The sequence below is a fragment of the Rubellimicrobium roseum genome (genome assembly GCF_006152145.1).
Classification (GTDB): domain Bacteria; phylum Pseudomonadota; class Alphaproteobacteria; order Rhodobacterales; family Rhodobacteraceae; genus Rubellimicrobium; species Rubellimicrobium roseum.
Genome location: NZ_VDFV01000021.1, coordinates 1 through 55111 on the forward strand (window position 1 = coordinate 1; position 55111 = coordinate 55111).

The following is a 55111-nucleotide window of genomic DNA, read 5'->3' on the forward strand; positions in this document are numbered from 1 at the left end:
CTCCTTTCGCGAAGGGCTGTGAATCACAGCCAAGCGCTCCAGGCCAGTCGGCTTATGGGTCCTGAGCGTAGCTCCCGGGTTCATGCCGGAGAGAGATCAAGGCGCCACGTTCGGGTACATGTCCTGCTCAAGGAGGCACGACGGATGGCTGACCACGAAACGGAGCTGGAGATGGTGCAGCGGCACGTGCGCGAGGGCGAGGCGCATGTGAAACGGCAGCGCGAGATCGTGGCCGAGCTGCGGGAACGGGGCCACCCCACCGACGTCGCGATCGCGCTTCTGGCGGAGTTCGAGGATCTGCTTCGCCAGCATAAAGCTCATCTGGTCCGCATCGAAGCCACCAAATCAGCGCCTCATGCATGATTCTTTATGGGCACGCGCGATCGACTGAACAGGATCGAGATCTTGGCCTGAGCCCAAGTACGGTGCCGTACTCGCCTGCCTATGCTACCCCGCCCAGGGCAACCGATGCCTCGGCGCAATCCTGGTGCCTGGTCGCGTGTGCGCCAGATTTTCCTAGCTCATAGATGCGATCTCTCGAAGCCAGTGTGAACCACAAAGATCTTCGGCCACGGCTCGCAAGCCAAAGTTGGGCCGAAAACCCAGAAGAAATGTGGTGCCGGTGAAAGGACTCGAACCTTCACGGGGGGTTGCCCCGGCGGATTTTGAATCCGCTGCGTCTACCATTCCGCCACACCGGCCGGCCGGTCCGATCTAGCTGCCCCGGACCCGGCCGTCAAACACTCAGAGGTTCTGCACGCTGAACGTGTCACAGCTGCCGATGTCACCCGACTCGAAGCCCGTGTAGAACCAGCGCTGCCGCTGCTCGCTCGTGCCGTGGGTGAAGGTCTCGGGCCGGACGGCGCCGCCGGATTCCTGCTGGAGCGTGTCGTCCCCGATCTGCGCCGCGGCGTTCAGGGCTTCCTCGATGTCGCCCCGCTCGAGCGTGCCGAGCTGCGCCTGGGCATGATAGGCCCAGACGCCCGAGAAGCAGTCGGCCTGCAACTCCACCCGGACCGCTGCACTTTCGGCGCCCTGCTGGCGACCCCGCTGCGCCTCGCCCAGGATGCCCAGAAGGTCCTGCACATAGTGCCCCACCTCGTGCGCCACCACATAGGCCGCCGCGAAGTCGCCTCCCGCACCCAACTGTCTCTCGAGGGTGACGAAGAAGTCGGTGTCGAGGTAGACCCGCTGGTCCACCGGGCAGTAGAACGGACCGGTCTGCGCGCTGGCCCCGCCGCAGCCCGACTGGGTGGCCCCCTTGAAGAGCACCAGCGTCACCGGCTCGTAGCTCTGGCCAAGCTGGTCGCTGAAGATGCCGGCCCAGACCTCCTCGGTGTCGGCCAGCGTGACGGACACGAACTGCGCCGCCTCCTCGTCGGCCTGCGTGATATCGGCCGAGCCACCCGCGCCGATGCCGGTCGCGCCCGCGCCGCCCAGGATCGGCGTCAGGTCCACGCCCAGGAAGTAGCCGATCAGCACCACCGCCAGGAGCCCGAGGCCGCCGCCGCCGACCGCGACCCCTCCCCCTCCGCCCATCCGGCGACGATCCTCGATGTTGCTGCTGCCGCGCCGCCCACGCCATTTCATGATCCGTCTTCCCTCTTCACCGAAGCGTTCCTCACAACGCGAGGAGACGGTCCAAAGGTCCGCGATTCCGGCTTGCCTCCGCGCTGCGGCTCGGAAAGGGTGCGCCCCGCCAAGACCGGAGACGCGCATGACCCGCACCAGCCTGATTCTCGCCGCCGCCGGCGGCTCGGCCGCGCTTCTTGCGGGGGCCTACCTCTTCCAGGCGCTGGGCTATCCGCCCTGCCCGATGTGCTGGTGGCAGCGCTACCCCCATTTCGTGGCGGTGGCGATCGGGGCCTTGGCGCTGGTCGCACGGGGACCGGCGCTGCCCTGGCTCGGGGCGATGGCGGCGCTCACCACCTCTGCCATCGGCGTGATGCACACCGGGGTGGAGCGCGGCTGGTGGACGATCCAGACCTCCTGCACGGGCGGCGGCGACCTCGGCTCGCTCAGCGGCGCGGACCTGCTCTCGACCGAGGCGCCGCGCATCGTCATGTGCGACCAGGTGGCCTGGTCGCTGTTCGGCATCTCGATGGCGTCCTGGAACGCGATCTTCTCGGCGGTCCTCGTGGTCCTCTGGGTCCTGGCCGCCCGCGCCTCCGCCACGTCGCGCGGCGTCACACGGGCCGCCTGACCGGCCGGCGCGACGACAGGAGCAGGTTCGTTTCGCTGCGCGTCACGCCGGGGATGCGCCGGATGGCAAACAGCACCTCGTCGAAGTGTTCCAGCGTGTCCGTCCCGATCTCCACGATCAGGTCCCAGGTGCCGTTCGTCGTGTGGAAGGCCGTGACCTCGGTCAGGCCCGAGAGCCGCGCCATCACCCGATCCGTCCCCCGCCCCTCGACCTGAAGCATCATCAGGCCGCGCACCGGCGCCGTCGCCACGTCGGCGCGGGTCAGCACCGTGAAGCCCGCGATCTCGCCCGACGCGATGAGTCGCGCAAGCCGAGACCGCACGGTGGTGCGCGTCACGTCCAGCTCGTGCGCAAGGTCCGACAGGCTGGCCCGTCCGTCGCGACGCAGCGCGGAGATGAGCCGCTGATCCAGTTCGTCCACTATGACTGTCCATTCCGGCCAAGGAACATACGTATCGCACAGGATCACCCCTTCTGTCTGCCACTTACCGACACGAGCTATAGGCCATGGACATGCGTGACATCATTCTCATCGGCTGCCCGGTGGACAGCGGCAAGCGGCGGCGCGGCTGCCTCATGGGGCCGGACTCGTACCGGGTCGCCGGGCTGCGGGAGGCGCTGGAGGGCCTGGGCCACCGCGTCACCGACCGGGGCAACCTGACCCCCGACCCGATCGAGGCGGCGGGCGACCCGCGGCTCTGGGCGCTGGCGGAGACGGTGGGCTGGACGGCGGCGCTCATACGCGCGGCCGAGGAGGCCGCCGGACAGGGGATGCCGATCTTCCTGGGCGGGGACCATGCGCTTTCCATGGGGACCGTGGCGGGCGTGGCCGCGCATGCGCAACGGCTGGGCAAGCCGCTGTTCCTGCTCTGGCTCGACGCGCACAGCGACTTCCACACGCTGGCCTCGACCGAGACGGGCAACCTCCATGGCGTCTCGGTCGCGTATCTGGCGGGACGCGAGGGGTTCGACGCGTTCCCGCCGGTGCCCGCGCCGATCCCGGCCAAGAACATCTGCATGATCGGCCTGCGCTCGGTCGATCCCGCCGAGCGCGAGGCGCTGGCCGGGACCGAGATCCATGTGGCCGACATGCGCTTCATCGACGAGAACAGCATCAAGGCGCCCCTCGCCGAGTTCCTGGCCCGCGTCGATGCGGCCGGGGGCCTGCTGCACGTGTCCTTCGACGTGGACTTCCTCGACCCCTCCATCGCGCCCGCCGTGGGCACGACCTCGCCGGGGGGGACCACGTTCCGCGAGGCGCATCTCGTGATGGAGATGCTGTTCGACTCGGGGCTCGTGTCCTCGCTCGACCTCGTGGAGCTCAATCCGTTCCTCGACGAACGGGGCCGCACCGCCGGCCTGATGGTGGACCTCACCGCGTCCCTGCTGGGGCGCCGAATCTTCGACCGACCGACCCGGAGCCTTGCATGAACGCCAGCCTGCCCCTGACCGCGACCTTCAACGCCGTGCCGTCCGAGAAGGCCCTCATGCCCTTCGTCTCGGTCGAGAACATGATGCGTCTCGTGCATCGCGTGGGCCTCGAGCAGATGCTGCGCGAGATCGCCGAGGTGATCGAGGGCAACTTCCTGCGCTGGGAGAGCTTCGACAAGACCGCGCGCATCCCGGCCCATTCGGCCGACGGCGTGATCGAGCTGATGCCGACCGCCGACCGCGACACCTATGGATTCAAGTACGTCAACGGGCACCCGAAGAACATGCGCGAGGGGCTGCAGACGGTCACCGCCTTCGGGCTCCTGGCGGACATGCACACGGGCTATCCGGTCCTGCTGTCCGAGATGACGATGCTGACGGCGCTGCGCACCGCCGCCATGTCGGCTCTGGCGGCGAAGCACCTCGCGCCCAAGGGCGCCCGCGTCATGGCGATGATCGGCAACGGCGCGCAGTCCGAGTTCCAGGCCGTGGCCTTCAAGGCGATCTGCGGGATCGAGGAGGTGCGGCTCTGGGACATCGACCCGCGCGCCACGGCGAAGTGCGCCCGTAACCTCCAGGGCCATGGCCTGACCGTGGTGCCCTGCGCGACCGCCGAGGAGGCGATCCTGGGCGCGCAGGTCATCACCACCGCGACCGCCGACAAGCGGCTGGCCACGATCCTGACCGACAACATGGTGGGCGCGGGCGTCCACCTGAACGCCGTGGGGGGCGACAGCCCCGGCAAGACGGAGCTGGCGCGCGACATCCTTCTGCGCTCGGACATCTTCGTGGAGTTCCCGCCCCAGACCCGCATCGAGGGCGAAATCCAGCAGCTTTCCCCCGACCATCCGGTGACGGAGCTGTGGGAGGTCATCGCGGGCCGCAAGCCGGGCCGGACCGATGCCGCGCAGATCACGCTGTTCGATTCGGTGGGCTTCGCCATCGAGGACTTCTCGGCGCTGACCTACGTGCTGGCCAAGGCCCGGGAGACGGGGCTTTACGACCTGCTCGACATGATCGCGGACCCGGACGACCCGCGCGACCTGTTCGGGATGCTGATGCGCGCCAAGCCCTAACGGGCCAAGGGTAGGATGGAACATGGGCGCGGGTCCTTTGTTGCGGCTCGCGACCAGTCTCGCCCGCAGAGGTTAACGGTTTCTTCGAGCACCGCGCGGTCGGGTTAATGGAACCTTGCCGCGCCGCTCTGGACCCTCCGGGGCGGTTCGGCCAAGGTGCCCCCGTCACAGGGAGGGCCGGAAATGACCGAACGCGTGGGCTTCGTGGGCGTGGGCTGGATGGGCCACGGGATGGCGCACAACATCCTGACCAAGGGCTATCCCCTGACCGTGCTGGGTCACCGCAAACGCGAGGCCGTCGAGGACCTGAAGGCCAAGGGCGCGTCCGAGGCGCCCTCGCCCGCCGCGCTGGCCGAGGCCACGGACGTGATCGTGCTGTGCCTGACCGCTTCGCCGCAGGTCGAGGAGGTGGTGCAGGCGATGCTGCCAGCCCTGCGCAAGGGGCACATCGTCGTGGACTGTTCCACGGCGGACCCGGTCTCGACGATGAAGCTCGGGGCGCTGCTGCACGACCGCAAAGTGGGCCTCGTGGACGCGCCGCTGGGGCGCACGCCCAAGGACGCCTGGGAGGGCAACCTCGACGTGATGGTGGGCGCGGTGGACAGCGACTACGCCCGCGTCGAGCCGATCCTGAAGACCTTCGCGGGCCGCGTGCTGCGCGTGGGCGGGCCCGGCGACGGGCACCGGATGAAGCTCCTCAACAACTTCCTGTCGCTGGGCTACGGGGCGCTCTATGCCGAGGCGCTGGCGCTGTCGCGCAAGGTCGGCATCTCCGTCGAGCAGTTCGACGGCGTGATCCGGGGCGGCCGGATGGACTGCGGCTTCTACCAGACGTTCATGGGCTATGCCCTGGAAGGCAACCGCGAGGCGCACCGCTTCACGCTGTCCAACGCCTACAAGGACCTGCGCTACCTCGAATCGATGGCCAACGACGCGACGGTGGCGACGCCGATGGCCTCGGCGGCCAAGAACGCCTACGCCAACGCGGTCGCCACGGGCGGCGCAGGGCCCGAGGACTACGTGCCCCACCTTGTCGACTACGTGGCCCGCGCGAACGGGGTCAGTGATACCTGAACTCGCCCACGACGTTCCGCCACTCGCCCGGCGCGATGAGCTTGCGGTGCGTGAAGCGGACCGAATGGAGCGGCCCCTCGATCTCCCTTTGCCAGAACTCGATGAACTCGAAGAGCCGGGGATGATCGGGGGCCAGGTCGTAGTCCTGCCAGATGTAGCTGTTCAGGACGTGGCGGTAATCCGGCATCCGGTAGAAGAACTCGGCCGTGGTCAGGCCATAGCCCTTGAGCATCAGCTCGGTCTCCGAGACGGGTCGTTTCGTCATGTCGTCTCCCCAAAACAGGCGGTTCCCACCACCTACGGGGCATGGTCGATCACGGTTCCCTGAAAAGTCAACGATCACAGTCTGTTAGCAATCGACTTGGATGGCTGCCACCCTTGTTATGGCTGGCTTTTCACCCTATATCCTGCGGGTATATGGACCCCCACAGAACTAGATATTGAAGGCCGCGCATGTCCGACACGCCCGACGTTCCCGACGAGACCTTTGGCGCAAGCCCGAAAGGCGCGCACGGACCGACCGTGTCGATCGAGGAGGAGATGAAGGCCTCCTACCTCGACTATGCGATGAGCGTGATCGTGAGCCGGGCGATTCCCGACATCCGCGACGGCCTCAAGCCCGTGCACCGGCGCATCCTCTATGCGATGCACGAGACGGGGAACACGCACGACAAGTCCTACCGCAAGAGCGCGCGGCCCGTGGGCGACGTGATGGGTAAATATCACCCCCACGGCGACTCGGCGATCTACGAAGCGCTGGTGCGGATGGCGCAGGATTTCTCCATGTCGTTGACCCTGCTGGATGGGCAGGGCAACTTCGGCTCGATGGACGGCGACCCGGCGGCGGCCATGCGCTACACCGAGGTGCGCATGGACAAGGCCGCGGCCTTCGTGCTGGCGGATATCGACAAGGACACGGTCGACTTCCAGGACAACTACGACGGCAAGGACCGCGAGCCGACGGTCCTGCCCTCGCGCTTCCCGAACATGCTGGTCAACGGCGCGGGCGGCATCGCCGTCGGCATGGCGACCAACATCCCGCCGCACAACCTGGGCGAGGTGGTGGACGCCACGCTCGCGCTGATCGACGATCCGGACCTGTCGACCGAGGACCTGATCCAGTTCGTCCCCGGCCCCGACTTTCCCACGGGCGGGCAGATGCTGGGCCGCTCGGGCGCGCGCAAGGCCTACCTCGAAGGGCGCGGCTCGGTCATCATCCGCGCCAAGACCCACATGGAGGAGATCCGCGGCCGGCAGGCCATCATCGTGGACGAGATCCCCTACCAAGTGAACAAGGCCACGATGATCGACCGCATCGCCGAGGCCGCCCGCGACAAGCGGATCGAGGGGATCGCCCACGTCCAGGACGAATCCGACCGCAATGGCGTGCGGGTGGTGATCGAGCTCAAGCGCGACGCGACGGCGGACGTGGTGCTGAACCAGCTCTGGCGCTTCACGCCGATGCAGACCTCGTTCGGCTGCAACATGCTGGCGCTGAACGGCGGCAAGCCCGAGACGCTGACCCTGCGCGGGTTCCTCACGGCCTTTGTCGACTTCCGCGAGGAGGTCGTGGCGCGGCGCACCGCGTTCGAGCTGCGCAAGGCGCGCGAGCGGGCGCACATCCTCTGCGGCCTCGCGGTGGCGGTGTCGAACGTGGACGAGGTCGTGCAGACCATCCGGTCGTCGCGCGACGCCCCCGAGGCGCGCGAGCGACTGATGGAGCGGCGCTGGCCCGCCCACGAGATCGCGCCCTTCATCCGGCTGATCGACGATCCCCTTCACCCGATGAACGAGGACGGGACCTACAACCTGTCCGACGCGCAGGCGCGCGCGATCCTCGACCTGCGGCTCCAGCGGCTGACGCAGCTGGGCGTCGAGGAGGTCACCAACGAGCTTCAGGAGCTGTCGGGCAAGATCAAGGAATATCTGGAGATCCTGGGCTCGCGCGAGCGGATCATGGGGATCATCTCGGACGAGCTGCGCGAGGTGCGCCAGCTCTTCGCCGTGCCGCGCCGGACCGAGATCACCGAATGGGCCGCCGACCTCGAGGACGAGGACCTGATCGAGCGCGAGGACATGGTCGTGACCGTGACGCAGGGCGGCTGGATCAAGCGCACGCCGCTGTCCGACTTCCGCGCGCAGCGGCGCGGCGGCAAGGGGCTGTCGTCGATGGCGACGAAGGAAGAGGACGTGGTGACGCGTCTCTTCGTGGCCAACACGCACACGCCGCTCCTGTTCTTCACGACGGACGGGATGGTCTACAAGCTCAAGTGCTGGCGCCTGCCCTACGGCGGCCGGACGGCCAAGGGCAAGCCGCTGGTGAACCTCCTGCCCATCGACGCGGGCGTGACCATCGCCGCCATCGTCCCCGTGGACCGGCCCGAGGACCACTGGGACGAGCTTCAGATCGTCTTCGCCACCTCCACGGGCGACGTGCGCCGCAACGCGCTGTCGGACTTCACCAACGTCAACCGCGCCGGCAAGATCGCGATGAAGCTGCCCGAAGGCACGCGCCTCGTGAACGCGCAGATCTGCTCCGGGGACGATGACGTGCTGCTGGTCACCGACCACGGCCGGGCGATCCGCTTCCCGTCCACGGACGTGCGGGTGTTCAAGGGCCGCGACTCGACCGGGGTCCGGGGCATCACGCTCCGGGACGAGACCGACCACGTGGTGAGCATGGCTACCGTGCGCCACTTCGAGGCCAGCCCCGAGGAGCGCGTGGCCTACCTCAAGATGCGGCGCGCCGTGCTGGGCGTCACCGACGAGGAGAATGGCAACGGCGAGAACGGGCAGGAGGACGAGGAGGCCGTGGCCGCGTCCATCAACCAGGACCGCTACGCCCAGATGTCGGCGGCCGAGGACCTGATCCTGACCATCACCTCGCGGGGCATGGGCAAGCTGTCGTCGAGCCACGACTACCCGGTGCGCGGACGCGGGGGCCAGGGCGTGGTCGCCATGGACCTGTCGGACCGGCGCGGGCGAGAAACCGGCGTCATCGTCGCGGCCTTCCCGGTGGACATGGGCGACCAGATCATGCTCGTGACCTCGGGCGGCCAGTCGATCCGGGTGCCGGTCGAGGGAATCTCGTTCCGCTCGCGCTCGCGCGGGGGCGTCCGGGTCTTCGACGTGGACGGCGAGGAGGTCGTCTCGGTCGCCAAGGTCGCCGAGCAGGCCGAGGCCGACGCGATCTGACATTTTCGGGCCCGGCGGTTCTCTGCCGGGTCCCCCTCTCCCCCTTGCCCACGGCCCGCTCCCGCCGCAGGATGGCCTTCAAGACGACGTGACCGCCGCACGGTCCGCACCACATGAGGGCACGAGCATGAGCATCCGACACCTGGCCGCCGCGGCGGTCCTTCTTGCCGTTCCGGCCGGCCTTTCGGCGCAGGGCTTCGAAGGGGCCGAGATCTCGGCCGAGCTTCTGGGTTTCACCGACGATTTCAGCCTGGGCGAGAAGGAATATCGCGGCGCCTTCGAGTTCAGCCTGTTCGGCGGCTTCGGCGTCGCGGCGGACCTGGGCTACCACAGCTCGCGCGAGATCGGGCTGGGCGGGCGCAATGCGACGCTCCACGGCCTCTACGACCGGCTGGGCACTACGACCGCCGGCGTGTTCTATGGCCGCGACTCGGACGACGATGACGGCTCGACGAGTCTTTATGGCATCGAGGCGGCGGCCGACCTCATGGGGGCCGAGATCGAAGGCGCCCTGGGCCGCTACGACGGGGACGAGGGCGACGGCGCGATGCTGTCGGCCGACCTGCGCTACGGCTTCGGCAACTTCGCGGGCACGGCCTTCGCCGGGGGCCTGTCGGGCGACCTGGAGGGCAGCCGGCTCGCGCTCGGGGGCGAATACCAGCTCATGGCCGGACCCACGCTGTATGCCGAACTGGGCCGCCGCAGCCTGGAGGACGAGGCCGACACCTATGTCGCGCTGGGCGCGCGGCTGGCCATCGGGCCCAAGGGCGGCACCACCTTCGATTCGCGCAGCCTGTGGGAGATCCTGCCGGGCCGCTGACCTTCACCGGATCTTAAGGCTTCCGTGGTCTCCTGCGTCGAAAGGAGACCACGGATGAATCTGTATCACTGCCTGATCGAGCTCAAGCAGGACGCCAAGGCGCTGGCCTTCGCGTCGGCCGTGGACGCATGGCTCTCGCGCCTTCAGGCCCGGGGGGTCATCGGCGGCTGGCGGCTCCTGCGGCGCAAGCTCGGACTCGCCTCGGGATCGCACACCGACTTCCTGCTGGAAATCGAGGTCGAGGGCCTGGCGCAACTCGACGGCGCCTTCGCCGCGCTCTCGACGGCCGAGGACGACGACGAGCGCCGCTACGAGCAGGTGCATCACATGATCGCGCGGGCCGAGGTCGGGCTCTATCGTCCCTTCCCCGATCCCGCCTTCCGCGAACGGATCGCGCTCATCTGACCGGGGCCGGGCTTTCCATCCGTGGTCCGTCGTCCTATTCCCCCGTCATGAGCAACGCGATCCACATCATCGGCGGCGGCATGGCGGGAGTGGAAGCGGCCTGGGCCTGCGCCCGCGCCGGCGTGCCGGCCGTCATTCACGAGATGCGACCCAAGGTCGGGACCTTCGCCCATCGGACGGGCGACCTGGCCGAGATGGTCTGCTCCAACTCCTTCCGCTCGGACGATCACGAACAGAACGCCGTGGGCCTCCTCCATTGGGAGATGCGCGCGGCGGGCTCGCTGGTCATGGAGATGGCGGCGCGGCATCGCCTGCCGGCCGGCGGCGCGCTGGCCGTGGACCGCGACGCCTTCTCGCGCGACGTGACGGCGGCGATCCGGTCCAATCCGCTCATCAGCGTGGTCGAGGGCGAAATGACCACGCTGCCTAAGGATGGCTCCTGGATCGTCGCCACCGGGCCGCTGACCTCGGGTGCGCTGGCCGAGTCCATCAGGGCCGCCACGGGGGCCGAGCAGCTTGCCTTTTTCGACGCGATCGCACCCATCGTCCATGCCGACACGATCGACATGAGCGTGGCCTGGCGCCAGTCCCGCTATGACAAGGGCGAGACCGAGGAGGAGCGGACGGCCTACATCAACTGCCCCATGACCAAGGAGCAGTACGAGGCCTTCATCGACGCGATGCTTGCGGCCGAGAAGACCGAGTTCCACGAGGGCGAGACGGCCGGCTACTTCGACGGCTGCCTTCCCGTGGAGGTCATGGCCGAGCGGGGACGCGAGACGCTGCGTTTCGGGCCCATGAAGCCCGTGGGTCTGACCAACGCGCACCAGCCGGACGTCAAGCCCCATGCCGTCGTCCAGCTTCGCCGCGACAACGCGCTCGGGACGCTCTACAACATCGTGGGCTTCCAGACCAAGATGAAGTACGGCGCGCAAACCTCTGTTTTCAAGATGATCCCAGGACTCGAGAACGCAAGCTTCGCGCGCCTGGGCGGCATCCATCGCAACACCTTCATCAACTCGCCGACGCTTCTGGACAGCCAGATGCGGCTCAAGGCGCACCCGTGGCTGCGTTTTGCCGGTCAGATCACGGGGGTCGAGGGCTATGTGGAATCGGCCGCCATGGGGATGCTGGCCGGCCGCCTCGCCGCCGCGGAGGCACGGGGCGAGGCGCTGCCGCCGGTGCCCGCCACGACCGCCGTGGGGGCGCTCGTGTCGCACATCACCGGCGGGGCGGACGCGAAGTCGTTCCAGCCGATGAACGTCAACTTCGGCCTGTTCCCGCCCTTGCCCGAGGCCCGCGGCGGGCGGCGAGGCCGGGCCGAACGCTACAAGGGCTACACCGACCGCGCCAAGGCGGACTGGTCGGCGTGGCTGTCGGGGATGGTGGCGCGGGCGGCCGAGTGAGGACCCGGTTCGCGCCATCCCCCACGGGGCCGCTGCATCTGGGGCACGCCTTTGCGGCGATCACGGCGCACGACCTCGCCCGCGCGGCCGGCGGCCAGTTCCTCCTGCGGATCGAGGACATCGACCGGCAACGCTCCAAGCCGGAGTGGGAGGCGCAGGCCCTCGACGACCTCGCTTGGCTGGGCCTGACCTGGGACGAGCCCCCCCTGCGCCAGTCCGAGCGTCTTCCGGCCCACCGGGCGGCGCTGGCCGAGCTCTGGTCACGCGGTCTGCTTTATCCCTGCACCTGCCAGCGTCGCGACATCCTCGAGGCCGCCTCGGCCCCACAGGAAGGTGGCGCGCCACTGATCGGGCCCGATGGCGTGGTCTATCCGGGCACCTGCCGGGACAACCCACGGAGCGGCCCCCTGCCCTCGGGCGCCGCCTTGCGGCTGGACATGAGGAAGGCCCTGCAAGACCTTGGCGAGATTGCCTACTCGGAAACCGGCACCCGTGACGGCATGGTTCATGTCTCGGCCGGGCACCTGATCCGTTCGGTGGGCGACGTGGTGCTGGCGCGACGTGACTTCGGAACGTCCTACCATCTCGCGGTGACCGTGGACGACGCGGCGCAAGGCATCACGCTCGTCACCCGCGGCGAGGATCTGGCCGAGGCGACGCCGATCCATGTGCTTCTCCAGCGACTTCTCGGCCTGCCGACGCCGGTCTATCACCACCACCGCCTGATCCGGGACGAGACCGGACGGCGGCTGGCCAAGCGCGAGGACGCCAGGGCGATCGCGCGCTACCGCGCCGAAGGAGCGACGCCCGCCGACATCCGACGCATGGTCGATCTGTAGGCCAGATCCGCCGAGCCATAGCTCCGGGACAGGACGGACGGGATCGCCCTCAGGGGACCGCAACCTCCGCGACCGAAGTGAAGAAGCAGCTCCGGGCACCGGTATGGCAGGCCGGACCCGTCTGCTTCACGGTCACGAGAATCGCGTCCCGGTCGCAGTCGACTTTCATCTCCACGAGTTCCTGCACATGCCCGCTCGTCTCGCCCTTGATCCAGAACGATTGGCGCGAACGCGACCAGTAGGTGACGCGGCGCGTCTCCAGCGTGCGCGCCACGGCGTCGGCGTTCATCCAAGCCAGCATCAGCACCTCGCCCGTGGCATGGTCCTGCGCGATGGCGGGAATCAGGCCCGCCGAGTTGTACGTCAGTGTCGCAGGATCGAAGGCCATGGCGGAAGTCCTTTGGCAAGCGCGGGGAACGCGCCTATCTAGGCGGCACGCCACCGAAGGGCAAACCATGTCGGACCAGGACCTTCTCCAACTCTATTCAACTCGCATCCTGGCGCTCGCGGCCGACATCCCGCGACTGGGCCGGCTCGACGCGCCGCAGGGCACCGCCCGGAAGCGCGCTCCGCTCTGCGGCTCCACGATCGGCGTGGAGGTGACGCTGGAGAACGGCCGCATCGCCGGCTTCGCGCAGGATGTGCGGGCCTGCGCGCTTGGGCAGGCGGCGGCCTCGGTCCTTGGCGCGACGGTCGTGGGCCTTACGCCCGACGAGGTGCGACAGGGCCGCGACGGCCTGCGCGCCATGCTGCGCGACGGGGCCGAGCCGCCGGGCGCCCCTTGGGAGGCTCTCGCCGTCTTGATCCCCGCGCGGGACCATCCGAACCGGCACGGCTCCATCCTGCTGGCCTTCGAGGCCACGATCGAGGCGCTGGAGCAGGCTGTGGGGCAGAAAAAAGCCGCCGCGACCTGAAGGGCACGCGGCGGCCAGGAAAGCACCCCCGCCGGGACGCGGGCCGCGATCCGCCGGCGGGCAACCGGACGGACCTCCACGAAGGACGAGGCGACGCCGCTGCGGGGGCGCGGGCAGATCTAGAAAAAGCCGGGCAAGGCAAGTCCCGCCACGAGCAGCACGCCCAGCGACAGCGCCCCAAGGAGATCGGACAGGAGCCCCCAATCGAAGCCGGTGGTCAGTTCATCGTCGCCGTTCATACTGTCCTCCTTCTGTTCTCATCCGTTGCCCCTTTGTTCTCACGAGCTTTACCTTCTGTAAAGAACTTTATGAGAACATCGTCGCCATCGGCAAAGAAGGGCCAGATGCAATGAAGCAGGATCAGGGAGGAAGCCCAGGAGCCGGGCCCATGACGGGGTTCGGACTAGCCGACCCCGATCAGACGGATGGCCCGGTCCTGCTCCATCAGCCACAGCAGGAGCCGCGCCGCCTGCCCCCGGGGCGATTCGAGGCGCGGGTCGTCATGAAGAAGCTTGCGCGCGTCGCTCTGGGCGATAGCCATGAGCCCCGTCTGCCGTTCCAGGTCGGCGATGCGGAATCGCGGCAGGCCCGACTGCGCCGTGCCGATCACGTCGCCCGCCCCGCGGATAGCAAGATCCTCTTCGGCGATGCGGAAGCCGTCCTCGCTCTCGCGCAGCAGGGTCAGCCGCCGCCTGGCCGTCTCGCCTAGGGGAGGCTCGTAGAGCAGGACGCAGGTGGACTGGGCCGAGCCGCGTCCCACCCGCCCGCGAAGCTGATGAAGCTGCGCGAGCCCGAAGGTCTCGGCCCGCTCGATGACCATGATCGAGGCGTTGGGGACGTTCACCCCCACCTCGATGACCGTGGTCGCCACAAGAAGCGCCGTCCGCCCCTCGACGAAGGCCTGCATCGCCGCGTCCTTCTCGGCCGGCGCCAGCCGCCCGTGGACAAGGCCCACCCGTTCCCCGAGGATGGACTGGAGCTGGCGAAACCTCACCTCTGCGGCGGTCAGGTCGCTCTGGTCCGATTCCTCGACCAGGGGACAGACCCAGTAGGCCTGCCGTCCCTCGGCGATAGCGGCGCGGAGCCGCCCCACGACCTCATCGAGCCGTTCCGTCGAGGCGAGCACGGTCGTGACGGGCTTGCGACCCGGAGGCTTCTCGTCGAGCACCGACAGGTCCATGTCGCCGTACTGCGCCAGCGCAAGGCTGCGTGGGATCGGCGTCGCGGTCATCACCAGCACGTCCGCCGATGCGCCTTTGGCGCCCAGCTCCATCCGCTGCGCGACGCCGAAGCGGTGCTGCTCGTCCACCACGGCCAGGCGCAGGTCGCGGAACTCCACGTCCTTCTGGAACAGAGCATGGGTGCCCACCAGAACGTGGATGCGCCCCTCGGCCAGGGCGGCGAGCTTGGCCGCGCGCTCGGCCCCCTTGTCGCGGCCAGTGAACAGCTCGACGGTCACGCCCGCCGCCTCGGCCAGCGGCCGGATCCCCTCGTAATGCTGCTGGGCCAGGATGCCGGTCGGCGCCATCAGCGCGCCCTGCCCGCCCGCCTCGACCGCGATCAGCAGCGCCAAGAGAGCGACCAGCGTCTTGCCCGCACCCACGTCACCCTGCAGGAGCCGGTTCATCCGCCGGGTCGAAGCCATGTCCGCCTCGATCTCGGCCACCGCACGCCGCTGCGCGCCCGTAGGTTCATAGGGCAAGGCTCCAAGCACCCGAGCCCGCAGGTCTCCGTCGCCTCGCGTCACCTGCCCGCGGGCACGCCGCGCCGTGGCCCGGGCGAGCGCCAGGGTGAGTTGATGGGCCAGAAGCTCGTCATAGGCGAGCCTGCGCCGGGCCGGCGCGTCGGGCCGCAGGTCCGGGCCGCCTTCGGGAGCGTGAGCCTGCATCAGCGCCTCACGCCAGGGTGGAAACGCCTCGCGCTCCCGCAGGCCGGGGTCGATCCATTCGGGCAGGTCGGGCGCGAGCGCCAGTGCCCCCTGTGCGGCCTTGCCCATCACCTTCTGCGAAACGCCCCCCGCTAGCGGATAGACCGGCTCGTAGCCCGGGATGGCGGCAAGCTCCTCCTCGGGCAAGATGTGGTCAGGATGCGCCATCCGGCCGACGCCATCGAAGAGCTCGACCTTGCCGCTGACGACCCGTCGGCTGCCCAGGGGAAGGGCGCGGGCCGGCCAATCCGCCGGCGCGTGGAAGAACACGATCTGAAAGCTCGTCTGGGCGTCGGCGACGGTCACGACATGGGGGCGGCCCTTGGCCGGGGGGGGACGGTGACGCTCCACCCGAACGGCGACCGTGACCACGGCGGGCAGCGGCACCTCTCGGATGCTCTCGCGCAGACGCCGGTCGACGCCACCCTGCGGCAAGGTGAACAAAAGATCGCGCGGCCGTCCGAGCCCCGCGCCATCCAGGACCTGCGCCGTCTTGGGCCCAATCCCCCGAAGGCCGGTCACAGGCCCGAAGACCGGCCAGAGGATCTCGGGTCGGCCCCGGACGGAGGTGCTCGCCGCCGGCGCGCCTCCTCCCCCGGACAACCGATGCGACGTCGGCCCCGACCCGGTCGAGGCACCTGCCTGCGGGTCGGGTTTGCTGTCCGAGCCTTCTTCCACGTTGCCCAGCGAAGGCGGGCGATCCGCCTCGCTCGACGTCGGTCCCGCCGCGTTCGGCACGGCACCAGGGATGGATGGGTCGCCGCGACCCATCTCAGCCTCCGATCAGGGCCAGCCAGGCCGCCTCGTCGATGACAGTCACACCAAGCCGCTCGGCATCGCGGGCCTTGGATCCCGCACCGGGCCCGGCAATCAGAAGGTCGGTTTTTGCGGATACCGAGCCGGCGACCTTTGCCCCCATGGCCTCGGCCCGCGCCTTGGCCTCGGCCCGGGTCATGTGCTCCAGCGTGCCGGTGAAGACCACCGTCTTTCCGGCCACAGGGCTTTCGGTCGCGCGCCGCGGCGGGTTCTCGATGCTGAGATGCGGGATCAGCCGGTCGATGGCGGCCCGCTCCGATTCTTGGTGAAAGGCGGTCACGACCGAGGTGGCCAGCACCTTTCCGACGCCGTCGATGGAGGTCAGTTCCGACCACTCGGACCCTTCCCCGATCCGCGCGGCGGTCATTGCATGCTCGAAGGCCTCCCACGAGCCGTAGTGCTGCGCCAAGAGCTGCGAGCCCGCCTCTCCCAGATGCCGGATGCCCAGGGCGAAGATCAGCCGCGCGAGGGGGATCCGGCGACGCTGCTCGATCGCGCGAAACAGATTCTGCGCCGACTTTTCGCCATAGCCCAGCCGGTTCCTGAGCCGTGCAAGGTTGATCTGGTCACGCTCCTCCAGCGTGAAGATGTCGGCGGGCTCGCGGATCGGCAGGAGCGGATCGTTGAAGAACATCTCGATCTGCTTGATCCCCAACCCCTCGATGTCGAAGGCGTTCCGGGACACGAAGTGCTTCAGCTTCTCGACCGCCTGCGCCGGACAGGCGATCCCCCCGGTGCAGCGCCGCACGGCGTCGCCGGCCTCGCGCAGAGCCTCCGATCCGCATTGAGGGCAGGTGTGGGGAAAGGCGAAGGGAGCCGCATCCTCGGGGCGCCTCGACAGGTCCACGTCCACGATCTGCGGAATCACGTCGCCCGCCCGACGGACCTCGACCCAGTCCCCGACGCGCAGGTCCCGGCCTTCGCGGATCGGCTCGCCGGTCGAGGCGGAGCGCCCGGCGATGTAATCCTCATTGTGAAGCGTGGCGTTCGAGATCACCACGCCCCCGACCGTCACCGGCTGAAGCCGCGCGAGAGGCGCCAGCGCCCCGGTTCGCCCCACGTTGACATCGATGCCCAGAAGACGGGTCCAAGCCCGCTCGGCCGAGAACTTGTGCGCCACCGCCCAGCGTGGCGTGGTCGAGCGGAAGCCCAGCCGGCGCTGGAGCCCCAGGTCGTCCACCTTGTAGACCACGCCGTCGATGTCATAGCCCAGCGTCGCCCGTTGCGCCTCGATCACGGCATAGGTCGCAAGCAGCGCATCGGGTCCGTCGCAGAGCTGGATCAGGGGATTGACCTTGAAGCCCAGGGCCGCGAGCCGCTGCAGCGAGTCCCACTGCGTGCCCGCCAAGGGCTCGGACAGCTCGCCCCAGGCGTAGGCGAAGAAGCGCAGCGGGCGGCTGGCCGTAATGCGGGCGTCGAGCTGCCGGAGCGAGCCCGCAGCGGCGTTGCGCGGGTTGGCGAAGACCTTGCCGCCCGCCTGTGCCGCTCGGGCGTTCAGCGCGGCGAAATCCTCGTGCGTCATGTAGACCTCGCCCCGCACCTCGAGCACGACGGGCGCGTCGCCGGTCAGCCGCCCGGGAATGTCGTCCAGCGTCAGCGCGTTGGCGGTGACGTTCTCGCCAACCTCGCCGTCGCCCCTCGTCGCCGCCTGCACGAGCCGCCCGCCCTCATAGCGCAGGGAGAGCGACAGGCCGTCGATCTTGGGCTCGGCGACGTAGCGAAGCGGCGCCTCGGGAGGCAGGTTCAGGAAGCGACGCGTGCGGGTGTCGAAGTCACGGATGTCCTCGGGCGCGAAGGCGTTGGAAAGGCTCAACATCGGCACGCGGTGCGCTACCTTTCCGAAGCCTTCGGCCGGCGCGGCGCCCACCAGCTCGGTCGGGCTGTCGGTCCGCTTGAGCCCGGGGAAGCGCGCCTCGATGGCGGCGTTGCGGGCCTTCAGCATATCATAAGTCGCATCCGACATGATCGGTGCGTCCTCGGCATGATAGGCTTGGTTTGCGGCGGCGATCTCGGCGGCGAGGCGAGCGAGCTCTTGCCGCGCCTCGTCTTCGTTCAACCGGTCAACCAGGCCGAGAGCCGTGCCCGGCGCGTCCCCTTCGGCCATTCCAGACTCCTGCCCATCCATGCCAGCGTTCCCCGCTTTGTCGTTCGGAGTGATAGGCAGCCAGCCCGTTCGGGTCCAGCCGGGCGCCGTTCCTGCCCGTCGATTGCCGTCGCGTCGATGAGCCCCGCATCCGTGACGCGAGGTCCCTCCCGAGGCTCTTCGGCGTGCCGCCGCCCTGGCGGTGGATCAGGCGCCCACGGCCAATCGCTCGGCATCGCGCGTCACAGGCTCGGGGTCCCGCAGGACGTAGCCCCGGCCCCAGACGGTCTCGATGTGGCTGTCGCCGCTGTTGGCGTTGGCCAGCTTCTTGCGCAGCTTGCAGATGAACACGTCGATGATCTTCAGCTCGGGTTCGTCCATGCCGCCATACAGATGGTTGAGGAACATCTCCTTGGTCAGCGTGGTCCCTTTGCGCAGCGAGAGGAGCTCCAGCATCTGGTACTCCTTGCCGGTCAGGTGGACCGCATGCCCCGCGACCTCGACCGTCTTGGTGTCAAGGTTCACGACGATCCGGCCCGTGCGGATCACCGACTGCGAGTGTCCCTTGGATCGGCGGATGATCGCGTGGATGCGGGCGACCAGTTCCTCGCGGTGGAAAGGCTTGGTCAGATAGTCGTCCGCCCCGAAGCCGAAGCCCTTGAGCTTGCTGTCGGTGTCGTCATCCCCCGACAGGATCAGGATCGGCGTTTCCACCTTCGCCTGGCGAAGCTGGCGAAGGACCTCGTGCCCGTTCATGTCGGGCAGGTTGAGGTCCAGAAGGATCAGGTCGTAGTCATAGAGCTTGGCGAGGTCGATCCCTTCCTCGCCCAGATCGGTCGCATAGACATTGAGGTTCGCGTGCGTGAGCATCAATTCGATGCTGCGCGAGGTTGTCGGGTCGTCTTCGACGAGCAGGACTCGCATACCATGGCCTCCGTAGCCGAATCTTCAACCTACTCTACGAGCGAAATAGTTAATTGCTCGTTACGATGTGCCCGAGTCCTCGCACTGCTCGCTATGGTTGTCTATACTTCTGGAGCCATGTGGCCCGCAGCCCCCCCACCCCATGCGCCGTCACGGCCTCGATCCACTCGTCGAGTTCCTCCTCGCTCAGCCCGTAGGTGCTGAGCGCGGTCCCGCGCGAGATCAGCCCCGTTTCGACCGCCCGCACCACGGCCGCCTTACGTGAGGCCACCCAGCGCCTTGTGTCGGGCGGCGGCAGGTCCGCCCGTGTCATCACCTTGCCATCCGCCAGTGTCACCGACCGCGGTCCATCCACCTTGCGCAGAAACATCTCTCACCCCTGTCTGACGCATCTCGCAGGGGCATCATCGCGCGCGACTCTTAAGGGGGGGTGAACCCGGGCCTTGTGGCTCCGTCGCATTTTCCTATATTGTGCGCCGTCCCGGGGCCCTGTCCGGCCCGTCCTGGAAACGGTTCCCATGCCTCTCGACCAACTTGCCATGCCCTCGGGGCTCAACTCCCTTGGCTTTGCCAAGGCTCCGGCCGACACGCGCGTGGTGGTCGCCATGTCGGGCGGGGTCGACAGCTCGGTGGTCGCCGCACAGCTCAAGGAGGAGGGCTACGACGTCGTGGGGGTCACCCTGCAGTTGTACGATCATGGCGCCGCGCTGGCGAAAAAGGGGGCGTGCTGCGCTGGCCGCGACATTCACGACGCGCGGCGCGTGGCCGAAACGATGGGCTTCCCGCATTACGTCCTCGATTACGAAACGCTGTTTCGCGAATCCGTAATCGATGAATTCGCGGATAGTTATCTGGCCGGAGCCACGCCCGTGCCCTGCATCCGCTGCAACGAGCGGGTGAAGTTCCGCGACCTGCTGAACGTGGCCCGCGACCTCGACGCCGACTGCATGGCGACCGGTCACTACATCCGGCGATTCGACGGCCCCCACGGGCCCGAGCTGCATCGCGCAGCCGACGCCGCACGCGACCAGTCCTACTTCCTCTTCTCCACCACGCCCGAGCAACTCGCCTTCCTGCGCTTCCCGCTGGGCGGCCTCGCCTCCAAGGCCGAGACGCGGGCGCTGGCCGCCCGCCATGGCCTGCCGGTGGCCGACAAGCCCGACAGCCAGGACATCTGCTTCGTGCCCAACGGCAACTATGCCGCCGTGATCGAGAAGCTGCGCCCCGGCGCGGCCGAGCCCGGCGAGATCGTGGACCACGAAGGGCGCGTGCTGGGCCGCCATGACGGCGTGATCCGCTACACCGTTGGCCAGCGGCGGGGGCTTGGGATCGGCGGGCTCGACGAGCCGCTCTTCGTCGTCCGGCTCGACGCCGACAAGAGGCAGGTGGTCGTGGGCCCGCGCGAACTGCTGCGCTCGCGCAATGTCGCGCTCAAGGAGGTCAACTGGCTGGGCGACGGGCCGCTGGAAGGCGAGCACGAGGTGCTGGTCCGCGTGCGCTCCACCCGCCAGCCGGTGCCCGCGACGCTGCGTCCTGCGCCGGGTGGGGCCGAGGTGACGCTTTTCACACCCGAGGAAGGCGTGGCGCCCGGTCAGGCCTGCGTGTTCTACGCGCCCGAGGGGACGCGGGTGCTCGGCGGCGGCTGGATCGTCCGGGCGGCCTGAGCCGCATCCCACCGGTTCAGGATCGCCCGTGCGGCCCGAAGTCCCGGCGCTTCGCCGCCCTCGCCCAGGCGCTCCATCGTCAACCGCATGGCCGCCTGCTGGGCGGCGGGGTCGTCCATCACGCGCAGGAGCGCCTCGGAGATGGGGACGGGGCGGCAGGCCGGGCCCAGGAACTCGGGGACCGCGCGGGTGTCCGAGACGATGTTGACCAGCGTCGCCGTGTCGAGCCGCACCATGCGGCTGATGATCTGCCAGGATAGCCACGCCATGTCGTAGGCGATGACCATGGGCGTGCGGCTGGCCGCGAGTTCCAGCGACACGGTGCCCGACGCGGCCAGCGCCACGTCGGCCGCGCGGAAGGCGGCGCGCTTGGTGGCCTGCCCCAGGGGATCGGCGCGCGGCGTCAGGATCAGCGGCTTCACGGGCCAGCCGGCGGACAGGTCGCGCACGAGATCGACCACGGGCGCGGCGGCGGGCAGGACGACGCGGGTTCCCGGCCGGGCCTCGGCCACCCGCCCCAGCGCCTCGCCGAAGCGGCCCGACAGGCGCTCCACCTCCGAGCGGCGCGAGCCGGGCAGCGCCAGCACCAGCGGCGCGTCGCCAATCCCGAAGGTGCCGCGGAAGGCGGTGGCCTCGGCCTCGGTCGCCTGCTCCTCGGACACGACCGGATGGCCCACGAAGTCGCAGGGAATGCCCTGCGCCTCCCAGAGCGGCGGCTCGAAAGGAAAGAGCGCGAGAAGCTGGTCTGCGACGCCGCGCAGCTTCTTGGCTCGTCCCGGCCGCCAGGCCCAGATGGTGGGCGCGACGTAGTGGACGCAGTGCACGCCCGTGTCGCGCACCGCGCGGGCGACCCGCAGCCCGAAATCGGGACTGTCGATGGTCAGGAGGATGTCGGGACGCGTCTCCCGCACGGCGGCGATCGTTTCGTCGAGCCGCTGGCGGAGCGAGCCGTAATGGCGGAGCACCTCGACCAGCCCCATCACGCTCAGGTCCGACATGGGGAACCGGCTTTTCAGCCCTTCGGCGATCATCGCTTCGCCGCCCACGCCGTCGAAGGCCACCTCGGGGCGAAGCGCGCGCAGCCCCGCCATGACGGCTGCGCCCAGCCGGTCGCCCGAGGGCTCTCCGGCGACGAGGAAGACCCTCATGCGTCGGGCTCGCGGACCCAGAGAACGACTCCCGCCGCATCGGCGGCGGCCACCGTGGCCGCGCGGTCTATCACCATGACGCCGCCCGATTCGAGGACGATGGCCGCGAGTCCGGCCTCCTGCGCCAGCGCGACGGTATGGACCCCGATCACCGGCAGGTCCGCCCGCCGGTCCTGCCCCCGCTTGGGCGCCTTGAGGAAGAGGGCCCCGTCCGCATGGCCGCGCACCGAGCGCAGCATGAAGTCGGTGCCCGGCTGCGCTTCGACGGCGACGACCTGCCCGCGGCGGACGATCACGCCCTGGCCCACGTCGGCGGCGGCGAGCAGCCGGTGGACCTCTTCGGCGCGGCGGGCGTCGGATTCGTGCTGCGCCGTAGGCTGGGCGGCGGTCAGAACACCGGCAGCGGGCAGCAGGTCGGGCGCGATCTCATGCGCAGCGCGCACGACGAAGCCCGCCTCCTCGAAGATCCCCAGCGCCACCCGCAGCGCTCCGTCGTCGCCCTTGCCCAGCGCTGCCAAAAGGCGTGGCACCAGCGGCATGGTCGCGGCATCGATTCGGGACGGGTCCACCTGAGGACGGGCGATCCCGCCCGCGAAGCAGACGGCCTCCACGCCCCGGTCGCGCAGATGGCGCAGCAGCGTGCCCAGATGCTCCAGCCGGAAGGTGACGGGCCCGGATGCGGGCTCCAGCACCGTCTCCACCCCCAGAGCGCAGGTCATGCTGGCCTCGCCCCGATGCCGCAGGGCTTGGGTCAGGGCGACCGTCAGGGGCCCTTCGCTGCCGATCAGCGCGATCATCGGGGCGTCAGGAACTGGCGGTCGGTCGCCGCGGCCACGAACTCGGCCCATTCGCGCACCAGCGCGCTCCCCGAGGCCCCGAGCCCGCGTGCCCTTTCCTGGAACGCGCCCTCGCCGTCGCGCAGCGCCTGATAGGCATGGCGCAGGGCCGAGATCTCGTCCCGCGCGACGCCCCGGCGCTTGAGCCCTACGAGGTTCAGCCCGTCCAACTCGCCCCGCGGCCCCTGCACGAGGCCATGCGGCAGGACGTCATGGGTCACCATCGCCAGCGCCCCGATCATGGCGCCGCGCCCGATCCGCACCCATTGATGGATGCCGGCGAGGCCCCCGATCACCACGTCGTCACCGATGATGCAATGCCCGGCGACGGCGGCGCAGTTGGCCACCACCACCCGGTCACCGACCTGCGCGTCATGCGCCACATGGCAGCCCGCCATAAAGAGGCCACCCGCGCCCACCCGCGTCTCACCGCCGCCCCCGGCAGTGCCAAGGTTCATGGTGACGTGCTCGCGGATGCGGTTCATCGGCCCGATGCGGAGCCGCGTGCGCTCGCCCGCATATTTCAGGTCCTGCGGCACCTCGCCCAGCACGGCGAAGGGAAAGACGACCGTGCCCGCGCCGATCTCGGTGTCGCCCGCGACGACGACGTGGGACTTCAGCTCCACGCCCTCGCCCAGCACGACCTCGGGGCCAACGGTGCAGAAGGGGCCAATATGCGCGCCCTCGCCGATCCGCGCCCCGGGCTCGACGAGCGCCGTGGGATGGATGGCCATCAGCCGGCCGCGCCCAGATCGACCATGGCGGTGAACTCGGCCTCGGCCGCGAGCTCCCCGTCCACCGTGGCCCGGCCCGCGAAGCGCCAGACCTTGCCGCCCGGCTTGCCGCGCAGCGTGGTCACGTCCATCAGGAGCTGGTCGCCCGGCACCACCTTGCGGCGGAACTTGGCGTTGTCGATCGCCATGAAGTAGATCAGCAGGTTGCCAGCCGTCATGCCCAGCGAGGCCCCGATCATCACCCCGGCCGTCTGCGCCATCGCCTCGATGATCGTGACGCCGGGCATGATCGGCGCGTCCGGGAAGTGGCCCTGGAAATGCGGCTCGTTCACCGTGACATTCTTGAGCCCTTGCGCCCGCGTCGTCCCCTCGATCTGGCGCACGCGGTCCACGAGCAGGAAGGGGTAGCGGTGGGGCAGGATCTTCTGGATCAGATGGATGTCGGCCTCGGTCACGGCCGCGCCTTGCGCTTCGCTCGTCGGCTGGTCCATCCCAAATTCCCTTCTGGCTGCTTGCGGCCTGCCTAGCAACAAGCCCCCCACCTCGCAAGTCGCGCCCGGTCAGTCGCCCGGCACGGCCTCGGGCCCGTCCGTGGCGGCCGGAGGCGTTGCCGGATCGGTCGCCTCGGACGGGGTCGCGTCCCCGGAGGGAGCCGTCTCCGCGCCGGACCTGTCCGGCGCCGCGGCGCCTTCTCCCATCTCGGCGTCGATGGCGGCGATGGCCTCGTCGGTCACGTCCACCAGACCCACGCTGAGGAACACCTCGCGCCTCTCGAGAATCACGGCCGCGCCGCTTTCGATCATGAGTTGCGCCAGCACGGGCCGCACGGCGGTCAGGAAGTCCTCCCGGCTCCGGTCCACGGCCTCCTCAAGCTCGCGCTGCTTGGCATCCTGCTCGGACCGGATGGCCTGGACGCGGGCGTCGAAGGCCTCGGCCTCGGCCCGGAAGGCCTCGACCTCCATCGTGGGGCGCCGCTCGGTCAGGGCCCGCTCCTCGGAGGTCAGCTCCGCCTCAAGCTGCCGGTTCTCGGCCGCGAGGGCGTCGGCCCGCGCCCGGAGGTCCGCGTCGATCGCCTGGCCGGCGCGCGACTCGGCCAGGAGACGGCCCGCGTCGATCACGAGCACCGGGCTCTGAACCTGCCCCAGCGCCAAGTCGTCCTGCGCCACCGCCCCCAGGGGCGCCAGCGCCAGAAGCAGGGCGACGAGCCGGCCCCGCATCAGAACCGCGTCGACACCGTGAGGTCGAAGTTCTGCGGCCGGTCGTAGTCCTCGGCGATCAGCGGCTCCGTGAAGTTGAAGCGCAAGGGCCCGAGCGGCGTGTCCCAGAACAGCGACAGCCCGGCGACGGCCCGCGGGGTGAAGTCGTTGCCAATGATGTCCGCGCCGCCCTTGCCCACGTCCCAGACCGACCCGTAGTCGATGAAGGCCCCACCCGAGATGCCGTATTCCTCGGGCACGGGCAGCGGGAACTCGGATTCGAGCCGCACCACGGCGTAGGAGTTGCCGCCCAGCGCGTCGTCAGTGTCCGCGTCGCGCGGCCCGATCCCGCCCCGCTCGAAGCCGCGCATGACGCGGCTGCCCAGGAAGAAGCGGTCGGTCACGCGGCTGTCGCCGTCCGAGAAGTTCAGCACGCCGCCCTCGATGGTGGCCCGCAGCATCACGTCCTCGCCGAAGACCCGCGTCTCGGCAGCGGCGAGCGCCGTGGTCTGCACGTAGGTCCGGTCGCCGAAGGCGTATTCCTGGCCGGCGCGGAACACGTAGTTCGTTGCCGTGTCGATGTTGTTGCGCCGGGTGTCGAAGCTGTAGTTGAATCCCACCGAGTTGGTCCAGATGCCACCCTCCTCGGCCTCGGACTTGATGATGGCGCTCGCGTCGTCGTCCACGTCGGTGATCTCGGTGAACTCGGTGGCGTAGAACAGGCTGACCCGGCCCCGTTCGCTGATCGGGAAGCCGAAGTTGGGCGAGATGCGGAAACGGTTGGTGTCGTAGAGGGCGCTGGCGTTGTCGGTCTGGCGATAGGTCAGCTCCAGCCCCGCCTCCAGGTCGCGCCCCAGGAATTGCGGCTCGGTGAAGTCGAGCGTCAGTTGCCGGTTGTCGCGCCCGGTGGACAGCTGGAACTCCAGCGACTGCCCGCGCCCGAGGAAGTTGTCCTCGGCGAAGCTGCCGATCAGCGCCGGGCCGTTGTCGCTCGAATAGTTGACGCCGAAGGAGAGCGAGCCCGTGGGCTGCTCGGTCACGTTGACGTCGACGACCACCTGGTCGGGGGCGGAGCCGGGCCGCGCCTCGACCTCGGCCTCGGAGAAGAAGCCCAGGGCACGGATGCGCGCGGCCGTGGCACGGATCTCTCGCGGGTTGAACGGGTCGCCTTCGACGGTGCGGAACTGCGACCGGATCACCCTGTCGAGCGTTGTGGCGTTGCCCTCGATGTCGATGCGCTCGACGAAGATGCGCTCGCCCGGCACGAGGGCGTATTCGACGTTCAGGAGTCCCCCCCGCTCGTCGCGGGTGATGCGCGGCTCGACGCGCAGGAAGTTGATCCCACGCCGCAGCGCCTCGTCCTCGATGCGGGCCACGTCGTTGTCGATCGCGACCGGCGAGTAGGTCTGCCCCCGCTGCACCTGCACGACCTGCTGGAACAGCGCGGCATCCGCCTCGGGCAGCGCGCTGGTGACCGTGACGGTCCCGAAGTCGTAGCGCCGCCCTTCGAGCACGTTGAAGGTCAGGAGATAGGCGTCGCGCTCGCGCGTGAGATTGGCGTCGACATTCTGCACTTGGGCGTCGGCGTAGCCGCGCGAGCGGTAGAAGTCGGTCAGGAGTTGGCGATCCAGATCGATCCGCTCCGCCACGAAGGTGTCGTTGCGGATGATCGATCGCAGGAGCCCCGCCTGCCGCGTCTCCAGCACGTTGCGCAGCCGCCGGTCCGAGAAGTCGCGGTTGCCGACGAAGGAGATGCGCTCGATCTCGGTGACGCCGCCCTCGGCAATCTGGAACACGAGGTCCACCGAGTTGTCGTCGCGCCGGATGATGGCGGGGACCACCACGGCGTTGACGCGGCCCGACTGGACATAAGCCTGCGCGATGGCGGCGGTGTCCTGCTCGGCCTGCGACGGCGAGTAGACGCGCCGCTCGATCGAGCCCACGAGGCTGGCCAGCGCCTCGTCGTTGAGCGAGGTGTTGCCCTCGAAGTTGATGCGGCCGATCGTCGGGTATTCGCGGACGCGGATGACCAGCGTGCCGCCCTCGGGGATCACGTCCACGGTCTCGAAGAGACCCGTGGCTCGGATAGCCTGCGCGGCGTCGTTCAGCTCGGCCGCCGTGACCGCTTCGCCCTGCGCGATGCCCGCCTGCGCGAGGATCGTGCCCTCCTCGATGCGCTGGTTCCCCTCGACCCGGACCGAGCCGAAGCTGTAGGTCTGCGCCCCAAGCGCCAGGGGGGCCGCCGACAGGAGCAGCGCCGCCAGAACACGTCCGCGCACGCCCGCGCGCCATCCCCAACCGCTCATCGCCACCGCCCGCGTCTTTGTGGTTATTCCGTCCGAGGCGTAGCGGCATACCGTGCGGTTGTCAAAACCAACGGGCCGGGCCCCGCGCCGCTCAGCCCAGGGCGAGGGACTGGAGCCACGCCCCCACCAGCAGCGCCCCGCCCACGGACGCGGCCGCCAGCGCGAGGTCGCGCCCAAGGACGATGAGCAGCCTGAGGCCGCGGGAGTTGGATCGGATGCTGGCTTGCATGGCAGGGCCCCCCTTCGGGGGGATGCTGCCCGGCGAAGGGGGCGGAAGAAAGGCGAGCCGGGGGCCGCTCAGGGGCAGAGAAAGAGATCGTTGGCGATCGCCCAGACCATGGTGCTCAGGAGCAGCGACAGCCCCGCGGCCATCAGAACCCGAAGCGCCCGGCCGCCCGGCGGCCTGCCCGTGACCGCCTCCCAGGCGTGGAACACGAGGTGTCCGCCGTCGAGGATCGGAATGGGAAACAGGTTCATCAGCCCGACGGCCGCGGACAGAACGGCCAGGAAGCTTACGAAGCTCAGCGCCCCCTGCTCGGCCATCGCGCCCGAGGTCTCGGCGATGCCGACCGGCCCCGACAGGTTGCAGGTCGAAATCGCCCCCGTGATCATGTGCGCGAAGCCCGACAGCGACGAGGTGATGACGAACCAGAGCTGCGCGAGCGAATCGACGAAGGCGGCGACGAGGCCCGGCGACTCGGTTTCGGCGGCGAAGAACGGCCCTGCGGTCAGCCCCACGAGCCAGCGCGTCTCGAAACCGCCCTCGGGCAGCGGCAGGTCCGCCCGGCGGGGCGCGACCGTGAACTCGATCTCCTCCCCGTCGCGCCAGACGAGAAGGCTGAGAGCCCGCCCTTCCGATTCGCGGACCAGATCCACCAGCTCGTCGAAGGCGCTCACGGGCTGGCCGTCCACGGACAGGATCACGTCGCCGGCCCGTATGCCCACGTCCCAGGCGGCGCTGTTGGGCGCGACCGAAGCGGCGACGGGCGGAAAGGGATGGGGGCCGGCGACCGTCAGCTCCTCCCCGTCGCGCCGGATGGCGTAGGGCACCGAATCGGTCGGCGAAAGATCTTCGACCGCCTCGCCCAGCGTTTCCACCGTCACGGGCCGGCCGGCGATGGCCAGGATCTCGTCGCCGGGGCGAAGCTCCTGCGCGATGGCCGGGGGCAGCGGCGCCAGCTCGGCGATGGTGAGCGGGTCGGTCGGCCGTCCCTGCGTCAGCGCCAGCGCCATGAAGATCACGACCGTCAGGAGGAAGTTCGCGAAGGGGCCCGCCGCCACGGTGGCCGCCCGCGCCCAGAGCGGCGCGCCCAGCATCGTCTGCCGCCGCCGCGCATGGTCGATGCTGTCGGCCGTTCCCCCCACCGAAGCGGCGTTGGCGTCGCCCAGGAACTTGACGTACCCGCCGAAGGGCAGCGCCGCGACCTGCCAGGTCGTCCCGTGCCGGTCGGTGCGGGAGAAGAGCACCGGCCCGAAACCCAGCGAGAAGACCTCGGCCTTAATGCCCGTCCAGCGGCCCACGATGTAATGGCCGTATTCGTGGATCGCCACGATGATCGAAAGCGCCACGACGAAGGCCAGCAGCGTGAAGGCCGCCCCTCCGAACTGTGGCAGGATTTGCGTCGCGTCCACCCGGTCCCTCCCCTTCGTGCGCCAGCATCCCGCTCTGCCGCGAACGGCGCCCCGGGCCGCGGGGCATCCTCGCGGCACAGCATGGCGTTCCCACGACTTAGGCGTGACCGAGCCACGCCGCCACCCGGCACGAGGCGTCAAAATCTCTCATTCGGTGCCAAGAAGGTGAAACGAACCGTTGCCGGTCCCGCGTCGCCCGACCTCCGCGTCCCCCGAATCAGTCCGGGACGCCCGGCACGCCCAGGATGACCGTCACCAGCAGCATGAAGAGCGAGGCCCCCAGCAGCGCGTCGAAGCGGTCGAAGAGCCCCCCATGCCCCGGGATCAGCGCCGAGGAGTCCTTGACCCCCACCCGCCGCTTCAGCGCCGATTCCGCAATGTCCCCCATCTGCGAGGCGAGGCTCAGCGCCATCGACAGCGGCACGATCCAGAGCCCCGTCATGGCGAAGGCATCGAAGGTCAGGCCGACCGCCGCCGCCCCGATCCAGCCGGCGACCGTGCCCGACCAGGTCTTCTTGGGGCTCACGCGCGGCCAGAACTTGGGCCCGCCGATCAGCCGGCCGGCGAAGTAGCCCGCCACGTCCGTGATCACCACGACGCCGATGAGCCACAGGAGCCAGAAGAAGCCGAACTCGTGCCGGAAGGTGACGAGGCCCCAGCCCGCCACCTGCACCGCCAGAGCGAAGCCGAAGAAGGTGAGCCGCTCGCGCCGGAGCGTCGCCGCGCCTCCGCCGGCCGCCAGGAGAAACAGGACGAGCCCCCAGCCTTCCTGCAGCGCGAGCTGGCCCGACAGAACGCTGGCCACCAGGGCGGCGAGGAGCATCCCCCGCGTCGGGCCCTGCGGCTCGATCATCGTCCACAGCTCCCAGATCATCACGGCCGTAACGAAGACCGTGACCATCTGGAACCACACGCCGCCGGCGATCACCGCGGCGGTGCCGATGGCGATCATCACCACGGCCGAAGCCGCCCGAGGGCCCAGGTCGGACCACCGCGAGGGGTCCGACAGCGCCCTCACGCCGGGGCCCTGACTCCGCCGAAGCGGCGGTCACGGGCGGCGAAGCCCCTGACGATGCGCCCGAACTCGGCCTGGGTGAAGTCGGGCCAGAGCGTGTCGATGAATTCATACTCTGCGTAGGCCGACTGCCAGAGCAGGAAATTCGAGATGCGCGCCTCGCCGGAGGTGCGGATCACCAGGTCCGGATCAGGGAGGACGTGGGTGTCGAGGAACTTGGCCAGCGTCTCGGCGTCCACGTCCTTGTGCGAGAGCCGCCCCATCTCGATCTCGTAGGCCAGCCGCTTGGCGGCGCGCGTCACCTCGTCGCGCCCGCCGTAGTTCAGCGCGATGGTCAGGTGCACGCGGTCGTTTCCGCTGGTCAGCAGTTCCAGCTCGTCCATCAGCGTGACGAGCTTGTGGTCGAGCCGGATGCGGTCGCCGATGAAGCGCACGCGCACGCCGCGGGCCAGCAGGTCCCGCGCCTCGCGCTGGATGTAGCGGCGGAACAGCGACATGAGTCCTGCCACCTCGGACTGGGTACGCTTCCAGTTCTCGGTCGAGAAGGCGAAGATCGTGAGGTACTTCACGCCCAGGTCCGGGCAGGCCTCCACGATCTCGCGGACGCGCTTGGCGCCGGCGTGGTGGCCCAGGATGCGGGGCCGGCCGCGCATCTGCGCCCAGCGGCCGTTGCCGTCCATGATGATCGCCACATGCCGGGCCCCCGCCGGGGGCTGGCCCGGGCGGGCTTGGGTCGTGCTGTCGAAGGCCATGTCGGGACTCCCGGGCTGGTCAGACCTGCATGATCTCGGCCTGCTTGGCCTCGAGCGTCTGGTCCACGGTCTTGATGTAACGGTCGGTGAGGTCCTGCACCTCGGACTCCCAGAACTTCGCGTCGTCCTCGGACAGGCCGTTGCCCTTGGCCTTCTTGATCTGGTCCATGCCGTCCCGGCGCAGGTTGCGGACGGCCACGCGGGCATGCTCGGCGTAGCCCGCGGCGACCTTGGTCAGCTCGCGCCGCCGCTCCTCGTTCAACTCGGGGATCGGCAGCATGATGATGGTGCCGTTGGTCTGCGGGTTGATCCCCAGGCCCGAGTCGCGGATCGCCTTCTCGACCTTGTTCACCATGCCGCGGTCCCAGACGTTGATGGTGACCATGCGGGGCTCGGGCACGTTGATGGTGCCGAGCTGGTTGATCGGGGTCATCTGGCCATAGGCCTCGACCTGGATGGGCTCCAGCATCGAGCCCGAGGCACGGCCCGTGCGGAGCGAGGCGAACTCGGTGCGGAGCGAGGCGATGGCCCCTTCCATCCGGCGCTGGAGGGAGTCGGTGTCGAGTTCGAAATCGTCGGCCATCTGGGTGCTCGTCCCGTTATTCGTCGCGGGTTCGGCGTTCTATAGCCACAGGTGCCCGCGAATGTATAGGTAGGCTGTTCCCGGCTTGCGGCCCGGCGGGGCCGCATCCACCAAGCCTTTAGGGCCGTTTGTAGGCCGAGCCGTCCGAAGCCCGCAAGGGCTGCGCGACGTAGCGTCCCTGCCGGGGCACGGCGACCGCCTCGAAATCCGCGGCCAGTCGGCGCAGGCTCTCGCGCAGCGGCTCGCCCCGGAGCGGCTGGCCGTGGAAGCTCAGCGCCAACTCGGGCCCGAGCGCCGCGAGCCGCCGGACCGACTCGGCCGCGGCCTCCCAGTCGATCGTGAAGTACATGGGCGGCCCGTGCATCTCGGGCTCCTGCACGGCGACGGCATAGGCCGATTCCTGCGCCGTGGTCACGAAGGCGTCCCCGGCGATCAGCGTGCGGTCCCCCTCGCGCCAGAAGGCCACGTGCCCGACCGAGTGCCCCGGCGTGTGGAGCCAGCGCCATCCGGGCAGGTCCGGCACCGAGCCGTCCGGGGGCAGGTCGCGGAGCTGCCCCCCCCACGTCCACGGGCCTCGTCGGATAGAACCGCGCCAGCGCCGCCATCAGGCCCCCGCCCACGCTCGGGTCGCCCGGCGGATAGGCGGCGCTCCCGTCGAGGTAGGGCCGCTCCAGCGGATGCGCCCAGACGGGGGCGTCCCACTCCTCGGCCAATTTCTCCAGAGCTCCCACATGGTCGAAATGCCCGTGGGTCATCAGGATCGCGGCCGGCCGGGCGCCCGCGCCGAAGCGGGCGGCGGCGGCCTCGCGGATCAGCCCCGCCGTCCCGGGAAGCCCCGCGTCCACCAGCACCCATCGCCGGTCGCCCGCGCCGGGGAGGCCGACGAAGGCCACGTTGACGATGCCGAGCCGCCGGTAGGCGAGGTCGGGCGCGACCTCGTGCGTGTGGTCGGCCCTCGCCGCGTCCAGCGCGGGGTCCAGCGCCGAGGCCTCGTCCCCCACGGGTATCTGCTCCGCCATGATCCGCCTCCTCGCCCGAGCATGGCTTAACGGCAGGACCCGGCCGGGCGTTCCCGCGTCAGCCGTGGACGGTCGTGTAGGTGCCCCGTCCCGCGAGGACCCCGCGGAAGCCGCCGGGCTCGTCCAGCGAGAAGACGATGATCGGCAGGTTGTTGTCCCGCGCCAGCGCGATGGCCGAGGCATCCATGACGCCCAGGTTCTTGGCCAGCACCTCGGTGTAGCCCACGCGCTCGAAGCGCTTAGCGTCCGGGTGCTTGTTGGGGTCCTTGTCGTAGACCCCGTCCACCTTCGTCCCCTTGAAGATGGCCTCGCAGCCCATCTCGGAGGCCCGCAGCGTCGCCGCCGTGTCGGTGGTGAAGTAGGGGTTCCCCGTCCCGGCCGCGAAGATGCAGACGCGCTTCTTCTCCAAGTGACGCACCGCGCGGCGGCGGATGTAGGGCTCGCAGACCTGATCCATCGGAATCGCGCTGATGACGCGGGTGAAGACGCCCAGGTCCTCCAGCGCCGACTGCATCGCCAGCGCGTTCATGACCGTGGCGAGCATCCCCATGTAGTCGGCGGTGGTCCGCTCCATCCCCTGCGCGGAGCCTTGGAGCCCGCGGAAGATGTTGCCGCCGCCGATGACCATGCAGATCTCGACGCCCAAGTCGCGGACGCTCTTCACCTCCTGCGCGATGCGCTGGACGGTGGGCGGGTGGAGCCCGAAGCCCTGGTCCCCCATCAGCGCCTCGCCCGAAATCTTGAGCATCACGCGCTTGAAGGTGGCTTGCGCCTCCGCGGGCCGTGGCCGGGCCTCCGGTGTGACTGCCTCGCTCATGCCGTGCCTCCGCCTGCTTCCATCCGGGGACCCAATGTCCCAAAGAGCCGGGAGGTTCAATGGGAGGCCGAGATGGACCCGCGCGCGATCCCCCCCGACCGCCCCGTCCTGATCGCCGGGCCCACGGCCTCGGGCAAGTCGGCGCTCGCGCTCGCCATCGCGCGGGCGGGCGGCGGCGTGGTCGTGAACGCCGACGCGCTGCAGGTCTACGACGGCTGGCGCGTCCTGACCGCCCGCCCCTTGCCCGAGGAGGAGCGCGAGGCCCCGCACGCGCTCTTCGGCCATGTGGGCATGGATCAGCCCTATTCCGTCGGCCACTGGCTGCGCGAGGTGGCGCCGATCCTGTCGGGGCCGCTGCGCCCCATCGTCGTCGGCGGGACGGGCCTCTACCTCTCGGCCCTGACCGAGGGTCTTGCCGAGATCCCGCCCACCCCGCCCCCGATCCGGGCCGAGGCCGACGCCTGGCCCCTGGACGCGCTGCTCGCGGATCTCGACCCCCGCACGCGTGAGGGCCTCGACCAGCGCAACCGCGCCCGCGTCCAGCGCGCCTGGGAGGTCCTGCGCGCCACGGGCCGGGGGCTTTCGGACTGGCAGGCCGACACCCCGCCCCCGCTCCTGCCTTTGGCGCGCGCCGTGCCGCTGGTCCTGCGCCCCGAGGTCCCCTGGCTCAACGCCCGCATCGCCGCCCGATTCGACGCGATGCTGGCGGGCGGCGCCCTTGAGGAGGTCCGCGCCCTCCTGCCCCACTGGAACGCCGCCGCGCCGTCCTTCCGCGCGCTGGGCGCCGGAGAGCTGCGCGCCCACCTTGTGGGCGACCTGACGCTGGAGGGCGCGCGCGAGCGCGCTATCATCGGCTCACGCGCCTATGCCAAGCGCCAGCGCACGTGGTTCCGCTCGCGGATGGGGGCCTGGAATCCCGTCCCGCTGCCTTGAATGTCGCTTCACGTTCAAGGGATGTCGAATCTTGCCATTGACCTCGCGAAGTTCCACGTACCCAATGGATTCAGCCGCACGCCATGCCGGGCCCTTCGCCCGTGACAAGATAAAAGGCGGCCGAAGGGGAGAGACGATGACGCTTCACACCGACCATGGCCGCGCCGTGCATCCGGCGGCGCTGATGTACGCCGCAGAGGTCAAGGCCGGGACCCTGTCGCGGCGCGAGTTCCTGACGCGCGCCACCGCGCTGGGCGTGGCATCGGCCGCCGCCTACGGACTGATCGGCCTGCCCGCCCCGGCCCGCGCCCAGGATGCGGCCACCCCCGTCCAGGGCGGCACGCTGCGCATGAACATGGAGCTGCGGCCCACCAAGGACCCGCGCACCTGGGACTGGTCCGAATACGCCAACTTCGGCCGCGGCTGGCTCGACTACATGGTCGAGTATCAGTCCGACGGCTCCCTGCGCCCGATGCTGCTCGAGTCTTGGGAGGCCAACGCCGACGCGACCGAATGGACGCTCAAGGTCCGCCAGGGCGTCAAGTGGAACAACGGCGACGACTTCACCGCCGATGACGTGGTCCACAACCTGCGCCGCTGGTCCGACGGCACCGTCGAGGGCAACTCGATGGCCGCGCGCTTCGACGCGATCCGCGACCCCGCCGGCACCAACCAGATGCGCGAGGACGCGGTCGAGATCGTCGACCCCGCGACCGTGCGGCTCCGGCTCAGCGCCCCCGACATCGCCATCGTCACCAACATGGCCGACTACCCGGCCGCCGTTGTCCACCAGAGCTACGACAACGGCGACCCCGTCGCGAACCCGATCGGCACCGGCGCATACCTGCCGGAGGTCAACGAGGTCGGCGTGCGCCAGGTTCTCGTAAAGAACCCGAACCACACCTGGTGGGGCACGGCGGTCTATGGCGGCCCCTACCTCGACCGGATCGAGTACATCGACTACGGCACCGACCCCGCCGCCGTCCTCGCCGCCGCCGAATCTGGCGAGATCGACGCGATTTACCAGACCACGCCCGACTTCGTGGAGATCTACGACGGCCTGGGCTGGACCAAGTCCGAGGTCGTGACCGCGACCACCGTGGCCGTGCGCTTCCACCAGGCGGCCCAGCCCTACGACAACCGCGACGTGCGCCGCGCCCTCACGGCGGCGGTCGACAACAGCGTGGTGCTGGAGCTCGGCTACAACAACCTCGGGCTCGTGGCCGACAACCATCACGTCTGCCCGATCCATCCCGAATACGCCGAGGTCCCGCGCCTTCCGGTCGATCCCGCCGGCGCTAAGGCCGCCATCGACGCGGCGGGCCTGTCGGACTTCGAGTTCGAGCTGATCTCGGTGGACGACCAGTACGAGGCCGCCACCTGCGACGCCGTGGCCGCCCAGTGCCGCGACGCGGGCATCAACGTGAAGCGGACGGTGCTGCCGGGCTCGACCTTCTGGAACGACTGGACCAAGTATCCCTGGTCCTGCACGCTCTGGAACATGCGCCCGCTCGGGGTGCAGGTGCTGAACCTCGCCTACAAGGCCGGTGCCGCCTGGAACGAGACCGCCTTCAACAACCCCGAGTTCGAGGCGCTGCTGGCCGAGGCCAACTCGATCAGCGACGCCGACGCGCGGCGCGAGGTGATGGCGAAGCTCCAGCAGGTGGTCCTCGACGAAGGCGTGATGATCCAACCGTACTGGCGCTCCCTCTATCGCCATTCCACCGCGCGCGTCCACGGGGCCGAGATGCATCCGACCTTCGAGCACCACCACTACAAGTGGTGGATGGACTCCGAGAACTGACCCGCCACCACGGGGGGCGGCGCTTGATGGCGTCGCCCCGGCCACCGGCGCGGGGGCCTGACACCGCGCCGCGCGGGATGCCACGATGCTGACCTTCTTCGCCCGACGCCTGCTCGCCATGGTAGTCACGGCCCTGTGCCTGACCTTCGTGGTGTTCTGGCTGACCAACCTTGCCCCCAACCTCGAAAAGATCGCGAAGACCGAGGCCGGCGCCCGCATCACCGACGCCGAGGTCGAAAGCTGGCTCGACAAGAACGGCTTCGGCGGTCCCATCCTCCTTCGCTACGGCGAATGGCTGGGCGTGCTGCCCGGCTGGACTCAGGTGGAAGAGGACGGGACGGTGCGCGGACGCTGCCTGACCGAGGGCGTCGATCCGGCCGCCCCACCGCGCTTCTGCGGCATCCTCCAGGGCGATTGGGGCCATTCCCGCGTCTTCCGCACCGAGGTGATCGAGGTCATCGGCCGCGGCCTCGCGCTCACCGGCAAGCTGATGTTCTGGGTCATGGTGGTCATGGTTCCCGGCGCGCTGCTGCTGGGTGTGCTGGCGGGGATGCGCGAGGGCTCCCGCACCGACCGGGTCCTATCCACCGCGGCCATCGCCACCACCGCGACGCCCGAATACGTCTCGGGCGTGGTCTTCATCGCCGTCTTCACCTCGTCGGCCGTGGGGCTCAAGTGGTTCAACGGATCGGCGACCTCGGCGATGGAGGACGCGACCTTCGTGAACTTCACCCTGCCCGTCCTGACCATCGCGCTGTACGGCATGGGCTACATCGCCCGGATGACCCGCGCCTCGATGGCCGAGGTCATGACCTCCCAATACATCCGCACCGCCCGCCTCAAGGGCGTGAGCTTCCCGCAGGTCGTGATCCGCCACGCGCTGAGGAACGCGCTCATCGCCCCCTTCACCGTCATCATGCTCCAGGTGCCCTGGCTGCTGACTGGTGTCGTGATCGTGGAAACCCTGTTCAACTACAAGGGCTTCGGCTGGACGCTGGTCGAGGCCGCCGGCAACAACGACATCGAGCTCCTGCTCGGCGTCTCGGTGGTGTCGGTGATCGTGGTGCTCGTGACGCAACTGATCTCGGACGTGGGATACGCCGTCCTGAATCCCCGCATCCGCCTGAGCTGAGGAGGCCGTCGCATGGAGCCCCTGACCTGGACCGGCAGCCTCGGAGGGGTTCTGGACCCGCTTCTGATGACGGCCTCCGTCCTTTTCGCCGCCGCGCTCGTGGTCGCGGCCGTCCTGGGGCTCGTGGCCCCCGCGCCGCAGGTGCGGGTCAACGCCGACGGCACGCTGAGCGCCGGGGCAGGCCCGCGCGGTTGGGCCGGGCTCGCGGTGCGGGCGACCGGGGGGCTGCTGCTGCTCACGCTCCTGGCCTACCTGCTGGGCGGGCTCCTGATGCCCTATGGCGAGGCCGGGATCGTCGGCGCCGTCCTGCGCCGTTTCCTGCCCGTCTGGATCGCGCTCGTCGTCACCTTCGGCCTGTCGCTCGCCTACAAGCGAAGGCTGGGACTCTACGGCAAGCTCTTCGACTCGCCCATCGGGATGGTCGGGCTCGGGCTCGTGCTGTTCTGGATCTACACGGCGCTGGCGGTGGGCGTCTTCGGCCTGATCGCCACCCATGATCCGCTGGCGGCCGTGTCGGGTCTCAAGAACAAGCCGCCGGGCGTGCCCGTGCCGGGCGCCGAGTCGATGGTCGCCGGCGCCCACTACCTGCTGGGCGGCGACGCGCTCGCCCGCGACGTGTTCTCGCGCATGGTCCACGGCTCCTGGATCGTCGTGCAGATCGCGCCGCTGGCTACGCTCTTCGCCTTCCTGGTGGGGATCACCCTGGGCCTGCCCGCGGGCTACCGCGGCGGCCGGTTCGACACGGTGCTGTCGTTCCTCGCGAACCTGATCCTCGCCTTCCCGGTGATCCTTCTCTTCTACCTCCTCGTCACGCCCGAGATCGTCCAGACCGGCATCCCGAGCTTCATGGCCATCGGCCTCTTCCTCTTTCCCATCCTCTTCATGGCCGTCCTGCTCTGGAGCCGCTTCCGCACGCAGCCTTCCAAGGCCGCGCTGCTCCTCGCGCTGACGCTGGTCCCCCTGGTCTGGCTGTACCTGTCTCTGGTCAGCCAGACCGGCACGCCCGTGAACTTCCTGGGCGGCCTCGACCTCTTCGACATCCCATCGGGCGTGCTGGTGGTCTTCGTCTCGGTGGTCTTCGTGAACGCGCCCACCGTGTTCCGCATCGTGCGCGGCCTCGCTATGGACATCCGCACCCGCGACTACGTGGCCGCCGCCCAGACCCGGGGCGAGTCGTCCTGGTACGTCATGCTGTGGGAGATCCTGCCCAACGCCCGCGGCCCGCTCATCGTCGACTTCTGCCTCCGCATCGGCTACACGACGATCCTCCTCGGGACGCTGGGCTTCTTCGGCCTGGGCCTGCCGCCCGACAGCCCCGACTGGGGTTCGACCATCAACACCGGCCGCCAACTCCTGTCGGTCTTCCCGCACACCGCCCTCGTGCCCGCCGTGGCGCTGCTGAGCCTCGTCCTGGGCCTCAACCTGCTCGCCGACGGCCTGCGCGAGGAATCCCTGAGGGACTGACGCCATGACCCTGCATCCGACCGTCGGCACCCTGGACTCCGCCGCCTCGCTCCTCGACCGACAGCGCCAGCCGGTGCTCGACATCCAGGACCTGTCGATCTCCTTCTTCACCCGCGCCATCGAGATTCCGGCGGTGATGTCCTTCTCCTGCACGGTGATGCCGGGCGAGGCCGTGGGCCTCGTGGGCGAATCGGGCTGCGGCAAGTCCACGGTGGCGCTGGGCATCATGCGCGACCTCGGGGTGAACGGGCGGATCACCGGCGGGCAAATCCTGTTCAAGGGCCGCGATCTCGCCACCCTTTCCGAATCCGAACTGCGCCAGATCCGCGGCTCCGAGATCGCGATGATCTACCAGGAGCCTATGGCCTCCCTGAATCCCGCCATGACGGTCGGTCGCCAGCTCATGGAAGTGCCGATGATCCACCAGGGCGCGACCGCCGCCGAGGCCCGCGCCCGCGCTTTGGAGGTGGTGACCGACGTTCGGCTCCCCGACCCCGAGCGCATCCTCAAGAGCTACCCTCACCAGCTCTCGGGCGGCCAGCAGCAGCGCATCGTCATCGCCATGGCGCTGATGAGCCGCCCCGCGCTCCTCATCCTGGACGAGCCTACGACCGCGCTCGACGTGACGGTCGAGGCCGCCGTAGTCCAGCTCGTCAAGGACCTAGGCCGCAAGTACGGCACCTCCATGCTCTTCATCAGCCACAACCTGGGGCTGGTGCAGGAGGTCTGCGACCGTCTCTGCGTGATGTACTCGGGCGAGGCGGTCGAGCGCGGCCGCGTCGCGGAGGTCTTCGAGCACATGCGCCATCCCTACACGCAGGCGCTCTTCCGTGCGATCCCGCTGCCCGGCGCCGACAAGAATGCGCGCCCTCTCAAGGCGATACCGGGCAACTTTCCCCTGCCGCATGAACGTCCGCCCGGCTGCAACTTCGGCCCGCGCTGCGACTACTTCCAGAAGGGCCGCTGCGACGCGCGGGACGTCCCGATGTTCGACGTCCCGACGGCCGAGCGCCACGACACGCGCTGCCTGCGCTTCCAGGAGATCGACTGGGAGGCCCCGCCCGACAGCGCCGGCCTGCGCGACCGGCGCGAGCCAGGCCCCGTGGTCCTGCGAATGGAGGACCTCAAGAAGTACTACGAGGTCGGCGGCGGCCCGTTCGGCGGCAAGGCCCGGCGCGTCGTCAAGGCCAACGAGACGCTGAGCTTCGAGGCGCGCGAGGGCGAGACTCTGGCCATCGTGGGTGAGTCGGGCTGCGGCAAGTCCACCTTCGCCAAGGTGCTGATGGGGCTGGAGACCGCGACCTCGGGCCGGATCACGCTCTTCAACGACTCCATCGAGGCGACCCCGATCGAGGACCGCGACCCGAAGACGGTGGCGCAGGTGCAGATGGTGTTCCAGAACCCCTTCGACACGCTGAACCCCTCGATGACCGTGGGCCGCCAGATCGTCCGCGCGCTGGAGATCTTCCGCGTGGGCGCCTCCGACGCCGACCGACGCGACCGGATGCTAAAGCTTCTGGACCTCGTGAAGCTGCCCCGCGCTTTCGCGAACCGGATGCCGCGCCAGCTTTCGGGCGGGCAGAAGCAGCGCGTGGGCATTGCCCGCGCCTTCGCCGGCGGCGCCAAGGTGGTGATCGCGGACGAGCCCGTCTCCGCGCTCGATGTCTCGGTGCAGGCTGCCGTGACCGACCTCCTCATGGACATCCAGCGCGAGGAGGGCACGACCCTCCTCTTCATCAGCCACGACCTCAGCATCGTCCGCTATCTGTCTGATCGCGTTCTGGTCATGTATCTCGGCCACGTGGTCGAGATCGGCACCACCGAGCAGGTCTTCGCGCCCCCCTACCACCCCTACACCGAGGCGCTCCTGTCGGCCGTGCCCATCGCCGATCCGAACGTGAAAAAGACCCACATCGTGCTGGAAGGCGAGATCCCCTCGGCCATGAACCCGCCGCCCGGATGCCCCTTCCAGACCCGCTGCCGCTGGAAATCCGAGGTGCCGGGCAACCTCTGCGAGACGGTGGTGCCGCCGATGCGGACTCTCGCCCCCGGTCACCAGTTCAAGTGCCACCTCCCCGAAGACGCGCTCGCCCGGATGCAGCCCGTGATCCGTCTCGCCGCCGAGTGAGCCTTGGGGAACCCCGCCCAGTCACCACCGTTGGTGCGGCGGAGGTGACCCATGCAAGACGACGCCTTGGCCTGGACCGTTCCCGTAATGCGGGCCGGCTTTGCCGGGCGGGGCCTGACTTACCTCGTGATCGCGGGCTTCTCGCTCTGGGCGCTGGCGCAGGGCCGGCAGGCGCAGGGCCCCTCCTCAGCCCTCGCGCGGCTGGAGACGACGGCGGGCGGCGGGATCGTCCTCGCGCTCATCTTCCTGGGCCTCCTCGCCTATGCCCTCTGGTGCGTCCTCGCCGCGGCGCTTGACCTCGACGCACACGGTCAGGACGCCAAGGGGCTGGCGGCCCGCGCGGGGCAGGTCGTCACCGGCCTGGCCCATCTCAGCCTCGGCCTCGCGGCGCTGACCCTTCTGGTTTCCTCGGGCGGGACCGAGGGCGAGTCGCGCCTCCGCGAATGGGTGGGCACCGTCATGGGCTGGCCGGGCGGGCGATGGCTCGTCGGCCTCGCGGGGCTCGTCGTCATGGGCGTCGGGGTGAAGTACGTGGTCGAGGGCTGGACCGCAGGCTACGAACGCACGCTCGCCGCATCCGCCTTCACGACGCGCTGGCGCAACGCGCTCCGCTTCGGCCTCGCGGCCCACGGAACGGCGGTCGCGGTCATCGGGCTCCTGTTCCTGCTCGCTGCCTGGCGCGCGAACCCGCAGGAGGCGGGCGGCCTCGCCGGCGTCTTCGACTGGCTGGGCGAGCAGGCCCACGGCCGTATCCTCCTGGCGCTCCTCTGCCTCGGACTCCTGGCGTTCTCGCTCTTCTGCTTCGTCAACGCGCGCTGGCGGATCGTGCCGCGCGTGGCAGGCGACAAGACCGAGACGCTGTCCCGCGCCGTCCGCCGTCTGGCGGCCGGCGCGCTCTGACCCGTCCGAGGGTGTTGCGCGAACCGGGAGAGGACCGTTCGGTGGTGTGAGGATTCGTTAACCTCTGTCCGGCAGTCTGCTTCCACGAGACCACAGGACAGCCGGCCCACCCCCGCGCGCTCCTCTCGCCCCTTCGCGCCGTCGGGCGGATGGACAAGGGGACGAAGGACCACGGTGCGGAACCGGGGAACGGAGAGCATGAACAGGCTTGCGCCCCCACGGGCGTCCATCGGCGCGCGACGTTGAGCCGCCCCCATATCGGGACCGGGAGATCCTCCCCGGCGCCCCTGCAGACTCAAGCCCGCCCGAGGGGGCGGCCTGCCGATGACCCGAGACACGGGCACAGAAGCAGGGGCCGCGCGGGATTAAGTCGTTTGTGGGGGCCCGTTCCTGCGGACCTACCGCCCCCAGATCGCCTTCACGTAGCCCTGCGTCTCCCGGTACGGCGGGATGCCACCATACTGCGCCACCGCCTCGGGTCCGGCGTTATAGGCGGCGAGCGCAAGGTCCCAGGTCCCGAAACGCTCGAACTGCGCCCGCAGGTAACGCGCGCCGCCCTCCAGGTTCTGCTGCGGATCATGCGGGTCCACGCCCAGCAGCTGCGCCGTCCCCGGCATGAGCTGCGCGAGCCCGATGGCCCCCTTCGAGGAGACGGCGCCAGCGTGCCAGCCCGACTCCTGCTGCACCAGCCGCAGGAACAGATCCTCGGGCACGGAATGACGACGCGCGGCGCCGCGGGCGACCTCCAGCCAGGGCCCGTCGTAGCGGCCCGCGAAGGCGACGACGCCCGGCAGCGGCGGCACCTCGGCGCGGGGCGGCTGGAGCCGGTCGGAGTTGTTGTACTGCTGCGACGCCCGCCCATCGAGCACGCGAAGTTGCGAGGACAGCAGCCCCGGACGGCTCATCGTCGAAAGGGTGTCCGCCCCCGCAGAGCCCGACAGCGCGGCGCCCAGCACGCAGGCGCACAGCGCGAAAGCCGATCCGTGATTGCGCATCGCCATCCTGTCCCGGTTTCCTTCGTGTCCGGCTAGCCTAACGAATGTTCCCGCCCCAAGACCAGCCCGATTTCACAGAATATCCACAGCCCTGGGCACCGTGTCGGCCGGTCTGTTCCGCTTTCATTCCCGGGCGCGGCATGCTCTAAGACCTTCCGATGTGACAAAGGAGACAGGGCCATGGCGGGCTCGGTGAACAAGGTGATCCTCGTGGGCAATCTCGGCCGCGATCCCGAGGTGCGGAGCTTCCAGAACGGCGGCAAGGTGGTGAACCTGCGGATCGCCACTTCCGAGAACTGGAAGGACCGCAACAGCGGCGAGCGGAAGGAACGGACCGAGTGGCACACGGTCGCGATCTACAACGAGAACCTCGCCCGGATCGCCGAGCAGTACCTCAAGAAGGGCTCGACCGTGTACATCGAGGGCCAGCTCGAGACGCGCAAGTGGCAGGACCAGGCGGGCCAGGACCGCTACTCGACCGAGATCGTACTGCGCCAGTTCCGGGGCGAGCTGACGCTCCTGGGCGGACGCGGTGACGCGGGCGGCGGCAACTTCCCGAGCGACGATCAGGGCGGCTACGGCGGCGGTGGCGGCCGGGGCGGATTTGGCGGCGGCTCCTCGGGCGGCAGCTATGGCGGGGGCCGCAGCGGCGGCGGCAGCGACCTCGACGACGACATCCCGTTCTGAGGCGGGACCGACGGGCGGGGCCGGTCCCCGCCCTCATCCGTTCCGCAGCACCTCCAGCACCGCCCCGGTCGGCACGTCGTCGGCCACGAAGGCCCGCCCGATCCCGCGCGCGAGGACGAAGCGAAGCTTGCCTCCGACCGCCTTCTTGTCCTGCCCCATGAGACGGACCAGTTCCTCGGCCCCCGGCAGGTCTCCCGGCACGTCCGAGAGCGTCGCCTTCATGCGCATCGCCTGCAGATGCGTTCGGACCCGCGACGGGTCCTCCTGCGGGCAGAGCCCCAGGCGGGCCGACAGGTCGAAGGCCAGACCGAGACCGACCGCCACCGCCTCTCCATGCAGGAGCCTGTCGGAATACCCCGTTGCCGCCTCCAGCGCATGGGCGAAGGTGTGCCCGAGATTGAGCAGCGCCCGGTCCCCCTCCTCCGTCTCGTCGCGCACCACGATTTCGGCCTTCATCTCGCAGGACCGCCGCACGATCCGGTCGAGCGCACCCGGCGCACGGGTCGCGACGGACGACCCGTTGGCTTCCAGCCACTCGAAGAAGGCGGCATCCCCCAGAAGACCGTACTTCACCACCTCGCCGTAACCCGACAGGAAGTCCCGCTCGGAGAGTGTCCCCAGGAGCCCCGTGTCGGCCAGCACCAGCACCGGCTGGTGGAAGGATCCGACGAGGTTCTTACCGTGGGCGGTGTTGATCCCGGTCTTGCCCCCCACGGACGAATCGACCTGCGCCAGCAGCGTCGTCGGCACCTGTACGAAGCGTACGCCCCGCCGCAGGATCGCCGCCGCGAAGCCCGCGAGGTCTCCGATCACCCCGCCTCCCAGCGCCACCACGAGATCCCGGCGCTCGACCTGCCGCTCCAGCAGCCACTCGACGGTGCGCGACAAGTGTCCCCATCCCTTCGTGGCCTCGCCGGGCGGGAGGACCAGGGCCTCGGCCTCGATGCCTTCGCGGGTCAGCGCGTCGCGGAAGGCGGGCCAGTGGAGCGCCGCCACATGGGCGTCGGTCACCACCGCCACGCGAGGTCGGCGCAGATGCGGACGCAGATGGTCCGCGGCGCGGTCGATCAGGCCTGGCCCGATCTCGATGTCATAGGCCCGGCCGGGCAGGTCGACGCGAACGGTCATGGACTCTCCAGGATATCGGGACGGGTGGCGAGGACCGAAAGCGCCCGGCTCGCCGTTTCCTCGACCGAGCAGCCGGGCTCGGACCGGACGTGCAGCCCGGCCAGGCGGTAGACCGGCACGCGCCGCTCGTAGATCTCGGCCAGCGTCCCCTTGGGATCGGACGTGCGCAGGAGCGGGCGCGAATCCTTGTGCCGCACCCGTTCCCACAGCGTGTCGAGATCGGCGTCGAGCCAGAGCGCCACCCCGGCGCGCGCGATGGCCTCCCGGTTGCGGTCGGCCATGAAGGCGCCGCCGCCGGTCGAAAGCACCACCGGCGGCCCCGACAGCAGGCGCGCGATGACTTCGGCCTCGCGATCGCGGAAGAAGGACTCGCCGTCGCGGGCGAAGATCTCGGGGATGGTCGCCTTCGCGGCCTCCTCGATGGCGGCATCGCTGTCGAGGAACTGCGCCCCGAGTCGCGCGGCCAGAGCCTTGCCCACCGCCGTCTTGCCCGAGCCCATCATGCCCACCAGCGCCACCGTGCGCCTCAGCCGCCGCTGCGCGGGCGCGCTTCCCTGCGGCGGCTTTTTCGAATCGCTCCCCGTCATGCGGTCCGGCCAATCTGTGGCGCGCGGGCCCTCGGGGGCCGCGGCCTGTTTCCTCATCCCTGTCCTAATGGGGTGAACTCCGGAGAAAGGCCATATATAACCCGTCCGGCGGCCCACCCTGGGCGCCGCGAGGGGATCGGACGAAACGATGTGGCGACTCATCAAGGTTCTGCTGATCCTGGCGTTGCTCGCCGGGATCGCGCTGGTGGCCTATGCCTACCTGGGACCGCTCGTCCTGCCGGGCGATTTCGCCGCCCCGGTCCGCGAGGTCACCCAGCCCGTCGACCTGGACCTGGACTGATGCGCCGACTTCCCTTGGGCGTGCTCGCGCTGCTCGCGCTGCCTGCGACCGCGCAAGAGGCCGGCGCCCCGCTCTCGGCCATCGACTGGCTGTCGCGCAGCGTGGAGGTGCCGGCCTCGACCGTGATCGGCCCGCCCGAGCCGCCCGTCACCCGGGACGGCGCGGCTCCGGGGGTGACCGTGACGCCGCTGGGCTCGGGGCAGGCGGGTGGCCAGGGAATCCTTCCGCCCGAGGTGACGGGCCTTCCGGCCGACCTCTGGTCCCGCAGCGACACCGCCACGCTGGTGCGGCTCATCCACGCCGAGCAGATCGAGACGCAACCTGCGCTGCAGGATCTCCTCGTCACGCTGTTGCTGGCCGAGGCCGCGCCCCCGGCCGACGATCCCGGCTCGACGCTGTTCCTGGCCCGGGTGGACAAGCTCCTCGACCTCGGGGCGCTCGAGGCGGCGCAATCGCTGCTCGAGTCGGCTGACCTCACCGATCCCGAGACCTTCCGGCGCTGGTTCGACGTGTCGCTCCTTCGCGGCACTGAATCGGACGCCTGCGGCCTTCTGGCCGAACAACCCTCTCTCGCCCCCACGCTGAACGCCCGCGTATTCTGCCTCGCCCGGAACGGCGACTGGAACGCCGCCGCCCTGACCCTGAACAGCGCCCGCGCCTTGGGCGACGTGACGCCCGAGCAGGACGAGCTCCTCAGTCGCTTCCTCGACCCGGAGCTCATGGAGCCGGAGGCCGAGCTCGCCCCGCCGTCGCGTCCCAGCCCGCTGACCTACCGCATCCGTGAGGCGGTGGGCGACCTGATGCCCACGACCGGCCTGCCGTTGGCGTTCTCACACGCGGACCTGCGCGACACCGTGGCGTGGCGGGCACGCATCGAGGCCGCCGAACGGCTCGCCCGTTACGGCGCCCTGTCCGAGAACGTCCTCCTCGGCATCTACACGGCGCGCGAGCCGGCCGCCTCGGGCGGCATCTGGGACCGCGCGGCCAGCATCCAGCGGCTCGATGCGGCGGTATCGTCCGGCGACGAGGCCGCCGCGGCCGAGGCGCTCCCGGTCGCCTGGGCCGCGATGGATGAGGCCGGCCTCGGTGTTCCCTTCGCCCGGCTCTTCGCCGCGCCGCTGCTTGAAATGGACCTGGACGGTGAGGTAGGGGCGCTTGCCAAGCGGATCGCGCTGCTGTCACCCGACTACGAGACGGCGGCCCGGATGGGCATGGCCGGCTCGGCCAAAGAGCGACTCTGGACCGCGATCGCCACCGGCGCGGTGGCCGGGGTGGAGACGACCGACCCTGCGAGCGCGGCTGTCATCGCAGGCTTCGCCGAGGCCCGCGTCCCGATCGATCTGGCGCGACTGATCGACGAAGGTCGAACGGGCGAGGCCGTGTTGCGGGCCATTGCCGCCTTCCAGCAAGGTCTCGACGGGGATCGGCAGGCCCTGACGGCCGCCATCGCCACGCTGCGCGCGGTGGGGCTTGATAGTTCAGCGCGCCGAGCGGCGCTGCAGTACCTTCTGCTGGACGCCCGGACGTGAGCCACTCGCGCTGGATCGACGCCTTCCTCGATGCGCTCCTGGCTGACCGGGACGCGTCGAGCAACACGCGGCTCGCCTATGGGAGGGATCTGTCCGACTTCCAGATGTGGTTGACGCGCCGGGGCGGCGACCTCGCCTCGACCGGTGCCGACGACATCGACGCCTACCTGCTCGCCTGCGAAGCCGAGGGATTGTCCAAGGCCACGCGGGCGCGGCGTCTGTCTTCGATTCGACAGTTGTTCCGCTTCCTTCTTGAGGAAGGCCATCGGGCAGACAACCCTGCGCTCCGGCTGCACGGTCCGGGGCGGGATCGGCGGCTGCCGGGTACCCTGGACGTCCCCGAGATCGAGGCCCTCATCGCGGCGGCCCGCGCCAAGCCGCGCGACCGGGCGCGCAACACCTGCCTTCTCGAGATTCTCTATGCGACCGGGCTGCGGGTCAGCGAGCTTGTAACCCTTCCGGTGGCCGCCTCGCGGGGCAATCCGCGAGTGCTTCTGGTCAAGGGCAAGGGCGGCAAGGAACGCCTCGTGCCCCTGTCTCCACCGGCCCGCGAGGCCTTGGCCGAGTGGCTGGTCGAGCGTGACGCGCTGGAGGCCGACCGTTCCGAAGGCACCCCACCCTCGCGCTTCCTGTTTCCTTCGCGCGGAGCGGCGGGTCATCTGACGCGCCAGGGCTTCTTCGGCCTGCTCAAGGAACTCGCGATCCAGGCGGGGGTCCCGCTCGACCGCGTGACGCCGCACCGTCTGCGCCATGCCTTTGCGACACATCTTCTGGCAAATGGCGCCGACCTCCGCTCCATCCAGGCCATGCTGGGCCATGCGGACGTCGCCACGACCGAGATCTACACCCATGTCCTCGACGAGGCGCTCAGGGAGTTGGTCCTGACGCACCACCCGCTTGCCGAGGGGTCGCAGGACCCGACTACATCGTCCTGATCGCCTGGGCAGCCCGACTCCGATCGGGCGCGCCGGGATCGACTTCCGCCATGGCGCCTGTGTGTTGATCGCCTTTTCGGACGTATGCTCGGACTCGTCCGCGCCGGATTGCCGAGGCCTTCAGGTGCCTTGAAAATTCGTTGACGGCCTTTTGACCTTGCCCTAACGTTCGGGCGATAGCTGGCCAAGTCCGGCAGGGAGATGAGAGAGAAAGGGGTGCCATCGGGCACCCCTTTCCGCTTTTCGCAGTGCGCCTGATGTTGAGGCATGGACCCCTGACAGCCGCCGCGCCCCGTGCTAGTCGGGCGCCGACACCACATCCGGAACGGACACCCAAGATGCCGATCTCGCTCAAGCCCATTTCCGTCTTCGCCCTGCTGGCCCTGGCGACCCCCTTGGTCGCGCAGGATGCAGCCGAGCCGCCCGCCGACGAACAGCCATCCGCTCCGGCCGAGCCCGGGACCGACCTGAACATGGGCGAGCCCGCCGAAGGCGGCGAGCCCCGCGTGGGCGAGCCCTACACGCGCGAGGAGTTCGGCAGCTGGGCGCTGCGTTGCCTGCGGGCCGAGGAGGGCCCCGATCCGTGCCAGCTCTATCAGCTCCTGCAGGACGACGAGGGCAACGCGGTTGCCGAGATCAGCATGTTCCCGCTTCCCGAGGGGAGCCGCGCGGCCGCAGGCGCGACGATCGTGGCGCCCCTTGAGACCCTGCTCACCGAAGAGCTGACGCTGTCCGTGGATGGCACCGCTGCGCGGCGCTATCCTTTCACCTTCTGCAACCGTGCGGGCTGCGTGGCGCGGGTGGGCTTCACCGCCGAGGAGCTGGCGCAGTTCAAGTCCGGCAACGCCGCACAACTGGCCATCGTGCCGGCTGCTGCACCGGATCAAACCGTGACGCTGTCGATCTCGCTGTCCGGCTTCACGGCAGGGTTCGACAGCACCGCCGTGCCGCCGCCGGCCGAGAACGCACCGGAAGCCGCTCCCGCCGAGGAAGCCGCTCCCGCCGAGTGACCAGGATCGGGGCGGGCCCGGCCCGCCCCCTTTCACGCCGCCCGAAGCGCCAGTACGGCGTTCAGGCCGCCGAAGGCGAACGCGTTGGACAGGCAGGCCGCGACCTTCGCCTCACGCGCCGCGTTGGGCACGACGTCCAGAGGGCAGTCGGGGTCCGGAGCCTCCCAGCCGATGGTCGGCGGCACGACCCCGTCGCGTAGCGCCGAGATGCAGGCCAGCAGCTCGATCGCGCCCGTTCCTCCGATGGCATGTCCGTGCATCGACTTGGTTGACGAAACCATGAGCCGACCGGCATGGTTGCCGAAGGCCGCAGCCACGGCCGCGCATTCCGTCCGATCATTCGCGGCCGTGCCCGTGCCGTGGGCATTGACATAGCCGACCTCATCCGGGTCCAAGCCCGCATCCGCGAGGGCACCGCGCATGGCACGCTCGGCGCCATCGACGGACGGCGCCACGAGGTCGCCCGCGTCGGCGCTCATGCCGAAACCGGCGACCTCGGCCAGGATCTCGGCGCCACGAGCCTGCGCGCGATCCCAATCCTCGAACACGAACACCGCCGCGCCCTCTCCCTGCACCATGCCATTGCGAGTGGCGCTAAAAGGGCGGCAGGCGTCAGGGGACATGACGCGAAGACCCTCCCAGGCCTTGAGACCGCCAAAGCACAGCATCGCTTCGGACCCGCCAGCGAGCATCACGTCGGCCAGCCCTGACCGGACCATCTGGAAGGCGAGTCCCATCGCGTGGTTCGATGACGCGCAGGCTGAGGCCGCGGTGAAGGTCGGGCCCCGTAGTCCATGCGCCATGCTGACCGCGCTGGCCGCCGCGTTGCCCATCAGGCGCGGCACAACGAAGGGGTGGACCCGGTTCTTCCCTTCGGCGTAGACGGCGCGGTAGCTGTCGTCGATCGTTGACAGGCCGCCGCCGCTGTTGCCGAGGATGACGCCAGAGCGCAGGGCCAGCTCGCTCTCGAAGGACAGGCCGGACTGGTCCACCGCCTCTTCGGCGGCGATCAGGGCGAACTGGGTGAAGCGGTCGTGCAAGGCAAGTTGTGACCTCGTGAATCGCGCCGACTCGTCGTAGCCGCGAACCTGCCCGCCAATCTGCACCGACAGACGATCGATGTCCCGGATGTCGAGGGGGCCGATCCCGCAGCGGCCTTCGCGCATCGCCTCCAGAGTGGACGGCACGTCGTGACCCAGGGCGTTGATCGTCCCGGCTCCGGTGATGGCGACGCGGCGCATCAGGCCTGCTCCGCCGCCAGTCGCTCGACCGCCTGCACGATGCTTCCGACCGAGGAGATGTCGAAGTCGCTCGTTTCCGGGGCATTGGCGTTGAAGGGCACGCGGATGTCGAAGGCCTCTTCTATGGCGAAGACGCTTTCCACGATTCCGAGGGAGTCGATGCCAAGATCGGCCAGCGTCATGTCCTCACGCACGTCGGACGGATCCAGGAGGGCCTGCTGGGCGATGATCGCGATGACGCGCTCGCGCGTGTCCATGAAAAGCCCCCGGTGCGTGACAGGCCCCTGACTTAGTCGCCCTTGGAACGCTTGGGAACCCCTGCGGCAAGGTCCCGCAGGACCCGCGGCAACCGGCGCAGAGCCTTGTAGCTCTCGATCTGGAGGTCCATTCGGGTTGCGGGATAGCCCATCATGACCCGACCTGCGGGCACGTTAGACAGGACTCCGGTGTTGGCGGTCAGAACCACGTCGTCGCCGATCGTGATGTTGTCCCCGACCGCCGCCCGCCCGCCCATCACGACTCGGTCGCCCAGCACGCTGGACCCGGCCACGGCGGCCTGACCGCAGAGAAGACAGTGCCGCCCCACGACGACGTTGTGCGCCAGCATCACCAGATTGTCGATCTTGGTCCCGTCACCGATCCGGGTCGGCCGGATCGTCCCCGCGTCGATGGTGGTGCCGGCGCCCACCTCGACGTCATCGCCGATCGTCACGCCGCCCAGTGAATGGATGCGGTGCCAGGTCGGGTCCTCGATGGCCGGCAAGGAGCCTTTGCCCATCGTCTCGCGCACGATCTCGACGTAAGCGGGCTCGCGGGTGACAAAGGAGAAGCCGTCGCCGCCGATGACGGCGTTGGGCTGGAGGATCGCGCGAGCGCCGATGACGACGCGACGGCCCAGGCGCACGCCGGAATGGACGACTCCCCCGGGGCCGAGGCGCACGCCGGCGGCGATCGTCACGTGAGGCCCGATCCGTGTTCCGTCCCCGATCTCGGCGCCAGGACCCACCACAGTCAGCGGCCCGACGCCTACCCCCTCGCCCAGCCGGGCAGTGGGATCGACGATGGCCGACGGATGCACGCCCGGCGGAAAAGGTACTTCATCGAGAAGCCGGGTCAGGCCGGCCATCGCCAGCCGGCCTCGCGGTGCAAATATGGCGGCCTGAAGTCCCAACGCGCGCCAGTCCGCTCCGGGCCAAAGGACTGCCGCCCGCGCGCGTCCCTGTCCGAGCGCCTCCGCCCACGTCGGGGCGAGAGCCAATGCCAGGTCCGAGGACCCGGCCGAGGCGGGCTCGGAAGCATGGCTCACCCGGAGCGTCATGTCCCCGGCGGCCTCGGCCCCGAGGGCCTCGGCGATCTCGGCGATGGTCGGCATGGGCGGTCCCTCCGTTTCGGGCCCGGTCTAACCTTGCAGGGGCGCGGCCTCTACCCCTTCGGCCTCCAGCGCCGCCCAGATGCGGGCGTCACGCCCGTAAACGTCGCGCCGGAACTGCAGGCCGCCTCGAGAGGTCGTGAAGGCCGTCCGGTACTCGAGATGGACCGGGATCGGCTGGTCGAGATTCACCCGCGTTTCCGCGCCGCTCTGGAGCTTCGAGTCGAAGACTCCCTTGGGATCGGGCGACTGGCGAGCCAGCAGGTGATAGGCGAAGCCGCGCGGGTCGGCGAGGCGGATGCATCCATGGCTGAAGGCCCGAACCTCGCGCTGGAACAGGTCCTTGGCCGGCGTGTCGTGCAGGTAAATGTTCCAGGGGTTCGGGAACATGAATTTGACGACGCCCAGCGCGTTGCTGGGCCCGGGCGGCTGGTGCATCGCGTAAGGGAAGCTCCTCGCGGAGTAGGACGCGAAATTGACCGACCCCCGGTTGATGACACGTCCGGCCGAGTCGGTGATCTTGAGGTGCCCGGCCGCGTTCGGGTTCCCGCGAAGCTGCGGCAAGTATTCGTTCACGATGATCGAGCGGGGGACGAACCAGCTCGGGTTTATGACCATGAACTGCATGAGGTCCGAGAACTCGGGCGTTTCCCGGTCCTCATCATGCGCCCCGATGACGGCACGCGTGCGGAAGGTCGGCACGTCGTCGTCCACGACCATGGCCGTGAAGTCGGTCAGGTTGACCCAGACATGGCGAGCGCCGCGCGGGGCCGCGTTCCAACGCTCGCGCTCCAGGGCGACCAGAACCGAACGCAGCCGGTCCGTGGCCGACAGGTTGACCTCGCTCAGCGTACCCTCGCCCGCGACGCCGTCGGGGTTGAGGCCATGGGCGGCCTGGAAACGGCGCACCGCGTCAGCCACCAGGCCGTCGTAGCGGGCCGTCGCGGTGGGGGCCAGCCAGCCCATATCGATGAGCCGATCCCGCAACGCCACGACGCTCGCGCCTCCCTGCCCCGGCCCGATGGCCGCGGTCGGCGCTGCGGCACCCCAGCCGCCGGAAGCGATCAGGGCTTCAAGCCGGATCTTCTCCCGCAGGAGGCGCGCGTATTCGGCGGTGGCGGGGGCGAGGCCGCGCAGGAAGGCCGTGGGCTCTTCGTCGGGGAAGACGGTGATGACGGCCAGGGGATCGGCCGCGAGCACCTCGCGCTTGATCTGGGCCGTCACCTTGGACGGGGTGAGCAGGCCAGCGTTCAGATCGCCGGCGAGGCGCAGAAAGGCACGGCTCATGGCGACCTCGGCCTGCCCCTGCTCGTAGGGCGTCCGCGCGTCCTGAAGCGTCCGGACCAGTTCCTGCGGGTCGTGCCGGCGCACACCCAGACCATGGGCCGGCGCCTCGACCATCGCAGTCAGAAGAGCGTTTCGCCGCGCCACGGCCCTGTCGTCGCTGCCGGTCCAGATTCCTTCGAACCCGCGCATCCGATAGAAGGCGGCGAGGACCTCGTGCCGGGCGGCGGCCTCGGCCACCCCCTGGCGGAAGCCCGTGACGGCCGAAAGCGCCCAAGCCCCCGTCCCCGGCAACGAGGCGGCCAGAGCTCCTGCGGACAGGCCGGCAAGGAAACGGCGGCGGGACGTGAGGATCATCGAAGCCTCGTTTGCAGGTTGGTCAGGATGGGCGCCACAACAATAGTGGGGATCGCCATGACACGCCACAACCGGACCAGCAACGCCCGCTTCGTCCTGCTGGCACAACAGCAACAGCGGCGAAGCGCCCGCCCGCTGAGCAGATTCCCGCCGATGTTCAGAACTCCTTAAGCTTGGCCTGTCAGACTCGTCTTGGTCGCTCCGGCGAGTCATGCCATAGTTGTGAGGCATCTAGGACAAAGATGACAAAAATTGCTCCGAAACAGGGGCTTACTAGATTGGCGACGGGACAGGCGCTAGCGGCATGAACAACATCGGCTCTTCGAGTATTTCTCGGCGTGCGCTCTTGGGCGCGTTCGCGGCGACAGCGGTCTCAGCTGCGCCAACCTTCTCCAATGCGGCTGGTCTCCTGCGGGGTGCCGGCGACATCCGGCGCATCCGCATGTATTCCGGACGAACCGGGGAACGTATCGACACGATCTACTGGATCGAAGGCGAGTACATCGCCGAAGCGGTTCGCGAAGTCAGCCTCTTCATGCGCGACTGGCGCAATGGGCAGGCGGTCGCGATGGATACCCGCACCATCGACATCATGACTGCGGCTCACAACCTCCTCGAGGTGAACGAGCCTTACATGCTGCTGTCGGGTTATCGTTCACCCCAGACGAACGCTATGTTGAGGTCGAACTCTTCGGGCGTGGCCCGCAACTCGTTGCACATGCGCGGTCAGGCGGCCGACCTTCATCTCGACTCCCGTTCCGTGAACCAGATCGCCCGCGCCGCTCTGGCTTGCCGTGCTGGTGGGGTCGGACGCTATTCGGGCTCGGGCTTCGTGCACATGGACTGCGGCGACGTCCGCAGCTGGGGCAGCTGAACAGATCCAAGCCCGCGTCTTGGATCTGCGGGTCGCACCGGCGGGCTCGGCTGATCAGGTTCCAGGAGATGAACCAATCAGTGCTGCCGCATGGGGAGCTCCTTTTGGGTCTGGTCTGTGGCGTCTCATTGCGAGTGCTTTGATAGACTGGATCGAGTGGCGTCATACGGCCCTCTGCCGGCACAGGATGGAGTGGTCCGGCACCGGCCAGTCCTGTTGGCCGGAGTGACGCGCAGCGGCACCGGAGGCTTGCGCGACAGCCTCCGCGCGGGCCCGCCGCCTGGCTTGGCTGCGGCGTGGACGGGGCGCTTGACGATGCCGCTGGCCCCGGGGATCAGGAGCCGTCGGAATGAGCGCTCCCCCATCCTCATGGTGGCGCCCAAGCCCTGCCTGCCGCCGGTGGAATGCGGCGAAGGCGTCAGCCCCAACCAAGCCGCGAAGTCGCTCCCTGACCGAAGGTCTGGGGCGGAGGTGCCGGAGCCGCTAAGGCCGCGGCGGTCCGCGGCCCCACTCCGGGGATGACCATCGGCCGGCCAGCGACCTCGTCCTCCCCGGCCCGGCGGATGATCGCAGCCTCATGGCCACGGAACTCGCCCGCGGTCTCCTCCAAGGGGAACACCAGAGCCGCCAGCGCCGATCGTGCGGCGTCCGGGGGCGGCGCATACGGATCCGCCACCCTCGCGACCAAGCGGCTTGCGCGCGATGCCCCCTGCGGCACCACTCGCCCATGTGGCCGCGAAACGCGCCGCCACGCTGAGTCCGCTGGCGGACCATCGGTTACGTTACTTTCGTGCCGATTACGGCCCGTCGAGTTAGCGAAGTGCGAGTCTGCTGCCAGATGCTTCTGTCCGGCGACACCCAGCATCCCGATCCAGAAGTTGGTCGGCGGCGACATGTCGAAGGTTACCTACTGCCTGACAACGCGACTGAAAGAGTAGGATTGCGACATTACGGAGTACGAGCGCAGGCCCAGCACCTTGCCTTCGCTGAGCCGATGAGTGCACCTGTCAAGCTAGAACGGTCGTGGCCCTCATGATCGTGGAAGTTAGCCGCCGCCCCCTGCCCCGTCCGTCTCCGCTCCACTAGGGTGGCGAGGCTGCCCAGAGCTGCGTACGGGCGAATGACAGCGACGGCCAGCGCTTAGCAACATGCTGTAGTTGATGCGTTGCGTCAGAAGGCGCAGCTAACCTCTGATCGCCCGCGCCATGGTATCGCAGCCTAGGTGGTCGGTTGCCGGGCCCGAAAAGCCAGATCCTGAGATCGTATACCAGATTGGAGACGATTTGACGCTCCGCAGATGGTTCTCGCCCACAGTGCAGATCCCGATCGAAGCTAAGCGGCACCCCTCTGACGATTCCCGGCGCCACTCGGCTCTGCGGTCGACACCACCTGCTCCAGAGGTCCGGCTCGCAACGCATGAGACATGGCCATCTCCGACGCACGCCCGCTATGTGCCGACGAACAACTATCGACCCCGAAGCCGTGATCAAGTCCCAGACGACGACTGTGCAGCGCAGGTAAATCGGCACCATAGAGATTCCGGGAGAGAACCGGTCCCGAACGATGAGCCACACCGACAACGTGCCGCATGCTAGAGGCGATATTGGTCAGCCGTCAGTTCACGAACTGACGGAAAGT

Annotated in this window: 52 protein-coding genes, 1 tRNA gene and 2 pseudogenes; 24 read left to right on the forward strand and 31 right to left on the reverse strand. The window is 69.4% G+C overall.

Annotated elements, in window-relative coordinates:
* Nucleotides 1–144 precede the first annotated feature (144 nt).
* Complete coding sequence (locus FHG71_RS13740; protein WP_139082267.1) at nucleotides 145–363, forward strand: hypothetical protein; 219 nt, start codon at nucleotides 145–147, stop codon at nucleotides 361–363.
* Between the two features lie 251 nt (nucleotides 364–614).
* Here the strand turns inward: FHG71_RS13740 and FHG71_RS13745 are convergent.
* Together FHG71_RS13745 and ypfJ are read right to left on the reverse strand one after the other, a co-directional pair.
* Nucleotides 615–701, reverse strand: a tRNA-Leu gene (locus FHG71_RS13745).
* 43 nt (nucleotides 702–744) lie between these two features.
* On the reverse strand, nucleotides 745–1590 hold the full coding sequence (gene ypfJ / locus FHG71_RS13750; protein ID WP_139082268.1) for a KPN_02809 family neutral zinc metallopeptidase: 846 nt from the start codon (nucleotides 1588–1590) through the stop codon (nucleotides 745–747).
* A 127-nt stretch (nucleotides 1591–1717) separates the two neighbouring features.
* Here ypfJ and FHG71_RS13755 point away from each other — a divergent pair, with 127 nt between their 5' ends.
* On the forward strand, nucleotides 1718–2203 hold the full coding sequence (locus FHG71_RS13755) for a disulfide bond formation protein B (protein WP_139082269.1): 486 nt from the start codon (nucleotides 1718–1720) through the stop codon (nucleotides 2201–2203).
* Here the strand turns inward: FHG71_RS13755 and FHG71_RS13760 are convergent.
* Nucleotides 2187–2624, reverse strand: a complete 438-nt coding sequence (locus FHG71_RS13760; protein WP_139082270.1) for an Lrp/AsnC family transcriptional regulator — start codon at nucleotides 2622–2624, stop codon at nucleotides 2187–2189. The two genes, FHG71_RS13755 and FHG71_RS13760, sit on opposite strands and share 17 nt — an antisense overlap.
* 86 nt (nucleotides 2625–2710) lie before the next feature.
* Between FHG71_RS13760 and rocF the strand changes: the two genes are divergently transcribed.
* The 3 genes from rocF to FHG71_RS13775 all read left to right on the forward strand — a co-directional run bounded on the left by rocF (nucleotide 2711) and on the right by FHG71_RS13775 (nucleotide 5784).
* Nucleotides 2711–3634, forward strand: a complete 924-nt coding sequence (rocF, locus tag FHG71_RS13765; RefSeq protein ID WP_139082271.1) for an arginase — start codon at nucleotides 2711–2713, stop codon at nucleotides 3632–3634.
* A complete protein-coding gene (locus FHG71_RS13770; RefSeq protein ID WP_139082272.1) occupies nucleotides 3631–4710 on the forward strand; it encodes an ornithine cyclodeaminase in 1080 nt (359 codons plus the stop codon). The genes rocF and FHG71_RS13770 overlap by 4 nt, the downstream gene beginning before the upstream one ends.
* A gap of 183 nt (nucleotides 4711–4893) precedes the next feature.
* On the forward strand, nucleotides 4894–5784 hold the full coding sequence (locus tag FHG71_RS13775; protein WP_139082273.1) for an NAD(P)-dependent oxidoreductase: 891 nt from the start codon (nucleotides 4894–4896) through the stop codon (nucleotides 5782–5784).
* Here the strand turns inward: FHG71_RS13775 and FHG71_RS13780 are convergent.
* Nucleotides 5771–6049, reverse strand: coding sequence for an usg protein (locus FHG71_RS13780; protein ID WP_139082274.1), 279 nt, complete (start codon nucleotides 6047–6049; stop codon nucleotides 5771–5773). The genes FHG71_RS13775 and FHG71_RS13780 overlap by 14 nt on opposite strands.
* A gap of 188 nt (nucleotides 6050–6237) precedes the next feature.
* Between FHG71_RS13780 and gyrA the strand changes: the two genes are divergently transcribed.
* From gyrA to gluQRS, 5 genes are all read left to right on the forward strand, one after another.
* The gene (gene gyrA / locus FHG71_RS13785; protein WP_139082275.1) at nucleotides 6238–8979 is read left to right on the forward strand and encodes a DNA gyrase subunit A; all 2742 of its coding nucleotides are present in this window, start codon (nucleotides 6238–6240) and stop codon (nucleotides 8977–8979) included.
* A 127-nt stretch (nucleotides 8980–9106) separates the two neighbouring features.
* Nucleotides 9107–9799 (forward strand): hypothetical protein, encoded by a 693-nt coding sequence (locus FHG71_RS13790; RefSeq protein ID WP_139082276.1) that lies wholly within the window; start codon nucleotides 9107–9109, stop codon nucleotides 9797–9799.
* 54 nt (nucleotides 9800–9853) lie between these two features.
* Complete coding sequence (locus FHG71_RS13795) at nucleotides 9854–10204, forward strand: DUF6614 family protein (RefSeq protein WP_139082277.1); 351 nt, start codon at nucleotides 9854–9856, stop codon at nucleotides 10202–10204.
* Nucleotides 10205–10251: 47 nt separating this feature from the next.
* Nucleotides 10252–11610: a methylenetetrahydrofolate--tRNA-(uracil(54)-C(5))-methyltransferase (FADH(2)-oxidizing) TrmFO gene (gene trmFO / locus FHG71_RS13800; RefSeq protein ID WP_139082278.1), complete on the forward strand. Its 1359-nt coding sequence runs from the start codon at nucleotides 10252–10254 to the stop codon at nucleotides 11608–11610.
* Nucleotides 11607–12449 carry a tRNA glutamyl-Q(34) synthetase GluQRS gene (gene gluQRS, locus FHG71_RS13805; RefSeq protein WP_139082279.1) on the forward strand — a complete coding sequence of 281 codons (843 nt, stop codon included), beginning with the start codon at nucleotides 11607–11609 and terminating at the stop codon, nucleotides 12447–12449. Before trmFO ends, gluQRS begins: the two co-directional genes overlap by 4 nt.
* Nucleotides 12450–12498: 49 nt before the next feature.
* Here the strand turns inward: gluQRS and hisI are convergent, their stop codons facing one another.
* Nucleotides 12499–12837 (reverse strand): phosphoribosyl-AMP cyclohydrolase, encoded by a 339-nt coding sequence (hisI, locus tag FHG71_RS13810; protein WP_139082280.1) that lies wholly within the window; start codon nucleotides 12835–12837, stop codon nucleotides 12499–12501.
* Nucleotides 12838–12904: 67 nt separating this feature from the next.
* On the opposite strand from hisI, the gene FHG71_RS13815 reads away from it, so the two are divergent.
* Nucleotides 12905–13363 (forward strand): iron-sulfur cluster assembly scaffold protein, encoded by a 459-nt coding sequence (locus FHG71_RS13815; RefSeq protein ID WP_139082281.1) that lies wholly within the window; start codon nucleotides 12905–12907, stop codon nucleotides 13361–13363.
* A gap of 403 nt (nucleotides 13364–13766) precedes the next feature.
* On the opposite strand, the gene recG is transcribed toward FHG71_RS13815, so the two are convergent.
* The 4 genes from recG to sciP form a co-directional block, all read right to left on the reverse strand.
* A complete protein-coding gene (gene recG, locus FHG71_RS13820; RefSeq protein WP_139082282.1) occupies nucleotides 13767–16061 on the reverse strand; it encodes an ATP-dependent DNA helicase RecG in 2295 nt (764 codons plus the stop codon).
* 1 nt (nucleotide 16062) lies between these two features.
* On the reverse strand, nucleotides 16063–18210 hold the full coding sequence (gene ligA, locus FHG71_RS13825; protein ID WP_139082283.1) for an NAD-dependent DNA ligase LigA: 2148 nt from the start codon (nucleotides 18208–18210) through the stop codon (nucleotides 16063–16065).
* A 186-nt stretch (nucleotides 18211–18396) separates the two neighbouring features.
* Nucleotides 18397–19113 (reverse strand): response regulator transcription factor CtrA, encoded by a 717-nt coding sequence (ctrA, locus tag FHG71_RS13830; RefSeq protein WP_139082284.1) that lies wholly within the window; start codon nucleotides 19111–19113, stop codon nucleotides 18397–18399.
* A 91-nt stretch (nucleotides 19114–19204) separates the two neighbouring features.
* Nucleotides 19205–19483 (reverse strand): CtrA inhibitor SciP, encoded by a 279-nt coding sequence (gene sciP, locus FHG71_RS13835; RefSeq protein ID WP_139082285.1) that lies wholly within the window; start codon nucleotides 19481–19483, stop codon nucleotides 19205–19207.
* Between the two features lie 148 nt (nucleotides 19484–19631).
* Here sciP and mnmA point away from each other — a divergent pair, with 148 nt between their 5' ends.
* Nucleotides 19632–20777, forward strand: coding sequence for a tRNA 2-thiouridine(34) synthase MnmA (mnmA, locus tag FHG71_RS13840; protein WP_176559424.1), 1146 nt, complete (start codon nucleotides 19632–19634; stop codon nucleotides 20775–20777).
* Here mnmA and lpxB read toward each other — a convergent pair.
* The 14 genes and pseudogenes from lpxB to pyrH all read right to left on the reverse strand — a co-directional run bounded on the left by lpxB (nucleotide 20720) and on the right by pyrH (nucleotide 32815).
* Nucleotides 20720–21925, reverse strand: a complete 1206-nt coding sequence (lpxB, locus tag FHG71_RS13845; protein WP_139082286.1) for a lipid-A-disaccharide synthase — start codon at nucleotides 21923–21925, stop codon at nucleotides 20720–20722. The genes mnmA and lpxB overlap by 58 nt on opposite strands.
* Complete coding sequence (locus FHG71_RS13850) at nucleotides 21922–22722, reverse strand: LpxI family protein (RefSeq protein WP_139082287.1); 801 nt, start codon at nucleotides 22720–22722, stop codon at nucleotides 21922–21924. Before FHG71_RS13850 ends, lpxB begins: the two co-directional genes overlap by 4 nt.
* A complete protein-coding gene (lpxA, locus tag FHG71_RS13855; RefSeq protein ID WP_139082288.1) occupies nucleotides 22719–23495 on the reverse strand; it encodes an acyl-ACP--UDP-N-acetylglucosamine O-acyltransferase in 777 nt (258 codons plus the stop codon). Before lpxA ends, FHG71_RS13850 begins: the two co-directional genes overlap by 4 nt.
* Complete coding sequence (fabZ, locus tag FHG71_RS13860) at nucleotides 23495–23986, reverse strand: 3-hydroxyacyl-ACP dehydratase FabZ (protein WP_139082289.1); 492 nt, start codon at nucleotides 23984–23986, stop codon at nucleotides 23495–23497. The genes lpxA and fabZ overlap by 1 nt, the downstream gene beginning before the upstream one ends.
* A gap of 69 nt (nucleotides 23987–24055) precedes the next feature.
* The gene (locus FHG71_RS13865; protein WP_139082290.1) at nucleotides 24056–24712 is read right to left on the reverse strand and encodes an OmpH/Skp family outer membrane protein; all 657 of its coding nucleotides are present in this window, start codon (nucleotides 24710–24712) and stop codon (nucleotides 24056–24058) included.
* Nucleotides 24712–26997, reverse strand: coding sequence for an outer membrane protein assembly factor BamA (gene bamA, locus FHG71_RS13870; RefSeq protein ID WP_139082291.1), 2286 nt, complete (start codon nucleotides 26995–26997; stop codon nucleotides 24712–24714). Before bamA ends, FHG71_RS13865 begins: the two co-directional genes overlap by 1 nt.
* A 91-nt stretch (nucleotides 26998–27088) precedes the next feature.
* On the reverse strand, nucleotides 27089–27226 hold the full coding sequence (locus FHG71_RS23585; protein WP_176559425.1) for a hypothetical protein: 138 nt from the start codon (nucleotides 27224–27226) through the stop codon (nucleotides 27089–27091).
* Between the two features lie 68 nt (nucleotides 27227–27294).
* A complete protein-coding gene (gene rseP / locus FHG71_RS13875) occupies nucleotides 27295–28629 on the reverse strand; it encodes an RIP metalloprotease RseP (RefSeq protein WP_139082292.1) in 1335 nt (444 codons plus the stop codon).
* Nucleotides 28630–28846: 217 nt separating this feature from the next.
* Nucleotides 28847–29647, reverse strand: coding sequence for a phosphatidate cytidylyltransferase (locus FHG71_RS13880; RefSeq protein ID WP_139082293.1), 801 nt, complete (start codon nucleotides 29645–29647; stop codon nucleotides 28847–28849).
* The gene (gene uppS, locus FHG71_RS13885) at nucleotides 29644–30396 is read right to left on the reverse strand and encodes a polyprenyl diphosphate synthase (protein WP_139082294.1); all 753 of its coding nucleotides are present in this window, start codon (nucleotides 30394–30396) and stop codon (nucleotides 29644–29646) included. Before uppS ends, FHG71_RS13880 begins: the two co-directional genes overlap by 4 nt.
* 19 nt (nucleotides 30397–30415) lie before the next feature.
* Nucleotides 30416–30979 carry a ribosome recycling factor gene (frr, locus tag FHG71_RS13890; protein WP_139082295.1) on the reverse strand — a complete coding sequence of 188 codons (564 nt, stop codon included), beginning with the start codon at nucleotides 30977–30979 and terminating at the stop codon, nucleotides 30416–30418.
* A 118-nt stretch (nucleotides 30980–31097) separates the two neighbouring features.
* Nucleotides 31098–31502: an MBL fold metallo-hydrolase gene (locus FHG71_RS24295; protein ID WP_246045456.1), complete on the reverse strand. Its 405-nt coding sequence runs from the start codon at nucleotides 31500–31502 to the stop codon at nucleotides 31098–31100.
* A gap of 130 nt (nucleotides 31503–31632) precedes the next feature.
* Nucleotides 31633–31998: pseudogene (locus FHG71_RS24300) on the reverse strand (MBL fold metallo-hydrolase); the annotation flags it as partial.
* 58 nt (nucleotides 31999–32056) lie between these two features.
* The gene (gene pyrH / locus FHG71_RS13900) at nucleotides 32057–32815 is read right to left on the reverse strand and encodes a UMP kinase (protein ID WP_139082296.1); all 759 of its coding nucleotides are present in this window, start codon (nucleotides 32813–32815) and stop codon (nucleotides 32057–32059) included.
* 72 nt (nucleotides 32816–32887) lie between these two features.
* On the opposite strand from pyrH, the gene miaA reads away from it, so the two are divergent.
* The 6 genes from miaA (at nucleotide 32888) to FHG71_RS13930 (ending at nucleotide 41176) form a co-directional block, all read left to right on the forward strand.
* Nucleotides 32888–33748: a tRNA (adenosine(37)-N6)-dimethylallyltransferase MiaA gene (miaA, locus tag FHG71_RS13905; protein WP_139082297.1), complete on the forward strand. Its 861-nt coding sequence runs from the start codon at nucleotides 32888–32890 to the stop codon at nucleotides 33746–33748.
* Between the two features lie 136 nt (nucleotides 33749–33884).
* On the forward strand, nucleotides 33885–35552 hold the full coding sequence (locus FHG71_RS13910) for an ABC transporter substrate-binding protein (protein WP_139082298.1): 1668 nt from the start codon (nucleotides 33885–33887) through the stop codon (nucleotides 35550–35552).
* Nucleotides 35553–35637: 85 nt separating this feature from the next.
* On the forward strand, nucleotides 35638–36684 hold the full coding sequence (locus tag FHG71_RS13915; protein ID WP_139082299.1) for an ABC transporter permease: 1047 nt from the start codon (nucleotides 35638–35640) through the stop codon (nucleotides 36682–36684).
* A 12-nt stretch (nucleotides 36685–36696) separates the two neighbouring features.
* Nucleotides 36697–38148, forward strand: coding sequence for an ABC transporter permease (locus FHG71_RS13920; RefSeq protein ID WP_139082300.1), 1452 nt, complete (start codon nucleotides 36697–36699; stop codon nucleotides 38146–38148).
* A gap of 4 nt (nucleotides 38149–38152) precedes the next feature.
* Complete coding sequence (locus tag FHG71_RS13925) at nucleotides 38153–40276, forward strand: dipeptide ABC transporter ATP-binding protein (protein ID WP_139082301.1); 2124 nt, start codon at nucleotides 38153–38155, stop codon at nucleotides 40274–40276.
* A 51-nt stretch (nucleotides 40277–40327) separates the two neighbouring features.
* Entirely contained in the window at nucleotides 40328–41176 is an 849-nt protein-coding gene (locus FHG71_RS13930; RefSeq protein ID WP_139082302.1) for a DUF1206 domain-containing protein, read from the forward strand.
* A gap of 398 nt (nucleotides 41177–41574) precedes the next feature.
* Here the strand turns inward: FHG71_RS13930 and FHG71_RS13935 are convergent, their stop codons facing one another.
* On the reverse strand, nucleotides 41575–42171 hold the full coding sequence (locus FHG71_RS13935) for a lytic transglycosylase domain-containing protein (protein WP_139082303.1): 597 nt from the start codon (nucleotides 42169–42171) through the stop codon (nucleotides 41575–41577).
* 180 nt (nucleotides 42172–42351) lie between these two features.
* Here FHG71_RS13935 and ssb point away from each other — a divergent pair, with 180 nt between their 5' ends.
* The gene (gene ssb, locus FHG71_RS13940; RefSeq protein ID WP_139082304.1) at nucleotides 42352–42858 is read left to right on the forward strand and encodes a single-stranded DNA-binding protein; all 507 of its coding nucleotides are present in this window, start codon (nucleotides 42352–42354) and stop codon (nucleotides 42856–42858) included.
* A 33-nt stretch (nucleotides 42859–42891) separates the two neighbouring features.
* Here the strand turns inward: ssb and aroB are convergent, their stop codons facing one another.
* Together aroB and FHG71_RS13950 are read right to left on the reverse strand one after the other, a co-directional pair.
* Nucleotides 42892–43986 carry a 3-dehydroquinate synthase gene (gene aroB, locus FHG71_RS13945; protein WP_139082305.1) on the reverse strand — a complete coding sequence of 365 codons (1095 nt, stop codon included), beginning with the start codon at nucleotides 43984–43986 and terminating at the stop codon, nucleotides 42892–42894.
* Nucleotides 43983–44573: a shikimate kinase gene (locus FHG71_RS13950; RefSeq protein WP_139082316.1), complete on the reverse strand. Its 591-nt coding sequence runs from the start codon at nucleotides 44571–44573 to the stop codon at nucleotides 43983–43985. The genes aroB and FHG71_RS13950 overlap by 4 nt, the downstream gene beginning before the upstream one ends.
* Before the next feature lie 148 nt (nucleotides 44574–44721).
* Between FHG71_RS13950 and FHG71_RS23590 the strand changes: the two genes are divergently transcribed.
* The 4 genes from FHG71_RS23590 (at nucleotide 44722) to FHG71_RS13965 (ending at nucleotide 48348) form a co-directional block, all read left to right on the forward strand.
* Nucleotides 44722–44874, forward strand: a complete 153-nt coding sequence (locus FHG71_RS23590) for a hypothetical protein (RefSeq protein WP_176559426.1) — start codon at nucleotides 44722–44724, stop codon at nucleotides 44872–44874.
* The gene (locus FHG71_RS13955; protein WP_139082306.1) at nucleotides 44874–46403 is read left to right on the forward strand and encodes a hypothetical protein; all 1530 of its coding nucleotides are present in this window, start codon (nucleotides 44874–44876) and stop codon (nucleotides 46401–46403) included. The genes FHG71_RS23590 and FHG71_RS13955 overlap by 1 nt, the downstream gene beginning before the upstream one ends.
* On the forward strand, nucleotides 46400–47338 hold the full coding sequence (locus tag FHG71_RS13960) for a site-specific tyrosine recombinase XerD (protein ID WP_139082307.1): 939 nt from the start codon (nucleotides 46400–46402) through the stop codon (nucleotides 47336–47338). The genes FHG71_RS13955 and FHG71_RS13960 overlap by 4 nt, the downstream gene beginning before the upstream one ends.
* A gap of 338 nt (nucleotides 47339–47676) precedes the next feature.
* Nucleotides 47677–48348: an invasion associated locus B family protein gene (locus tag FHG71_RS13965; protein WP_139082308.1), complete on the forward strand. Its 672-nt coding sequence runs from the start codon at nucleotides 47677–47679 to the stop codon at nucleotides 48346–48348.
* 32 nt (nucleotides 48349–48380) lie between these two features.
* Here FHG71_RS13965 and FHG71_RS13970 read toward each other — a convergent pair whose 3' ends face one another.
* The 4 genes from FHG71_RS13970 to FHG71_RS13985 are packed head-to-tail and all read right to left on the reverse strand — an operon-like array spanning nucleotide 48381 to nucleotide 52599.
* On the reverse strand, nucleotides 48381–49589 hold the full coding sequence (locus tag FHG71_RS13970) for a beta-ketoacyl-[acyl-carrier-protein] synthase family protein (protein ID WP_139082309.1): 1209 nt from the start codon (nucleotides 49587–49589) through the stop codon (nucleotides 48381–48383).
* Nucleotides 49589–49846 carry an acyl carrier protein gene (locus FHG71_RS13975; protein WP_139082310.1) on the reverse strand — a complete coding sequence of 86 codons (258 nt, stop codon included), beginning with the start codon at nucleotides 49844–49846 and terminating at the stop codon, nucleotides 49589–49591. Before FHG71_RS13975 ends, FHG71_RS13970 begins: the two co-directional genes overlap by 1 nt.
* Before the next feature lie 32 nt (nucleotides 49847–49878).
* Nucleotides 49879–50961 carry a UDP-3-O-(3-hydroxymyristoyl)glucosamine N-acyltransferase gene (locus tag FHG71_RS13980; RefSeq protein WP_139082311.1) on the reverse strand — a complete coding sequence of 361 codons (1083 nt, stop codon included), beginning with the start codon at nucleotides 50959–50961 and terminating at the stop codon, nucleotides 49879–49881.
* A gap of 27 nt (nucleotides 50962–50988) precedes the next feature.
* A complete protein-coding gene (locus FHG71_RS13985; RefSeq protein WP_139082312.1) occupies nucleotides 50989–52599 on the reverse strand; it encodes a L,D-transpeptidase family protein in 1611 nt (536 codons plus the stop codon).
* Nucleotides 52600–52903: 304 nt separating this feature from the next.
* Here FHG71_RS13985 and mepK point away from each other — a divergent pair, with 304 nt between their 5' ends.
* On the forward strand, nucleotides 52904–53473 hold the full coding sequence (gene mepK, locus FHG71_RS13990) for a peptidoglycan L,D-endopeptidase MepK (RefSeq protein WP_139082313.1): 570 nt from the start codon (nucleotides 52904–52906) through the stop codon (nucleotides 53471–53473).
* Nucleotides 53474–53598: 125 nt separating this feature from the next.
* Here the strand turns inward: mepK and FHG71_RS24755 are convergent.
* Nucleotides 53599–53916, reverse strand: a pseudogene (locus tag FHG71_RS24755) (transposase); the annotation flags it as partial.
* Nucleotides 53917–55111: the final 1195 nt, after the last annotated feature.

Excerpts from the sequence above, each read along its gene's own strand:
- FHG71_RS13740 (WP_139082267.1), top strand. The coding sequence starts at position 145 with ATGGCTGACCACGAAACGGAGCTGGAGATGGTGCAGCGGCACGTGCGC.
- ypfJ (WP_139082268.1), bottom strand. The coding sequence starts at position 1,590 with ATGAAATGGCGTGGGCGGCGCGGCAGCAGCAACATCGAGGATCGTCGC.
- FHG71_RS13755 (WP_139082269.1), top strand. The coding sequence starts at position 1,718 with ATGACCCGCACCAGCCTGATTCTCGCCGCCGCCGGCGGCTCGGCCGCG.
- rocF (WP_139082271.1), top strand. The coding sequence starts at position 2,711 with ATGGACATGCGTGACATCATTCTCATCGGCTGCCCGGTGGACAGCGGC.
- FHG71_RS13770 (WP_139082272.1), top strand. The coding sequence starts at position 3,631 with ATGAACGCCAGCCTGCCCCTGACCGCGACCTTCAACGCCGTGCCGTCC.
- FHG71_RS13775 (WP_139082273.1), top strand. The coding sequence starts at position 4,894 with ATGACCGAACGCGTGGGCTTCGTGGGCGTGGGCTGGATGGGCCACGGG.
- FHG71_RS13780 (WP_139082274.1), bottom strand. The coding sequence starts at position 6,049 with ATGACGAAACGACCCGTCTCGGAGACCGAGCTGATGCTCAAGGGCTAT.
- gyrA (WP_139082275.1), top strand. The coding sequence starts at position 6,238 with ATGTCCGACACGCCCGACGTTCCCGACGAGACCTTTGGCGCAAGCCCG.
- FHG71_RS13790 (WP_139082276.1), top strand. The coding sequence starts at position 9,107 with ATGAGCATCCGACACCTGGCCGCCGCGGCGGTCCTTCTTGCCGTTCCG.
- FHG71_RS13795 (WP_139082277.1), top strand. The coding sequence starts at position 9,854 with ATGAATCTGTATCACTGCCTGATCGAGCTCAAGCAGGACGCCAAGGCG.
- trmFO (WP_139082278.1), top strand. The coding sequence starts at position 10,252 with ATGAGCAACGCGATCCACATCATCGGCGGCGGCATGGCGGGAGTGGAA.
- hisI (WP_139082280.1), bottom strand. The coding sequence starts at position 12,837 with ATGGCCTTCGATCCTGCGACACTGACGTACAACTCGGCGGGCCTGATT.
- FHG71_RS13815 (WP_139082281.1), top strand. The coding sequence starts at position 12,905 with ATGTCGGACCAGGACCTTCTCCAACTCTATTCAACTCGCATCCTGGCG.
- recG (WP_139082282.1), bottom strand. The coding sequence starts at position 16,061 with ATGGGTCGCGGCGACCCATCCATCCCTGGTGCCGTGCCGAACGCGGCG.
- ligA (WP_139082283.1), bottom strand. The coding sequence starts at position 18,210 with ATGGCCGAAGGGGACGCGCCGGGCACGGCTCTCGGCCTGGTTGACCGG.
- ctrA (WP_139082284.1), bottom strand. The coding sequence starts at position 19,113 with ATGCGAGTCCTGCTCGTCGAAGACGACCCGACAACCTCGCGCAGCATC.
- sciP (WP_139082285.1), bottom strand. The coding sequence starts at position 19,483 with ATGTTTCTGCGCAAGGTGGATGGACCGCGGTCGGTGACACTGGCGGAT.
- mnmA (WP_176559424.1), top strand. The coding sequence starts at position 19,632 with ATGCCTCTCGACCAACTTGCCATGCCCTCGGGGCTCAACTCCCTTGGC.
- lpxB (WP_139082286.1), bottom strand. The coding sequence starts at position 21,925 with ATGAGGGTCTTCCTCGTCGCCGGAGAGCCCTCGGGCGACCGGCTGGGC.
- FHG71_RS13850 (WP_139082287.1), bottom strand. The coding sequence starts at position 22,722 with ATGATCGCGCTGATCGGCAGCGAAGGGCCCCTGACGGTCGCCCTGACC.
- lpxA (WP_139082288.1), bottom strand. The coding sequence starts at position 23,495 with ATGGCCATCCATCCCACGGCGCTCGTCGAGCCCGGGGCGCGGATCGGC.
- fabZ (WP_139082289.1), bottom strand. The coding sequence starts at position 23,986 with ATGGACCAGCCGACGAGCGAAGCGCAAGGCGCGGCCGTGACCGAGGCC.
- FHG71_RS13865 (WP_139082290.1), bottom strand. The coding sequence starts at position 24,712 with ATGCGGGGCCGGCTCGTCGCCCTGCTTCTGGCGCTGGCGCCCCTGGGG.
- bamA (WP_139082291.1), bottom strand. The coding sequence starts at position 26,997 with ATGAGCGGTTGGGGATGGCGCGCGGGCGTGCGCGGACGTGTTCTGGCG.
- FHG71_RS23585 (WP_176559425.1), bottom strand. The coding sequence starts at position 27,226 with ATGCAAGCCAGCATCCGATCCAACTCCCGCGGCCTCAGGCTGCTCATC.
- uppS (WP_139082294.1), bottom strand. The coding sequence starts at position 30,396 with ATGGCCTTCGACAGCACGACCCAAGCCCGCCCGGGCCAGCCCCCGGCG.
- frr (WP_139082295.1), bottom strand. The coding sequence starts at position 30,979 with ATGGCCGACGATTTCGAACTCGACACCGACTCCCTCCAGCGCCGGATG.
- pyrH (WP_139082296.1), bottom strand. The coding sequence starts at position 32,815 with ATGAGCGAGGCAGTCACACCGGAGGCCCGGCCACGGCCCGCGGAGGCG.
- miaA (WP_139082297.1), top strand. The coding sequence starts at position 32,888 with ATGGACCCGCGCGCGATCCCCCCCGACCGCCCCGTCCTGATCGCCGGG.
- FHG71_RS13910 (WP_139082298.1), top strand. The coding sequence starts at position 33,885 with ATGACGCTTCACACCGACCATGGCCGCGCCGTGCATCCGGCGGCGCTG.
- FHG71_RS13915 (WP_139082299.1), top strand. The coding sequence starts at position 35,638 with ATGCTGACCTTCTTCGCCCGACGCCTGCTCGCCATGGTAGTCACGGCC.
- FHG71_RS13920 (WP_139082300.1), top strand. The coding sequence starts at position 36,697 with ATGGAGCCCCTGACCTGGACCGGCAGCCTCGGAGGGGTTCTGGACCCG.
- FHG71_RS13925 (WP_139082301.1), top strand. The coding sequence starts at position 38,153 with ATGACCCTGCATCCGACCGTCGGCACCCTGGACTCCGCCGCCTCGCTC.
- FHG71_RS13930 (WP_139082302.1), top strand. The coding sequence starts at position 40,328 with ATGCAAGACGACGCCTTGGCCTGGACCGTTCCCGTAATGCGGGCCGGC.
- FHG71_RS13935 (WP_139082303.1), bottom strand. The coding sequence starts at position 42,171 with ATGCGCAATCACGGATCGGCTTTCGCGCTGTGCGCCTGCGTGCTGGGC.
- ssb (WP_139082304.1), top strand. The coding sequence starts at position 42,352 with ATGGCGGGCTCGGTGAACAAGGTGATCCTCGTGGGCAATCTCGGCCGC.
- aroB (WP_139082305.1), bottom strand. The coding sequence starts at position 43,986 with ATGACCGTTCGCGTCGACCTGCCCGGCCGGGCCTATGACATCGAGATC.
- FHG71_RS13950 (WP_139082316.1), bottom strand. The coding sequence starts at position 44,573 with ATGACGGGGAGCGATTCGAAAAAGCCGCCGCAGGGAAGCGCGCCCGCG.
- FHG71_RS23590 (WP_176559426.1), top strand. The coding sequence starts at position 44,722 with ATGTGGCGACTCATCAAGGTTCTGCTGATCCTGGCGTTGCTCGCCGGG.
- FHG71_RS13955 (WP_139082306.1), top strand. The coding sequence starts at position 44,874 with ATGCGCCGACTTCCCTTGGGCGTGCTCGCGCTGCTCGCGCTGCCTGCG.
- FHG71_RS13965 (WP_139082308.1), top strand. The coding sequence starts at position 47,677 with ATGCCGATCTCGCTCAAGCCCATTTCCGTCTTCGCCCTGCTGGCCCTG.
- FHG71_RS13970 (WP_139082309.1), bottom strand. The coding sequence starts at position 49,589 with ATGCGCCGCGTCGCCATCACCGGAGCCGGGACGATCAACGCCCTGGGT.
- FHG71_RS13975 (WP_139082310.1), bottom strand. The coding sequence starts at position 49,846 with ATGGACACGCGCGAGCGCGTCATCGCGATCATCGCCCAGCAGGCCCTC.
- FHG71_RS13980 (WP_139082311.1), bottom strand. The coding sequence starts at position 50,961 with ATGCCGACCATCGCCGAGATCGCCGAGGCCCTCGGGGCCGAGGCCGCC.
- FHG71_RS13985 (WP_139082312.1), bottom strand. The coding sequence starts at position 52,599 with ATGATCCTCACGTCCCGCCGCCGTTTCCTTGCCGGCCTGTCCGCAGGA.
- mepK (WP_139082313.1), top strand. The coding sequence starts at position 52,904 with ATGAACAACATCGGCTCTTCGAGTATTTCTCGGCGTGCGCTCTTGGGC.